This is a genomic window from Aquidulcibacter sp. (genome assembly GCF_020253525.1).
Lineage (GTDB): Bacteria > Pseudomonadota > Alphaproteobacteria > Caulobacterales > Aquidulcibacteraceae > Aquidulcibacter.
Genome location: NZ_JADCBK010000023.1, coordinates 1 through 55,869, shown reverse-complemented (window position 1 = coordinate 55,869; position 55,869 = coordinate 1). Strand labels below are relative to the sequence as shown.

The 55,869-nt window shown below is 56.5% G+C and carries 55 protein-coding genes and 2 tRNA genes (1 of these 57 only partly in view); 30 read left to right on the top strand and 27 right to left on the bottom strand.

The window, feature by feature from the left end:
- Positions 1–805: the 3' portion of an SEL1-like repeat protein gene (locus IOB61_RS03105; protein ID WP_290812015.1), read on the top strand. The gene continues 122 nt to the left of window position 1, outside the view; the window shows 805 of its 927 coding nt (coding positions 123–927); its start codon lies beyond the left edge, outside the window; the stop codon is at positions 803–805.
- Positions 806–1,186: 381 nt separating this feature from the next.
- Here IOB61_RS03105 and IOB61_RS03100 read toward each other — a convergent pair.
- Positions 1,187–1,277, bottom strand: a tRNA-Ser gene (locus IOB61_RS03100).
- Between the two features lie 157 nt (positions 1,278–1,434).
- On the opposite strand from IOB61_RS03100, the gene IOB61_RS03095 reads away from it, so the two are divergent.
- From IOB61_RS03095 to IOB61_RS03085, 3 genes are read left to right on the top strand one after another with little or no spacing between them, the layout of a single operon-like run.
- Positions 1,435–2,925 carry an exopolysaccharide biosynthesis polyprenyl glycosylphosphotransferase gene (locus IOB61_RS03095; RefSeq protein WP_290812012.1) on the top strand — a complete coding sequence of 497 codons (1,491 nt, stop codon included), beginning with the start codon at positions 1,435–1,437 and terminating at the stop codon, positions 2,923–2,925.
- Positions 2,926–2,965: 40 nt separating this feature from the next.
- A complete protein-coding gene (locus tag IOB61_RS03090) occupies positions 2,966–4,417 on the top strand; it encodes a lipopolysaccharide biosynthesis protein (protein ID WP_290812010.1) in 1,452 nt (483 codons plus the stop codon).
- The gene (locus IOB61_RS03085; protein WP_290812008.1) at positions 4,414–5,343 is read left to right on the top strand and encodes a glycosyltransferase family 2 protein; all 930 of its coding nucleotides are present in this window, start codon (positions 4,414–4,416) and stop codon (positions 5,341–5,343) included. Before IOB61_RS03090 ends, IOB61_RS03085 begins: the two co-directional genes overlap by 4 nt.
- Here the strand turns inward: IOB61_RS03085 and IOB61_RS03080 are convergent.
- From IOB61_RS03080 to IOB61_RS03070, 3 genes are read right to left on the bottom strand one after another with little or no spacing between them, the layout of a single operon-like run.
- The gene (locus IOB61_RS03080) at positions 5,336–6,505 is read right to left on the bottom strand and encodes a hypothetical protein (RefSeq protein WP_290812006.1); all 1,170 of its coding nucleotides are present in this window, start codon (positions 6,503–6,505) and stop codon (positions 5,336–5,338) included. The genes IOB61_RS03085 and IOB61_RS03080 overlap by 8 nt on opposite strands.
- 1 nt (position 6,506) lies before the next feature.
- On the bottom strand, positions 6,507–7,160 hold the full coding sequence (locus IOB61_RS03075) for a hypothetical protein (RefSeq protein ID WP_290812004.1): 654 nt from the start codon (positions 7,158–7,160) through the stop codon (positions 6,507–6,509).
- 55 nt (positions 7,161–7,215) lie between these two features.
- On the bottom strand, positions 7,216–8,697 hold the full coding sequence (locus IOB61_RS03070) for a Wzz/FepE/Etk N-terminal domain-containing protein (protein WP_290812001.1): 1,482 nt from the start codon (positions 8,695–8,697) through the stop codon (positions 7,216–7,218).
- Positions 8,698–8,837: 140 nt separating this feature from the next.
- Between IOB61_RS03070 and IOB61_RS03065 the strand changes: the two genes are divergently transcribed.
- On the top strand, positions 8,838–9,620 hold the full coding sequence (locus IOB61_RS03065) for a polysaccharide biosynthesis/export family protein (protein ID WP_290811999.1): 783 nt from the start codon (positions 8,838–8,840) through the stop codon (positions 9,618–9,620).
- Between the two features lie 42 nt (positions 9,621–9,662).
- Here IOB61_RS03065 and IOB61_RS03060 read toward each other — a convergent pair whose 3' ends face one another.
- Entirely contained in the window at positions 9,663–9,932 is a 270-nt protein-coding gene (locus tag IOB61_RS03060) for a sel1 repeat family protein (RefSeq protein ID WP_290811997.1), read from the bottom strand.
- A gap of 239 nt (positions 9,933–10,171) precedes the next feature.
- Between IOB61_RS03060 and IOB61_RS03055 the strand changes: the two genes are divergently transcribed.
- On the top strand, positions 10,172–10,486 hold the full coding sequence (locus tag IOB61_RS03055; protein ID WP_290811995.1) for a hypothetical protein: 315 nt from the start codon (positions 10,172–10,174) through the stop codon (positions 10,484–10,486).
- A 6-nt stretch (positions 10,487–10,492) separates the two neighbouring features.
- A complete protein-coding gene (thrB, locus tag IOB61_RS03050) occupies positions 10,493–11,458 on the top strand; it encodes a homoserine kinase (RefSeq protein ID WP_290811993.1) in 966 nt (321 codons plus the stop codon).
- Here thrB and IOB61_RS03045 read toward each other — a convergent pair.
- The gene (locus IOB61_RS03045) at positions 11,455–12,270 is read right to left on the bottom strand and encodes an alpha/beta hydrolase (protein WP_290811990.1); all 816 of its coding nucleotides are present in this window, start codon (positions 12,268–12,270) and stop codon (positions 11,455–11,457) included. The two genes, thrB and IOB61_RS03045, sit on opposite strands and share 4 nt — an antisense overlap.
- 20 nt (positions 12,271–12,290) lie before the next feature.
- Between IOB61_RS03045 and IOB61_RS03040 the strand changes: the two genes are divergently transcribed.
- On the top strand, positions 12,291–13,058 hold the full coding sequence (locus IOB61_RS03040; protein ID WP_290811988.1) for an NUDIX domain-containing protein: 768 nt from the start codon (positions 12,291–12,293) through the stop codon (positions 13,056–13,058).
- A gap of 9 nt (positions 13,059–13,067) precedes the next feature.
- The gene (locus IOB61_RS03035; RefSeq protein ID WP_290811986.1) at positions 13,068–13,715 is read left to right on the top strand and encodes a dienelactone hydrolase family protein; all 648 of its coding nucleotides are present in this window, start codon (positions 13,068–13,070) and stop codon (positions 13,713–13,715) included.
- 7 nt (positions 13,716–13,722) lie between these two features.
- Here IOB61_RS03035 and IOB61_RS03030 read toward each other — a convergent pair whose 3' ends face one another.
- From IOB61_RS03030 to IOB61_RS03010, 5 genes are all read right to left on the bottom strand, one after another.
- Positions 13,723–15,144, bottom strand: a complete 1,422-nt coding sequence (locus IOB61_RS03030) for an alginate export family protein (protein ID WP_290811984.1) — start codon at positions 15,142–15,144, stop codon at positions 13,723–13,725.
- 165 nt (positions 15,145–15,309) lie between these two features.
- Complete coding sequence (locus IOB61_RS03025) at positions 15,310–16,653, bottom strand: TolC family protein (RefSeq protein ID WP_290811982.1); 1,344 nt, start codon at positions 16,651–16,653, stop codon at positions 15,310–15,312.
- Positions 16,650–17,933: an efflux RND transporter periplasmic adaptor subunit gene (locus IOB61_RS03020; RefSeq protein WP_290811979.1), complete on the bottom strand. Its 1,284-nt coding sequence runs from the start codon at positions 17,931–17,933 to the stop codon at positions 16,650–16,652. Before IOB61_RS03020 ends, IOB61_RS03025 begins: the two co-directional genes overlap by 4 nt.
- 4 nt (positions 17,934–17,937) lie before the next feature.
- A complete protein-coding gene (locus IOB61_RS03015) occupies positions 17,938–18,657 on the bottom strand; it encodes an ABC transporter ATP-binding protein (protein ID WP_290811976.1) in 720 nt (239 codons plus the stop codon).
- 4 nt (positions 18,658–18,661) lie between these two features.
- On the bottom strand, positions 18,662–19,846 hold the full coding sequence (locus tag IOB61_RS03010; protein ID WP_290811973.1) for an ABC transporter permease: 1,185 nt from the start codon (positions 19,844–19,846) through the stop codon (positions 18,662–18,664).
- Positions 19,847–20,055: 209 nt separating this feature from the next.
- Here IOB61_RS03010 and IOB61_RS03005 point away from each other — a divergent pair, with 209 nt between their 5' ends.
- Entirely contained in the window at positions 20,056–20,664 is a 609-nt protein-coding gene (locus tag IOB61_RS03005) for a TetR/AcrR family transcriptional regulator (protein ID WP_290811971.1), read from the top strand.
- On the opposite strand, the gene IOB61_RS03000 is transcribed toward IOB61_RS03005, so the two are convergent.
- The 5 genes from IOB61_RS03000 to IOB61_RS02980 form a co-directional block, all read right to left on the bottom strand.
- Positions 20,661–21,524, bottom strand: a complete 864-nt coding sequence (locus IOB61_RS03000; RefSeq protein ID WP_290811968.1) for an S-methyl-5'-thioadenosine phosphorylase — start codon at positions 21,522–21,524, stop codon at positions 20,661–20,663. The two genes, IOB61_RS03005 and IOB61_RS03000, sit on opposite strands and share 4 nt — an antisense overlap.
- 5 nt (positions 21,525–21,529) lie before the next feature.
- Positions 21,530–22,210 (bottom strand): hypothetical protein, encoded by a 681-nt coding sequence (locus tag IOB61_RS02995; protein WP_290811965.1) that lies wholly within the window; start codon positions 22,208–22,210, stop codon positions 21,530–21,532.
- A gap of 2 nt (positions 22,211–22,212) precedes the next feature.
- Complete coding sequence (locus tag IOB61_RS02990; protein ID WP_290811962.1) at positions 22,213–23,499, bottom strand: cytochrome P450; 1,287 nt, start codon at positions 23,497–23,499, stop codon at positions 22,213–22,215.
- Between the two features lie 133 nt (positions 23,500–23,632).
- A complete protein-coding gene (locus tag IOB61_RS02985) occupies positions 23,633–24,385 on the bottom strand; it encodes a hypothetical protein (protein ID WP_290811959.1) in 753 nt (250 codons plus the stop codon).
- 229 nt (positions 24,386–24,614) lie between these two features.
- Positions 24,615–25,019: a hypothetical protein gene (locus IOB61_RS02980; protein WP_290811956.1), complete on the bottom strand. Its 405-nt coding sequence runs from the start codon at positions 25,017–25,019 to the stop codon at positions 24,615–24,617.
- A gap of 91 nt (positions 25,020–25,110) precedes the next feature.
- On the opposite strand from IOB61_RS02980, the gene IOB61_RS02975 reads away from it, so the two are divergent.
- Positions 25,111–25,533, top strand: coding sequence for a DUF1801 domain-containing protein (locus IOB61_RS02975; RefSeq protein WP_290811952.1), 423 nt, complete (start codon positions 25,111–25,113; stop codon positions 25,531–25,533).
- Here the strand turns inward: IOB61_RS02975 and serS are convergent.
- A complete protein-coding gene (serS, locus tag IOB61_RS02970; RefSeq protein ID WP_290811949.1) occupies positions 25,521–26,807 on the bottom strand; it encodes a serine--tRNA ligase in 1,287 nt (428 codons plus the stop codon). The two genes, IOB61_RS02975 and serS, sit on opposite strands and share 13 nt — an antisense overlap.
- A 131-nt stretch (positions 26,808–26,938) precedes the next feature.
- Here serS and IOB61_RS02965 point away from each other — a divergent pair, with 131 nt between their 5' ends.
- Positions 26,939–27,805 carry a 50S ribosomal protein L11 methyltransferase gene (locus IOB61_RS02965; protein WP_290811945.1) on the top strand — a complete coding sequence of 289 codons (867 nt, stop codon included), beginning with the start codon at positions 26,939–26,941 and terminating at the stop codon, positions 27,803–27,805.
- A gap of 5 nt (positions 27,806–27,810) precedes the next feature.
- Here the strand turns inward: IOB61_RS02965 and IOB61_RS02960 are convergent, their stop codons facing one another.
- Entirely contained in the window at positions 27,811–28,932 is a 1,122-nt protein-coding gene (locus IOB61_RS02960; protein WP_290811942.1) for a hypothetical protein, read from the bottom strand.
- Between the two features lie 160 nt (positions 28,933–29,092).
- Between IOB61_RS02960 and IOB61_RS02955 the strand changes: the two genes are divergently transcribed.
- The 4 genes from IOB61_RS02955 to IOB61_RS02940 are packed head-to-tail and all read left to right on the top strand — an operon-like array spanning position 29,093 to position 34,006.
- The gene (locus tag IOB61_RS02955; protein ID WP_290811939.1) at positions 29,093–30,904 is read left to right on the top strand and encodes an aminopeptidase P family protein; all 1,812 of its coding nucleotides are present in this window, start codon (positions 29,093–29,095) and stop codon (positions 30,902–30,904) included.
- A gap of 55 nt (positions 30,905–30,959) precedes the next feature.
- The gene (locus tag IOB61_RS02950; RefSeq protein WP_290811936.1) at positions 30,960–32,234 is read left to right on the top strand and encodes an MFS transporter; all 1,275 of its coding nucleotides are present in this window, start codon (positions 30,960–30,962) and stop codon (positions 32,232–32,234) included.
- Positions 32,235–32,276: 42 nt separating this feature from the next.
- Positions 32,277–33,194, top strand: a complete 918-nt coding sequence (locus IOB61_RS02945) for an SDR family NAD(P)-dependent oxidoreductase (protein WP_290811933.1) — start codon at positions 32,277–32,279, stop codon at positions 33,192–33,194.
- Between the two features lie 35 nt (positions 33,195–33,229).
- Entirely contained in the window at positions 33,230–34,006 is a 777-nt protein-coding gene (locus IOB61_RS02940) for an META domain-containing protein (protein ID WP_290811930.1), read from the top strand.
- On the opposite strand, the gene IOB61_RS02935 is transcribed toward IOB61_RS02940, so the two are convergent.
- Positions 34,003–34,914 carry a LysR family transcriptional regulator gene (locus IOB61_RS02935; RefSeq protein ID WP_290811927.1) on the bottom strand — a complete coding sequence of 304 codons (912 nt, stop codon included), beginning with the start codon at positions 34,912–34,914 and terminating at the stop codon, positions 34,003–34,005. The two genes, IOB61_RS02940 and IOB61_RS02935, sit on opposite strands and share 4 nt — an antisense overlap.
- 140 nt (positions 34,915–35,054) lie before the next feature.
- On the opposite strand from IOB61_RS02935, the gene IOB61_RS02930 reads away from it, so the two are divergent.
- From IOB61_RS02930 to IOB61_RS02905, 6 genes are all read left to right on the top strand, one after another.
- Positions 35,055–35,630, top strand: a complete 576-nt coding sequence (locus IOB61_RS02930) for a flavodoxin family protein (RefSeq protein ID WP_290811924.1) — start codon at positions 35,055–35,057, stop codon at positions 35,628–35,630.
- A gap of 3 nt (positions 35,631–35,633) precedes the next feature.
- The gene (locus tag IOB61_RS02925; protein WP_290811921.1) at positions 35,634–36,332 is read left to right on the top strand and encodes a pirin family protein; all 699 of its coding nucleotides are present in this window, start codon (positions 35,634–35,636) and stop codon (positions 36,330–36,332) included.
- A 57-nt stretch (positions 36,333–36,389) separates the two neighbouring features.
- A complete protein-coding gene (locus tag IOB61_RS02920; protein ID WP_290811918.1) occupies positions 36,390–37,091 on the top strand; it encodes a hypothetical protein in 702 nt (233 codons plus the stop codon).
- A gap of 67 nt (positions 37,092–37,158) precedes the next feature.
- Positions 37,159–37,701 (top strand): DUF3833 domain-containing protein, encoded by a 543-nt coding sequence (locus tag IOB61_RS02915; RefSeq protein WP_085340349.1) that lies wholly within the window; start codon positions 37,159–37,161, stop codon positions 37,699–37,701.
- 128 nt (positions 37,702–37,829) lie between these two features.
- On the top strand, positions 37,830–38,303 hold the full coding sequence (locus IOB61_RS02910) for a hypothetical protein (RefSeq protein WP_290811914.1): 474 nt from the start codon (positions 37,830–37,832) through the stop codon (positions 38,301–38,303).
- Positions 38,304–38,650: 347 nt separating this feature from the next.
- Positions 38,651–39,784 carry a GNAT family N-acetyltransferase gene (locus IOB61_RS02905; RefSeq protein ID WP_290811911.1) on the top strand — a complete coding sequence of 378 codons (1,134 nt, stop codon included), beginning with the start codon at positions 38,651–38,653 and terminating at the stop codon, positions 39,782–39,784.
- Here the strand turns inward: IOB61_RS02905 and queD are convergent.
- The 3 genes from queD to queC are packed head-to-tail and all read right to left on the bottom strand — an operon-like array spanning position 39,781 to position 41,521.
- The gene (gene queD / locus IOB61_RS02900) at positions 39,781–40,152 is read right to left on the bottom strand and encodes a 6-carboxytetrahydropterin synthase QueD (protein ID WP_290811908.1); all 372 of its coding nucleotides are present in this window, start codon (positions 40,150–40,152) and stop codon (positions 39,781–39,783) included. The genes IOB61_RS02905 and queD overlap by 4 nt on opposite strands.
- Positions 40,149–40,784: a 7-carboxy-7-deazaguanine synthase gene (queE, locus tag IOB61_RS02895; RefSeq protein ID WP_290811906.1), complete on the bottom strand. Its 636-nt coding sequence runs from the start codon at positions 40,782–40,784 to the stop codon at positions 40,149–40,151. Before queE ends, queD begins: the two co-directional genes overlap by 4 nt.
- Entirely contained in the window at positions 40,781–41,521 is a 741-nt protein-coding gene (queC, locus tag IOB61_RS02890) for a 7-cyano-7-deazaguanine synthase QueC (protein WP_290811904.1), read from the bottom strand. The genes queE and queC overlap by 4 nt, the downstream gene beginning before the upstream one ends.
- 319 nt (positions 41,522–41,840) lie before the next feature.
- Here queC and IOB61_RS02885 point away from each other — a divergent pair, with 319 nt between their 5' ends.
- Positions 41,841–43,121, top strand: coding sequence for a pentapeptide repeat-containing protein (locus IOB61_RS02885; protein ID WP_290811900.1), 1,281 nt, complete (start codon positions 41,841–41,843; stop codon positions 43,119–43,121).
- Positions 43,122–43,144: 23 nt separating this feature from the next.
- Here the strand turns inward: IOB61_RS02885 and IOB61_RS02880 are convergent.
- Both IOB61_RS02880 and IOB61_RS02875 read right to left on the bottom strand, forming a co-directional pair.
- Positions 43,145–43,221 (bottom strand) — tRNA-Met (locus tag IOB61_RS02880).
- Between the two features lie 21 nt (positions 43,222–43,242).
- A complete protein-coding gene (locus tag IOB61_RS02875; RefSeq protein WP_290811897.1) occupies positions 43,243–46,692 on the bottom strand; it encodes an indolepyruvate ferredoxin oxidoreductase family protein in 3,450 nt (1,149 codons plus the stop codon).
- Between the two features lie 156 nt (positions 46,693–46,848).
- On the opposite strand from IOB61_RS02875, the gene IOB61_RS02870 reads away from it, so the two are divergent.
- Positions 46,849–47,337: an Lrp/AsnC family transcriptional regulator gene (locus IOB61_RS02870; RefSeq protein ID WP_290801781.1), complete on the top strand. Its 489-nt coding sequence runs from the start codon at positions 46,849–46,851 to the stop codon at positions 47,335–47,337.
- Here IOB61_RS02870 and metC read toward each other — a convergent pair.
- Together metC and sseA are read right to left on the bottom strand one after the other, a co-directional pair.
- On the bottom strand, positions 47,324–48,523 hold the full coding sequence (metC, locus tag IOB61_RS02865) for a cystathionine beta-lyase (protein WP_290811893.1): 1,200 nt from the start codon (positions 48,521–48,523) through the stop codon (positions 47,324–47,326). The genes IOB61_RS02870 and metC overlap by 14 nt on opposite strands.
- Positions 48,520–49,386, bottom strand: coding sequence for a 3-mercaptopyruvate sulfurtransferase (sseA, locus tag IOB61_RS02860; RefSeq protein ID WP_290811890.1), 867 nt, complete (start codon positions 49,384–49,386; stop codon positions 48,520–48,522). Before sseA ends, metC begins: the two co-directional genes overlap by 4 nt.
- A 139-nt stretch (positions 49,387–49,525) precedes the next feature.
- On the opposite strand from sseA, the gene IOB61_RS02855 reads away from it, so the two are divergent.
- Positions 49,526–50,149, top strand: a complete 624-nt coding sequence (locus tag IOB61_RS02855) for a ChrR family anti-sigma-E factor (protein WP_290811887.1) — start codon at positions 49,526–49,528, stop codon at positions 50,147–50,149.
- Between the two features lie 46 nt (positions 50,150–50,195).
- Positions 50,196–50,873 (top strand): DUF6134 family protein, encoded by a 678-nt coding sequence (locus IOB61_RS02850; protein ID WP_290811884.1) that lies wholly within the window; start codon positions 50,196–50,198, stop codon positions 50,871–50,873.
- Positions 50,874–50,926: 53 nt separating this feature from the next.
- Here the strand turns inward: IOB61_RS02850 and IOB61_RS02845 are convergent, their stop codons facing one another.
- Entirely contained in the window at positions 50,927–52,288 is a 1,362-nt protein-coding gene (locus tag IOB61_RS02845) for an MFS transporter (protein ID WP_290811881.1), read from the bottom strand.
- Between the two features lie 127 nt (positions 52,289–52,415).
- Between IOB61_RS02845 and IOB61_RS02840 the strand changes: the two genes are divergently transcribed.
- From IOB61_RS02840 to IOB61_RS02825, 4 genes are all read left to right on the top strand, one after another.
- Positions 52,416–53,336, top strand: a complete 921-nt coding sequence (locus IOB61_RS02840; RefSeq protein WP_290811878.1) for an NAD-dependent epimerase/dehydratase family protein — start codon at positions 52,416–52,418, stop codon at positions 53,334–53,336.
- A complete protein-coding gene (locus IOB61_RS02835) occupies positions 53,333–53,542 on the top strand; it encodes a hypothetical protein (protein ID WP_290811875.1) in 210 nt (69 codons plus the stop codon). The genes IOB61_RS02840 and IOB61_RS02835 overlap by 4 nt, the downstream gene beginning before the upstream one ends.
- Positions 53,543–53,666: 124 nt before the next feature.
- The gene (locus tag IOB61_RS02830; protein ID WP_290811872.1) at positions 53,667–54,686 is read left to right on the top strand and encodes an adenosine deaminase; all 1,020 of its coding nucleotides are present in this window, start codon (positions 53,667–53,669) and stop codon (positions 54,684–54,686) included.
- 41 nt (positions 54,687–54,727) lie between these two features.
- Positions 54,728–55,183, top strand: coding sequence for a protease inhibitor I42 family protein (locus tag IOB61_RS02825; protein ID WP_290811869.1), 456 nt, complete (start codon positions 54,728–54,730; stop codon positions 55,181–55,183).
- The last annotated feature ends 686 nt before the right edge of the window (positions 55,184–55,869 follow it).

Here is a 55,869-nt window from a genome sequence, read left to right as displayed (position 1 = left end):
AACGCCAAATCTTGCGCTCGAGATGTTGCGACAGAGTGCAGAAAATGGTGATCCATTAGCGCAGGTGGTACTTGGGCATAGGTACCGGGATGGCAAAGATGTCCCGCAAGATTATGGTTTGGCCTTAAGTTGGTACCGCAAAGCTACTGATCAGGGTTATATTAGCGGACAGAACGCTTTGGCGCGAATGTATCAACTCGGCCTCGGCGTACCACGTGACTATACAACTGCCGCGAACTGGTACCGTAAGGCTGCCGAACAAGGTGATGAACTCTCTCAGTGGTCCCTTGGAACTATGTACGAGTTTGGCCAAGGTGTCCCAAAAGATTATTCAACCGCCGCAATCTGGTACCGCAAGGCCGCAGAACAAGGGGATCGAGACGGCCAGTACTATCTTGCCCAATTGTACGAGAATGGTCGCGGTGTGCCTCAGGACCATCAATTGGCGGCGATGTGGTACCGCCGAGCTGCGGACCAAGGGGATAAAGACTCACAATTCTCTCTAGGCAACTTGTATCTAAGGGGCCAAGGCGTACTGCAGGACGCTGTGACCGCTGCAAGTTTGTATCAGAGGTCGGCGGAACAAGGGCATGTTAAGGCACAGTCAAGACTCGGCACCCTTTACGATATTGGTCTTGGTGTACCGCGTGACTTAGTTCAAGCGCATAAATGGTTAAACATTGCGGCGGCTAATGGGGACAATTCTGCCGGGCAAACAAGAGATTTGATTGGGAGAAAAATGACTTTAGCTCAGATTGCAGAGGCACAAAAGCTGGCGCGCGAATGGTACAAAAAAGAAGAGTAACTAACCTGATGAGAGCTGGCCAAGCTGTTAAGCTGTCTAGAACTTGCAACAATTATTTGAAGCGTAGTAGATACTGGGGTGGCATAACAGATGTAAATCAAAGAGCCATTTCCAAAAAATCGACCTGTGTTTTATGAGCCTATCCCATCTACCGGGGGGGGTGTTTATTTTTGTGGTCCGGTACCCCCCCCATAGCCCATCTAAAACATTCAACGATTAGTTTGAGTTGATGTAGGCCTCAAACACGGGCAGAATCAGAACGCCTAAGGCGAAAAAGCTACTACCAAGGTTCTTAGACATACACGCCATGTGGGGCCAGATGTGGGGCCAAATTTTGGACCCAACATAAATAATTGAAAAATAACATAAAAATATAAAAACTGGCGGAGACGGAGGGATTCGAACCCTCGGTGCCCTTTTGGAGCACGCTCATTTAGCAAACGAGTGCCTTCAGCCTCTCGGCCACGTCTCCGCACACACGCCTGATAGCCCGACAAAAGGGGACAGAGCAAGAGCATCACATCAGTGAAGCTGCACAGAGCGGTTTGGTGCCTGCATTGGGCTTGGTTTCGTTAATAGGGCGTCTACCCAATCCTGCTAAACACATGGACTAAGGAGCACCTTCGCCGATGGCACGGGTTGAGTATAGAGACGACATTGCCGGCGACCAGCCCGTTGTTACGGCGCGCAAAGCCGCTCGCGGTGCCCGCTGGTACCGTTCAAGCTTTGGTCGGGCGCTGGGGATTCTCGATATTGGCCTCATCTTGCTGGTGATGACCTATGTGCTGAAAGTGGTAACAGACGATCATGTGTTGACCACCCCCATAAGCGCCTTCTTGCCCATGGCTCTAGGCGGTTTATGCCTTTGGTGGATTTTGCGCGAGCATGATCTTTATCGCTTTGACGCAGAGCCTTTAGCCGTCACACATGGCATCAAAACACTCGGGGCTGTTGTTTTGGCCCTGCCATCAAGTGCAGCGATCGGGGCTTTGGTCGCCGTCGCGGTTGGTCGCGCCGCAGAAGTTGGCGCGTGGGAGGCAAGTATTGCAACGCTTTTGGCGGGATCCTCGATTGTTTCGCTGCACTTCTTTGCAGCCCTTATTTTGGGGGCGATGAACCGGGCAGGCCTTTTTTCTTTAAATGTGGTGATTGTTGGGGCCACGCCTCTAGCCCACAAGCTGATTGAAGAGGCCAAAGCCTCTGGCGATATTTCGGTCCTAGGCGTGTTTGATGATCGCTTGGACCGGGCAGAGCCCCTACCAAACCATATCAAGCTCTTGGGCGATCTCGATGATCTCATGAGCTGGCCGCATTTGCCCAGCATTGATCGGGTGATTGTGGCCGTCTCTAGCACCGCGCAGAACCGGGTTCTGCAATTGGTGACCAAATTACGCTCCATGCCCAATAAAGTCGTCTTGGCGATTGATATGCAAGGCTTTGACAGCGACGGAACAACGATTGGTCGAATTGGCAATCGCCCGGTCGCTTATGTCTCTGGCGCGCCAGAAGATGCCAAGCGCGCTTTCTGGAAGCGCGTGCAAGACCTTGCCCTGGGAAGTCTCTTCTTGTTGCTTGTCAGCCCAGTCATGGCCTTGATTGCCGTAGCGATCAAAGTGGACAGCAAAGGCCCGATCTTCTTCCGCCAGAAGCGGCATGGCTTTAATAACCAAGCCTTTGAGTGCTGGAAATTCCGCTCGATGCGCGTCGAGACAACCGATGCCTGCGCAGCCCAGCAAGTGATGCAAAACGACCCACGCGTCACCCGCGTTGGGCGCTTCATCCGCGCAACGTCTTTGGATGAATTGCCGCAATTGTTCAACGTGTTGGCTGGCACCATGTCTTTGGTAGGACCACGCCCTCACGCCATTGGGATGAAAACCGGCGATGAAGACAGCGAAGCCCTAGTTGCCGAATATGCCCATCGCCACCGAATTAAGCCCGGCATGACCGGCTGGGCAGCCATTCATGGGTCGCGCGGGCCTGTCCATAGTGCCGAGGAAGTAGCCCAACGTGTCGCCTATGACCTTGCCTATATTCGCGATGCCAATTTGTGGCTTGACCTGTGGATCATGGTGCGGACCTTGCCCGCCTTACTAGGCGACAAAGGTTCGGTCCGGTGAGCTTTCAGTCCACTTTCCCCGACAAGCGAGGGTACCGAGGATGATGGGCCGTCACCTGATGGCCTATCTGATCCCTAATCTGGCCCAAGCTGTGGCCAGTTTTGGGATGGTCGCGATCCTCACCCGCCTGCTAAGCGATGAGGATTATGGCCGCTATACTTTGGTCTATGCGGCCATGACGCTGGCGCAATATCTCTCGGTGGTTTGGATTGAGGCGGCAGCAGCGCGCTTTTATGCCGATGCGGCCGAGAAAGGCGAAAAGCCAGCCCATTTTGCGACTTTAATCACCTTATTTAGTTGGTGTGCCGGGGCCTTCGCGCTCATTTCTATCGCAATCTTGGTCGTGTGGCCGGCAGACCTCAATTTGAAAATCGTCGTCGCCGCAGCCTTTGGCAGCGTGATCACCCGCTCCTTGATCAAAATTGCCTTAGAAACCCGGCGCATGGCCCAAGAGGCCAAGCGCTTTGCTGTGGTCGATACGCTCCATACTTTGCTTGCCTTTGGGCTAGGTATTGGCTGTGTGATCTTCTTTGCCATGGGGCCCGAGGGTCCATTCATCGGCATGTTGATTGCGTCTTTGGTGGTTCTTGCGATTGAAGGACCGGCCCTGTGGTTTGCCGCGCGTAAGGGTAGACTAGAGCCCACCCGCGCCAAAGCCTACTTCGCCTATGGGGCACCCTTGGCGGGCGGCCTTGTCCTGAGCTTGGCCTTAACCAGTGGCGACCGCTTTGTAATCGCAGCCTTTTTGGGCGAAGGTGATGTGGGGGCCTATTCCGCAGGTTATCAAGTTGGGGCACGCATTCTCGACATCATTTTCACCTGGGGTGCCACCGCCGTTACGCCGATCCTGATTGCCGCCTACGAACGCGGCGGCCCGACCGAAGCCGTAAAGGCCGCCCATCAAGGCTATGTCGTCCGCCTTGGGATTGGCGCGCCCGCGGCCTTGGGATTGGGGCTGCTTGCTGCGCCCATTTGTGAAATTCTAATCGGGGAAGCCCTGCGCGATCGCGCGATCCAAGTTGTGCCTTGGATTGCATTTTCAGCCCTCTTGGCGGGCATGTGCGATTATTTTTCAGAAGCCTTTATGTTGTCGAAAAAGGCCTTGCAACGCGCCCTCTTGCTCTTGGTGCCCGTAGTTACCAGCCTCAGTCTGAATGTGCTGCTGCTGCCGGAATTTGGCTTGATGGGGGCAGCTTATGCCAATGTCGCAGCCTATGCTTTGGGCATGACACTACTGGCTTGGATAGGCCGACGCTATGTGGCTTTGCCGATCCCCCTATTTGAAACCGGCAAAATCGCATTGGCCTGCGCCCTCATGGCGGGTGTGGTGCTGGCCCTTCCGAGCTTTGGGGCCTTCCAAGACATCGTACTGAAAGGGGGCTTAGGGGCCCTTAGCTATGGGGTTTTTGTCGTGCTGTTGGATGTGGCCGGTGCCCGCGACCTTGCCAAATCCCTATGGACCCGCCTCCGGCCGCAAGCGGGGACTTCATGAGCGAAACGATCTTCACCAATGGCATCAAGGCCGAGGGTCCCTTCGTCCTCAGCATTGCCACGCCCTTTTTCCGGAATGATCCCAGTGTCTTGCTTGAAAGCCTATCTGGCCAAATGGCAGGCCAAGCCGTCGAACTGATCCTGGTGGATGATGGGTCTGGCGACCCTTCCCTTACAGCAAAGCTCGAAGCCTTGCTGCATGGCCTAACCGTCCCCGCCAGTCTGATAAGCTTGCATCACAATCAAGGCCGTTCGGCAGCCCGCAACCGTTTGATCGCAGCCGCGCAGGCACCAGTCATCCTTTTCCTCGATTCAGATATGGCACCCGATACAGCCAGTTTCGTGTCGGATTGGTTGGCACTGGCGCGCGACCCGGAAATGGAGATTGCTTATGGCGGATTTTCCACCCTACAAATTGCAGATTGTGCCGCTTTGGCGCTGGCTAAACTGGTCGCCGAAAAGTCCGATTGCGCCTCTGCCAGCGAGCGGCAAGAACGCGGTGCCTTAGCGGTTGCGACTTCCAATCTGATGGTGCGCAAAGCCATTTTGGATGAAACCCCCTTTGACTCTGGCTTTTCGGGTTGGGGCTGGGAAGATGTTGATTGGGCGTTACGGGCAGACGCCAAAGGCCACCGGGTTCGCCATGTCGATATTCCAGCTACCCATTTAGGCTTGGATGATGCGGCAACCTTATTGGATAAGTTTGCCAAAGCAGGCCCGAATTTCCGCAAAATGGTTGAGCGGCATCCCACTATGGCCACTTTGCCTGGTACCAAGCTCGCCCGGATGCTGGCGCGCCTGCCAGCACGGTCATGGATTAAATCCATGGTGAAGGCCTTGGTTTTATCAGAAGCCCTGCCTTTGGCCCTTCGCGCACAAGGAGCCCGGCTGTGGCGGGCGTTGTGGGCGGCAGACGCGCTTAGTTAAGGCGCTGGCGTGGGGCGGGGCGCGGCCGCCCTTGCATCGATGGCGCTGGATAGGATTGCTGGACGGAAGCCCCTCGTCGCGCCGCTTGTGTCCCTTGGGGGGATTGGGCCGCCACCAACGGACTGACACCAACGCCAAAGCTTAAGCCAGCCAATAATAGGATCCACGGACCGAGGACAGAGACTTCGCCTGGTGCCAATAACAGGGCAGCAAGCCCCGCACACCACATACCAAACAGCACAGCCCCTTCCAGATCTGAGCCGCGGCGGTCGAGCGCTAAACGTACCGTCGTGATAATCGCCCAAAGCGCTGCTAATCCTAGCCCCAACACACCAAGACCTTGCCCAAACGCCTCTCCTACCGAGGCACCCGCCACCCCAAAGCCATAACCAATCCAGTTAATCGCCCCAAAAGGATCCGAGGATAGTGACAAGGGTGTAAACAAACCAAGCAAGGTGACGGTGAGGATCGAACAAGCCAAGGTCACGGCGATATCGATCGGTGTCCAAGGACGGCGGGCCGAGATAAAGCGGAGACCATAGCCAAGGGCAGTCGCTAACACGCCAATCCCTGCCGCCCAAAATGCCACCAAATCGCCCAAGACAAGGGCCAGAGCGCCTAGAGCCACTGCCCAAGCCAGCCAAACCCAACGCCACTTGGTCGAAGCCGTACAAGCCCACAAAGCCGCACACACCCCATAGGCCAAATCACCATCAAGGGAAGTTGCGGGCGGCAGGCCACCCGCCGCAATCGCGTGGGCGACAAGGGCCAAGGCCCCTGCAAATCCCGCCGTAAAGGCCAAATCGGCAGCGGTGAGGCGGGCGGCAAGTGTTAAACCAAACACCCACACCAAGAGAAGGAGAATGCCGTGCTGTAGGGCCAGAGCCGGGGCCATAGCCCACACTGCTGAAGCCATGCAGACGCTAACCAGAAGCAAGCCGTCTAGGCGTCGCACTAAGATTGGGGCTAAAGCCTCCCAACGCACGGCAAAAGCGACAAGACCCATGGAGGCAACACCGGCCTTTAATATCAGGGTTCCTAAGGGCGCTTCCTCCAAGTCTGCGGCCCCCGGCCAGAGCCGCCAGAAACCAGCGCTGAAACAGGCGACAGCCAAAGCCAATAGGGCCATGTCCCAGCGCAACGACAGTTTTGATGCGACCATATTAGCGATTTCGGCTTAAGGATAGGACTGGACTTGCTTGCCCAGTCACCACGATTCCGAGACAGCGTCCACCGCGGCCCAAGACCTCGTCGCGCAGATCAAGTGACTCGCGCACATCACTTCGATTGCCATCGATAACCAGAATGACGCCGTCCATGTCCGCGGCCAACGCAAGGCCCGCGCGTGATTGTTCCAAAGGCGGCGCATCAACAATGGTCAAATCGACCGCGCGACGAACCGCGCGCCAATAATCGGGTGCCGGCGCAACTTGTAGCTTCTGATTACTGGCCAAAGCTGCCCGATTAAAGCGGCTGACATAAAGCTTTGGAATGGTGGTCTTATAGCTAACAACTGCCCCCTCTCCCTGCGCCCCCTCAGGCGTGCGGGGTTGGGCCCGCCAGAACGGTGTGACGCCAAAGGTCATATCGAATGGGCCTTTGAAATTAGCAGTCGTTCCACCAAGAGCGGTGAATTGCCCTGGACCGAAGAAGTCCAAATCAATCAGCCATGCAGACTTCGCAGCGCGCTCGGCAGCCAGCTCAGCAAAGGCTCGAGCAACTTCGGAAATTCCGACATCGTGTTTGGCACCCACGAACATGACGGCAGCGCCCGCGCCCCCTGTTGCAGCGGCAACAGCAGACCAGACTCCGTTCATCTGTCCTTGAATGCTTCCCATCCAGACCCCAACTCAAACAAGCCTTTACGCCGCCTTAGCGTGTCACTGTCGCCAAGATCGGAAGGCCCAAAGTCCGACCGATCGAGGACGGTGTTGGGAAGGTTGTCCGCGAGAATGCCCGCATCAAACCAACCGCCAGCGCCGTAAGAGCCGCGAAGAAGACAGAGAGCATTGCTACTTCCCTCTTCCAGCTCTTGCCACGAGTCGGCACATTAGCACGTTCAATGACCCGAATATTTTCATTAGAGGTGCGGCTGAGTTCATTTTGGGCTTGAGAAGATGCTTCTCGGGTTGAGAATTGTTTGACTTGTTCTTCCAAGATTGCTTTGCGGCGCATCAAATCATCAAATAAAGGCTTTACTTGACTTAATTGGATAGCGCGGGCCTGCAATTGTGCAACTTGGGCTTCCAGGATGGCTTCGCGCTGGGTCAAAGCTTCAACCTCAGCCGCATTGCGGGCGCGGTCGGCTGCCAAAGTATCGCGAACCGGATTGGCACCGGTCTTGGTCGTCCCCGCGGCCCGGCCCTGTTCGGAGCCCAAGAGTTCATCCAAGGCTTCGATCCGGCGACGCATGTCCTGCACGGGCTGGCTTTGCTCGGTATAGCGGGTCTGCAGCTCGGCCAATTGGCTCGCCAGTTCAATCCGGCGGCGGGAATTATCCGTCTCAAAAGAGAGACGCACTTCACGGGGTTCGCTGCGATAGCTGCGGTCGCTGGCGGCAAAGCGGCCTTCTGCTTCGCGCTGACGCGATTGCACGTTCAACAGATCTGCTCGCGCGGTTGAAAGAAGGGATTGTACGGCAGCGCGCTCCCCCTCAAAATCTGCCACACCATTTGCGCCCAAGAAGGCGGTAATCTCCGCCTCTAATTCCTGCAGACGTGTATCAAACTCGTTGCGCTGCAGTCTCAATGCGCCTGTTTGATCCTCAAACAAGACCTCCCGCCGATAGGTCAAATACTCATCAATCATGGTATTTAACACCTTAGCCGCAATGACGGGATCTTTACTTTGATAGCCAAGCTTAATCACCGTTGTATTGGCTGAGGCCTCGGCAGAAAAATTGCGCTGGAACTGATCAACACCAAATGCAATGCGGCGCTCAGGCGTATCAGGGCCTTGGGTGATCTGAATGTCTTCAGGATTAAACAGGCGATCCAAGCCGATTTTGCGAATCACACGTTCGGCGATTTGCGCTGATTTGATAACTTCGACTTCAGATTGGACGATTTGTTCTTGCTTTGGGGCTGCCCCTTCCCCCGCCGCACCAACACGCGGCGTGAACACATATTCCTGTCCCAAAAGGATCGAGAGCCGCGCATTGGCGGTATAATTCTTTTGAAGCGTGGTCGCAAAAGCGATGCCCAGTCCAGAAATCACAATAAATACAATGAGCATAAGCCATTTTTCGCGCCAGAGGAGACTGATCCAATCTGCGAGATCAAGCTGTGGGCGCGCGCCACCTGTCGGCTCATAGCCGCCAGAGCGGGGATAGCTTGGGCCTGTGTGATAGGTCATTCTAAATTCCGCGCGTCAGGACGTTTGGCAAAGCATTTTGCTTCCTCGAAACGTTAATCAACCATTATCCATTAACGAAACGTTTAACGATTGGGTTTCTAAGAAACAGGCTGTTGCCAACCACAAGAGGGAGCCTGTTCATGCGTGCCAAAACCACCGCTATCCTCTCGTCTTGGGTGGTTCTTGCCTGCACCGCGCTGGCTGCCTGTGCGCCAAGGGGCTATGTGGATGCCTTGCGCACCGAGGGGAAAAATTGGCAAACCCCACGGCCCGCTGCCACAGTGGATTTCCCAGCTATTCCAACCTTTCCAAGCTGGACCGCCGAAGATGAGACCTATCGCTTTTTTCCTGGCGATGTGATCGATTTTCAATCGATTGGCGCGCCAGAGCTGAGCCGCAAGCTGACGGTGGCCCCAGACGGCCGCATCCATCCCCCAATGTTGGAAGCCATTATGGCGGCTGATCGGACGCCCGATGATTTAAAGCTGGAACTCCAAGGGCTGTATGCAGCTTATTTGCGCAATCCTGCCGTTGCCCTTGCACCCGACAGTTTCGCATCACAGAAATTCTTCGTCGGTGGCGAAGTGGCCAAGCCCGGCCTCTATGATTTATCGGGGGAAATGGACCCGTTACAAGCGATCACAACGGCCGGCGGCTTCTTAAATAGCGCACGCCGTGAAGAGGTTGTGGTTTTGCGGCGTGGTGCCGGGGGCACGCCCTATATGCGGGTCTATGACCTCCGCTCGGTCTGGGCAAGCCAAGCCCTTTTGGCCGAATTGCCGCGCCTGCGCCGCTTTGACGTTGTTTGGGTGCCGAAGTCGCGCATTTCCGAACTGGGGCAATTCACCCAACAATTCGTGCGCGACGCGCTGCCGATTACCATCGGCTTCAACTATAGTATCGGCTCAAACATCATCCAATAAGGACATCAGACCGCCAAAGTGCGGCCTGAGATCGGACGCGGTTTAGTTAGCCGTGCGTTGAAGCCATTCGCGTGCGGCGCGCTGGGCTGCCGAAACTTGGCTTTGGGTCATCATGGCGGTCAATTCCTGACGGCGCAGCTTAGCTTCGCTATCGCCACGCATCGCAGCAATATTGAACCACTTGTGCGCTTCCACATAATCCACGTCGGCACCAACGCCAGTTGCATGCGACAGACCCAAAGCAAACAGGTCGCTGCCTGCATCATTGGTTTCAACTTCGGTGGTCGTTGTGACCTCTAAAGCGCTGCTCATATCATAAGCCATTTTAGTCTTTCCCCTAACCATACTGACCACATTCTGGGCCAAGTGCTTTTTCGATCGATTGGCCATTTTGGCCGCTCGCAGGGACAATGTGACGGCTGATAGTGAATCGAATCTTCTCAAGACCTTGCTATAAAATGAATTTCAGTACCTTTTACGTAAACAGGTGGTTCACGCCCTCGGGCATGATTCACGACTCCTTCAGCTACTTTGCTCAGAGATTGATAAACTTGCCTTTTTTCGAACCCGAAGATGCTAACGCTCTATCAACCGAGAATCTCGACGTCTCTCAGGTTTTTGATTTGAACGGCAAAGGGGCAGTTGAGGCTTTGGCCGTTGTCGAAGCTGCCCTGCACGACCAACGTCGCGAGGAAGAAGTTAAGCTGTGGTTCAAATTTGATCCACCAACACCCGGCGGTGGGGAAACTTTGTTTCAGCCAGTAGGCAGACGATTGCGCGATGCGATTAAGCATGGCCAAGCCGTACGCGCCATGCCAGCCCAAGGTGGCGGCTGGATTGTCAGACTGGCGGCAAAGGTGCGATAGTTAATCATGGCCGTCTATACCGAACCCACCGATGAAGAATTAGCGATCCTCTTAGAAGGGTGGGGCTTGGATGGCCTCAGGAACTTCAAAGGGATTGCCGAAGGGGTTCAGAACTCAAACTTCTTGGTCGAAGCCGCCCAAGGCCGCTTCATCATGACGATTTATGAAAAATCTGTCGCGCTGGAAGACTTGCCCTTCTATCTGGGACTAACCGAGCGGGCCGCGAATGCAGGCCTACCCGCCGCCCGACCAATCCGCACCCAAGATGGCCAAGTGGTGCAAATGATCAGAGGCAAGCCCACAGCCCTGTGCAGCTTCTTAGACGGGGTCTCCTCCAAACGCCCCCCTGCAAGCCATGCCCGCGCCGTCGGTGCTGCCTTGGCGCATTTACACCAAGCCCTCGAAGGGTTTGCGCTTTCACGTCCCAATGATTTGGGTCCCGACAATTGGGCTGGCCTTTGGAAAGGCCGTTCGCGTCATGCTGAAGCATTAGAGCCCGGCATCGCAGCAGCGATCCAAAGTGACCTAGAGCACTTCAAATCAGACTGGCCCACCGATTTGCCTCGCGGCATCATCCATGCCGATCTGTTCCCCGACAATGTGTTGTTTCTGGGCGATCAGGTTAGTGGCCTGATCGACTTCTATTTCGCGTGCAACGACTTTTTGGCCTATGATGTGGCGGTCATGCTGAACGCTTGGTGCTTTGAGGCCAATGGGCGGGAGTTTGACCTTATAAAGGGCCGCGCCTTGATTTCCGGCTATGAAAGTGTGCGGCCTTTGAGCGCGGCAGAGCGTGCTGCCCTGCCCTTACTGGCGCGCGGCGCCGCTTTGCGCTTTTTCCTTACCCGCCTTGTCGATTGGATGACCCCGATGGACGGGGCCTTGGTGCGCAAAAAAGACCCACGCGACTATGCAGGCAGGCTTGCCTTCCACCGGGCTGCGCGAGATGCCTCAGATTATGGCGCGCCTTAAGCGTCCAGCCAGCCTGCAACCATCGAGACCACTTCCTCATCCTGTACCAAGGCACGGTGCCCAAGCCCATCAACCGGCCAAAAGCGCGCACCGGGCCAAGCCTCTGCTGCGCGCTTACCTTCTGAGGCCGGACATTGCTCATCATCAAGGGAATGGATGAATAAGGCTTCGGCTGTCATGCTGGTTGCAGCTGCCGCCAGATCAAAGAAACGGCCCTCTTCCTGTCCAAGCGCTAAGGCGGCTTCAATCATCGGCTCTTCCACGCCATAGCGCCGCCACGCCCGCTCAAACTGGCGCGCTTGCACAACAGGGGGCGAGATCAACACGACTTGGGCCAGATCTAATCCTTGTTGGAAGGCCTTGACCAAAGCTGGCCCCCCGAAGGAATGCGTGGCAGCCCCAGAGAAAGGGCCGAAGCGGGCTTGCAAAGCCAAAATGGCGTCTGCCGCCAATTCCAAGCTGCAACGATCCCCATCACTATGGCCATGGCCCGGTAGGTCAAAGGCCACCACGGAACGGCCGCGTTGATTCAACAGGTCAATCAAGGGCGACCACAGACTGGTGTCATCCTCCCAGCCATGGACCAACAACACAGGTGGCTCCTCAAAGCGGTGGCCAAGCAAATGCCAACTGGCAATCTGGCCACCTACAGGCCCTACCATCTCATGGTCAGCTTGATGCAGAAGTGGGCTGACGCGGGGAACCGCCCGCCGCTTGGGCTGGCCGGATTGGTTCAAAAGATGCTTGGCATGAGTCACAAGGTCGTTCATGACAAAGCGTGTGGAACGCCGCCGCGCAGTTTGCAAGGTCATGACGAAACGGAAACCTCAAGATGGATGACACTTTATTCCCCGCTGCGACGATTTTATTGGTGCGCGATGGCGCAGACGGGCTGGAAGTCATGATGGTAGAGCGCCACGCCAATATCGGCTTTGCTGGCGGCGCGATGGTGTGGCCCGGCGGGAAGGTTGATCCCGCCGACTTTGATGAAGGCTGGTTGGAGGCCGCCGAAGGCTTAGAAGGCTTAGAAGCCGATGAACGCGCCGCCCGGGTCGCAGCGCTTCGCGAAGCCTATGAAGAGACCGGCATTTTGCTCGCCACCCGCAATGGTGAGCCGATTGGTGCCCAAGCCCTCGACCTCACCGATATGCGCAAGCGCGTGGATCGCGATGCGACTTTGTTTCAGCCCTTGGTGCGCGGCCATGGCCTCAAGCTTGCGACCAGCGCGCTTCACCCGTTTGCGCGTTGGATCCCGCCCCCAGCCCTCCATAAGCGCTTTGATACCCGCTTCTATTTGACCCCCGTGCCCGCTGGCCAAGACGGGGTCCAAGACGGCAGCGAAGCCGTCGATCTGGTCTGGATCAAGCCACAAGCCGCTTTGGATGATTTAGCCGCAGGCCGGCGCAAGATTATCTTTCCAACCTCGCGTAACCTCGAGCTCTTGGCCCTGTCCAAAACCGTGGCTCAAGCCTTAGCCGATGTGGCCGCTCGCCCGCAGGGCATCGTCCAACCGATCATTGAAAATGGTGTGTTGAAGATCCGCTCAGACCTTGGCTATCCTGTCACCGAAGAAACACTCGACACAGCGATGCGGGGATAAGATATGGCGATGATCCAACTTTCGACCGGCATTCCGGCCCTGTTTGAGCCTGCCACGGGCGAACAGCGCCGGGGCGGTTTGGTTGTGGCACAAGAGATTTTTGGCCTGAATGCCAATATCCGCGCTTTGTGCGCCCGCTTTGCTGGCGACGGCTTTGACGTTGTCGCCCCTGCTTATTTCGACCGCATAGAAGCCGGTTTCTCAGCCCCCTATGATCAAGATGGGATTCAAAAGGGCTTATCTGCCGTACGGGCCACATCTTGGGATCAAGTCGCTGCCGATACCCAAGCAGCGATTGATCTCTTGCGTCAGACCCAGTCTCGAAACTTTGTCACAGGCTTTTGCTGGGGCGGCACGGTTGCGTGGGTGGCCGCCTGTCGCTGCACGGGCGTCACGGCCGCGTCGGGCTTTTATGGCCGGATGATCAATATGTTCTTGGCTGAAACACCACAAGCACCGATTGAGCTGCATTATGGCGACAATGACCCGGGCATTCCGTTAAGTTTGGTCGAAGAAGTGCGCATCGCCCACCCCCATGTGCCCATTCATATCTATCCGGCAGGCCATGGCTTTTTCTCAGACCGGGGCCATGACTTCGACCCCACCCAAGCAGACCTTGCTTGGGCGCGCACTCTTGATTTGTTTGATCGCAGCTAAAGCCGCATCAGAAGAAGCGGGTAAAGGCGACAAAGCCATAATGGGTTGTGCCTTGGCGCGAGGCATTGGGGGCAGTTCGCGCAAAGCGACCTGGAATAAGCGCTGACGCGCCAACTTCCACGCGCAACTTGTTAGGCTGCAGCCAATAGCGGGCGCGACTATCAATCGTGGTTCCGATAAAGGTGCCGGCCTGACCTGTCCGATCCTGAACGCGTGCGACCACCCAGGCGTCGCGGGCTTCATCCAAATGGGCGAGCTTGAAGGCCAAGCGCATATCGCTGCGGGCATTTGGCTTAACTTCAATGCGCCCACCGGCAGCATTGATATTGGCCGGCGTCAAAGGCCCATGAATACCGGTATTGCCCAGATCGGTGCGCCGCCCACCAAATAAGCGCTCGGCTTGTTCGTATTTCAGGTCATTGGGATTGCGGTCGCCGGAACCAAAGTCCCAATCCAGCACCAGACGCGGCTGCCAAGGTGCGTCAAATGTATAGCCAATATGGGCGTGGGCGGCGAAGGTGCGCACTTTCAGGTCAATCGTATCGCTCAGCGCCGCACTTGCCCGGCGGGTACCCGTGCGCCAAGAGGTATCCAATTCAAAATCCCATTGGCCCGTTTGCGGTGGGCGGAACAGGCGGAAGCCTGGCTGCAGATAGTCGCGATTGGGGGTGTTGGTTCTGGCTGTATCGTGTTCCTTTAGGCGAAACACAAACAATTCGCCTGAAGTGTCGGGCAACATATCGCCCAGCAGATTGGCGCGCCGATAATGCACCCCCAAGAGCAAGCGCGACCATTCCTCTCGATCAGCCTGCATTTCATTCTTTTCAAGGCTCGCGCGATCCTGCGGCAGTCGCCCGACCGGCACCACCGCAACAATACTCCACGCATCGCCGCGCGCATTGCTGGACTGCCAATAGGCGCCGGTGAAGTTCAACAGCACATTGGCCATGTCCGCGCGTTCAAGGATACGTCGACCACCTATATCTAAGGTTTGACGCCCCAGTTTCAGGCGCGCCTTGTCTTGTTTCAACGCGCTGGCCAAGCCCGACCCACTCAGATCGATTGACGCATAAGCTTGCAAGAAATCTAGCGGATTGACGAGCGAGGCGCTCAATGTAGATCCCGCGTCATTGAGTTCCTTGCGGCTGTCTTGCAGCTCGATCCCAAAGGTGACGGGGTCAAACTTTGCTTCAGCAAGGATTGTGGTGCGAAATGCCAGCGCTTGGTCGCCACCACTTCCCCCAGCGCGAAACTGCCCGTCGAGGCTTTCGTAGCGAACGCGCGATTCCCCGGAGATTTTCAGCCAGTCGGGTAAAATTCGCTCAGGCGTGGCGGCGGAACTGCTGTCTGGTGCAGTTTGGGCGTGTAAAAGCCCCGGCTGAGAGATCGCCACCGCGACGAGGGCATAAGCCGCTAAAAACTGACGCACGTTGAGACTGATGTCCTTCGCTGACTGTCGGAGATCGCCCGTGACGCTTCCGTGGCTTCCGTGCGGCTGCCTACTTCAGACCGCGTGGTGTGGCAAAGGCCACGCGCACCCAATCGCCAAGTTACTAAGGCGACTCGCGGAGAAGTGAAGACTAAGCGCCAATCCCTAAAGTCCAAGCGCCAAAGCAAAGGCAAATTGTGCACGCGCTGCCTCTGCCTTAGCGGTCACTTCCGCGCTCTGGGCCTCATAGGCGGCGCGCTCTGCCGTCAGCACGTCTAAAAAGCCCGACAGGCCCGACGTATAGCGAACACGGGCCAATCGCGCCTGATCAGCCGCTGAGGCAACATTGGCGGCCTGGGCTTGGGCACTACGCTCACCTTGGCGAACAGCCGAGGCTTGAGTTTCCAGATCGGCCATGGCCTGCAAGACGCTTTGTTGATAGAGCAAGGCCTCGGTCTCAGCTTGTGCGCCAGCAGCTTTTGCCAAGCCGCGCAAACGCCCAAAGTCAAACAGCGTCATGGCCACATTCCCCGCCACGCTGTTGGAAGGGACAGACACGCCTTGGCCAAGATCGGTTTCCAGACCAAGGGCGGTGATCGAAAGATTTGGCAGGCGGTCACGCAGGGCAGCGCGGGCATCTAGCCCTGCGGCGCGCAAACGCTGTTGGGCTGCGACCAGATCGGGACGCGTGTCGAGCCAGATTTGTGGGGCTACAACAGCTTGCCGGGAATCAAGCTGCGGGATTGGGGCGATTGGTTGCAGTAAACCGGCTAAACTGCCGGGCCTGTCGCCGATCAAAGCTTCCAGACCAAGGCGGGCAGCCGTTTGGGCTTGTAGAAAGCTGGGTAAGCGCGCGGCAATCGCATCGCGATTGCTGGTGGCTTGGGCCACACCAAGACCTGTCTCTAACCCAGCTGCTTGGCGCGCTTTAGCAAGGCTTAAACTGTCCTCCGCACTGGCCAAATTGGCCTGTGTTACGGCGACTTGGGCTTGGGCAGCGCGATAGGCGATGTACAATTGGGCCAGATTGGTACGGGTGGCACTTGCAACCCGTTGTGCATCCAAACGGGCGGCCTGTAAGCGGGCTTTACTGGCCCCTGCCCGCGCACGATTGGCACCAAACACGTCTAAGGGGATAGCCAAGGTGGCGCTGCCAACCTTCTCCAAGCTCGCTTTGCCGCCATCAATTTCGGTCCTGGTTTGACTGCCACCCAGGCTAAGAGACGGCAAGAGCCCGGCCCGGGCGACCATTAAGCGCGCCTCTGCCTCTTTCAGACGGCTTTGGGCAAGGGCGAGGTCTGGCCCCACCTGTACCCGGTAGAATAATTCCTTCAAAACGGCATCTTGACTGGTTACCACATCTGGCAAACGGGCGGCTTCCTGCCAGGCGGAGGGAAGGCTTGCGCGGGTTTCAGCCTCAATTTGTGCGCCAGAGGCCGTTGCACAGCCTGACAGCACAAGGCTAACCGCCATTAAACTGGCCAAAGCCCCAAAACGAGAGCGGCTCATTTCGCATCCCCTGTCTTTTTCGGAGCTGCGGCCCGCGCAATTGGTTTAGCCGTGACGAAGACATCCATTTGCTGACCAACGAAGGCCTGAATCCCCGTGGGATTAAAGGCATAAATCGCTTCCACGACGCGGGTATCCACCCGCTCTGCCCCGCCATTGAGGTTCTTCTTCGGCATGGCTTGAGGTTCAAACCGCACAAAGGTTAGGGGGATACGTTTGGAAGCATCCCCGCGCAGGCTTGCTTGGGCGGGTGCACCGGCGGCGATACGGGCGGCATCTTCTTCGTCAATCTGCACCCGTACATGCATGGGATTAACCGCACCCATGGCGACGAGCGGTTCTGCCAAGGTCCCGGCACTGGCAAACTCCCCCACCCGAATATTCAGACGCAGGACTTGGCCTGCAATCGGGGCACGTACCGTCAATCGATCGAGGTCAGTGGAAACCACTTTGGCTTGGGCAGCGGCTTGGGCTGCCCCGGCTTGCGCGGCCAAAGCTGCTTGTTGGCCTTCGGTGATGGAAGCTTTGGCACTGGCGCTTGAGGCTTTTGCGGCCGCTAAACGGGCTTGCGCATCGGCAAGGCCACCACGCGCGGCAGTCAGCCCGCCTTCAGCCTCCAAGACGGCCCCACGGGCTTGATCATAGGCGGCTTTTGCCCGTTCCATCGCGAATTTAGCGCGATCTCTCTCATCGGTTGAAACCGCGCGCGGATCGGAAATCGTGGCAAACAGGCCTAAGCGGGCTTGCGCATCGGCAAGGGCAAGGCGGGCTGCGTCGGCTGCTGCCTGTGCATTGGCCAAGCGCCCTTCGGCCTGCGTGAGGGTACCACGTGCTGTTGTGACGCCGGCCTCAGCTTGGGAAATGCCTGCTGCGGCATTGGCCGCATTGGCTTGTAAGGACGGAACGCGGCTGGCACTTGCCGCACTATTTGCGCGCGCCTGCTGGGCGGCTGCCAATTGTGCTTCCAGACTGGCACCCAAGGCACGCCCATCGAGACGGAACAAGGGTGCGCCTGCGGCCACTTGATCGCCGGGCTTTACAAAGACCTCGCGCACAACGCCTGACAATTCAGACCCAACCGCGATCACTTCGCTTGAGGGCTCGATCACACCAAGGGCGGCCACCACCGAATCTTGATCCGCTGGTGCGGTGGCTGGCGGTGCGGGTGGCGCGGCACCGGCCTTATCGGGTGGCGACAGGGTCAAAACCGCAAAAGCGATCAAGCCGGTCGCACCAATCGGCAGAATGAGGCGGCGCAAGAGTTGGGGAGTGACTTTCATCTTCTTAGACCTTTTGGGGGAGGGATTGGGTGAGGCCATCGTCGATCACACGTCCATCTTCCATGCGGATGATGCGATCGGCGAAGGAAAAAATGCGGTCGTCATGGGTCACGACTAGAACCGCGCGATTGGGGTCGTCTGCGGCTTCATCCAGCAAAGCCATCACGGCCTGTCCTGAGGCAGCATCGAGGGCGGCTGTGGGCTCATCACACACCACCAGAGCCGGATTGTGCGACAGGGCACGTGCAATGGCGACACGTTGCTGTTGCCCGCCAGACAATTGGCGCGGGTATTTCGCTTTGTGCGGGCCAAGCCCCAAATGGTCGAGCATCCGACCAGATTGGGCAAGCGCGTCTTCCCAAGCCACACCGTCAGAGATCAGCGGAATAGCGGCATTTTCAGCCACATTCAGGGTGGGAATGAGATTATATTGCTGGAAGATAAAGCCGATCTTGCGCCGGCGAAACCGCACCAGATCATCATTCTTCAAGCGGTCCAGACGCTCATTCATCACGGTGACCGTGCCGGAAGTGGCCGACAGCGTGCCCGACAGGATGGACAAAACCGTCGTCTTGCCGCAGCCAGAGGGACCAACCAACATGGTCATTTTGCCGTAATCAATGCCCAGCGAAATACCATGGAGAACGCGGATCACATCATTGCCACTGGGAAATTCCTTGATGACCTGATCAATGACGGCAGCTTGAGGGGAAATTATCGACATGTGCTTACCCCCTAAACACGATGGCAGGATCGAGCTTTAGAACTTTACGCACGCTGGCATAGGCAGAGCCCAGGACAATCGCCATCACCAAGAGGGCGCTGCCACCAACAATCTCGCCCAAGGCTTTAAAGCCGCGCAGGCTGGGGTCGGCTTGACCAAAATAGAGGAAGGCGGCGGTACCCCCGATGCCAATGCCATAGCCGATGAAGCCCACCAGCATGGCTTGGCTTAAGACCATGACCAAAATTTGCTGATTGGTGACACCAATGGCCTTGAGGGCCCCGAAATTCTTGAGGTTCTCAGCCACAAACATCGCCAGCGTCAAAGCGGTGATCACCACCGCCACAAGGATACCGAGGCCGATGGCGGCCCCAAACGAGATGGGGATGCCGGTATTCTCAATGATGAATTGCGTACCAGCTGCCGCAAATTGCTGCCGCGTCAGCGCTTTGAGGCCGGTAACCTCTGTGATCCGTTTGGCCAAAGCCTCTGGTTCAACGCCAGGCTTCGCCGAAACCAGGACGAAGGAAAGCTTGTTGCGCTCTGGCGGGGTAATCGCAATCGCATCGGAATATTTCATGTATAGCGTGGGCAGGCCGCTGAAATTCGCAAGCGAACTGGTCAGCCCGGTTACCACGACGCGATTATCGTTGATTTCGACAACTTCGCCGACTGGGTCGCGCCCATCGGCCCAGATCAGATTGGTTTTATTGCCATCAAGGATGGCCGCATTGCGCCCCCGGATCGCTGCCATGCTATTGGCCAAATTCTCTTCCGGCAGGCCCACCATGGACTGATTATCGACACCAACCAAAGTGATCGCGGCAATATTGCCCTGCATGGTTTTGACCGTTGCGGCCGACCGCGCATAGGGCACCGCCCACGCCACGCCATCCACCGAACGGACGCGGTACAGGCTTTGGTCGCTGATCGGCTGGCCTTGGTCGGGCTGTTTCACCCGTGGGTCCATCACCCAGATTTGGGCTTGGCGAACGTCGAGAACCGGATTGGCCCCCCATGTCAAAAGACCCACAAAGATCGAGGCCTGCTGGCTCATCAGCAAGGTGGAAAAGCCAATCCCAAACACCAATCCAAAATATTTCACCGGGTCGCCCATCAGCATTTTGAGCGCAATGCCAATCATACCCAGAAAGGACTGCGGCCCGGATTGAGAATTAAGTGATGCCATAAGACTGCTTCTAAGGTTTGGTTCGGGTTCGTCAGCTTTGCCGTGACCGTACCCATCTAAAAAAACGCCGCCGGGTACTGGCAATTTCTGAACCGAACTGTTAAGTTCAATAAGTACGTCACTAATTAACTGAACGGTTCAGTATGTCAAGAGACTCGGAACAAAAAAATTCTGAAGAACCAACACTGGGCCAGACTAGCTCTGCGCGCATGGGCCGCCCTGTCGATTTGGCCAAGGAGGCCAAAATCCTCGAAGCCGCCAAAAACGCCTTCTTAGAAAGCCCCTATGACCGCATCAGCATGGACGCTTTGGCGGCGCGCGCTGGCGTATCTAAGGTAACTCTATACGCAAAGTATAAGTCAAAGGATCAGTTGTTTGTGACGGCCATGAGCGTGGGTTGCAGCCCAATTTATCAGCAGGCCATGCTGGAAGTTGAGGCAGGTAAGCCCTTGGCCGAAACTCTGGAGCGGTTGGGCATCGATTTCATCAAAATGATGCTGAACCCCGAAATCTCAGCCCTGCATGGGGTTATGATGCAGGCCCTCGCAACCCGCCCCGAACTGCCGCGCACCTTTTACGAGCGCGTGGTGCATCACTCGACCATGACTTTGGCAGACGTGCTGACCATTGCCGACAAGCGCGGTGAGATTGCCTGCGACCAGCCCTATATGGCCGCGGTGCAATATATCGCCATGGTGCAGGGAGAGTTCCGCTACAAGCAGGAATTGGGGGTCACCCAAGGCGTCGACGAGGATGAGCTGACCCAGTTTGTAAAATCCTGTGTCCGCGTTTTCTTGCGCGGCTGGGGAAAAAATTAAAGCACGCGTCCGGCAACTGCCGATAACTTCGCCAATAGGGCCGGATCGCGCGCTTCTGGAGCCGTGATCAAGGCAAAGTCCAAGCAGGTATCAATCGGAGAAGGCGTCCGCTCGATGGATTTGAGGGCGCGCGCTAAATCAGCCACCATAGCTTTGGCCTTGGTTGAATTGGCGTGCATGACTTCCAGAATGGCTGAGACTTCTACCGCGGCATGGTCTTCATTCCAGCAATCATAATCGGTCACCATACAGACCGACGCATAGGGAAGCTCTGCCTCGCGGGCGAGTTTGGCTTCGGGCATATTGGTCATGCCAATGACCGAACAGCCCCAAGATCGATAAAGATTGCTTTCGGCCAAAGTCGAAAATTGTGGACCTTCCATCACCAGATAGGTCCCGCCCTCGGTCACTTCTGCGCCAGAGCGACGCGCGGCCTGTGCTGCAAGCCCTGCTAAGCGCGGGCAGATGGGGTGGGCTACCGACACATGGGCGACAAGCCCCGTGCCAAAAAAGCTCTTGGGCCGCGCAAAGGTGCGGTCGATAAATTGATCGACCACAACAAAATGCCCGGGTGGCAGCTCTTGCTTCAGCGAGCCCACGGCAGAGATGGACAAAACATCGGTCACCCCTGCCCGCTTCAACACGTCGATATTGGCGCGACTATTGAGTTCGGAGGGCGAAATACGATGCCCGCGACCATGGCGCGGCAGGAATACCACCCGTTGGCCATCTAATTCCGCATCAAAAATTTGATCCGATGGCGCACCCCACGGGCTCTCAATGGTCCGCCATTCACCCGAGAGACCCGGAATATCATATAGCCCCGAGCCACCAATCACACCCAAAACCCAATCGGACATCGCGTTTAACCTTCTTTGCGCCAGCGTGTGACGTCACGGCGGCAAGCCTCTAAAGTCGCGAGACGACGCTGCATAACCGCATTTGGATTTTTGGCGCTTGCCAGCTCGCGCTGGCCTTGGCGGGCAAAGGCATCATAATCGGCACGAAAACGGGGCTCGCCCCGCACGGTCGAGGCAGCCAATACCATGGGCTGCATGGCATCGCTTAAGGCCATGATTTCGCGCGCTACGCCAATAACTTGTTGAGGCGCACCGGGGCGACTGGCCTGAATACGGGTGATCGCCCCCATGAAGTCCGCCGTGCCATAACACTGCACCAAGCGTGTATAGTCCTTGGTCACGTCAAAATTTGGGGCAATCTCGCGCGCGATTTCGGCAGGCGTCAGCGGACCACGCGGGGCAGCAGGTGGCATGGCTATCGCTGGGCTGGAGAGATCGGGCACGCTTGCCTCTGATGGAGCAGCCGTCGCTGCATTTGGGCTAAAGTCTTGCGGCAACTCAAATTGCTTGGTCTCAAGGGGGGCAATCAACGGCGTTGAAGATGTCTTGCGGCCAAGATTCACCGTTACTTCGGGCAGAGGCGTTTCGGGGGCCGCCGCGGGCACCGGATCTTGAGCCTGGGCAAAAGCGCCTTGGCCTGGCCCCGCTGCCAACGTGAGAATAATCGCAAAAGGTGCAAAACGCATGATCAGTCCATTACATAGCGGATGGGTAGGTTTTTAAGCCCACCAACAAAATTGGCTTCCGAAAGCTTGGGTTCGCCTGCAAATTCGACGGATTTGAGGCGTGGCAGCAATTCTTCCCAGAATATCCGCATCTCCAGCTTGGCCAAATGTTGGCCTAAGCACAAATGCGCCCCATAGCCAAAGGCTAAATGCTTGTTTGGGGTGCGATTAATCCGAAATGCATACGGATCGTCGAACACTTCCTCGTCGCGATTGCCTGAGGGATAGGACAGCATCAGCCAGTCACCCTTTTGGATGGTTTGGCCACGCAAGTCATAGTTCTTAGTCGCCGAGCGCATGAAATGCCGCACAGGTGTAGCCCATCGGATCGATTCATCGACCAAGCCATGGATCAGATCCAAATCATTTTGAACTGCCGCCAATTGGTCTGGATTTTGGATCAAGCCATAAAGGCCAGCAGCCGTTGAGGACGAGGTGGTGTCGTGACCCGCCGTAGCAATGATGGTGTAATAGCTCACCGCTTCAAACGCACCGATCGGCTGCCCATCCATCGTGGCATTGGCAATTACGGTGGCCACATCTTCGGTTGGATTAGCCCGGCGCGCTTCGGTGATTTGGTTGAAATACATAAAGAAGTCCATCAGGACGGCCTGAATGTCGGCCAAGGCCTTTTGCTCATCCTCCAGCTCACCGCCCGAACGATTCATTTCGGGGTCTTGGGCACCAAATAATTCTTGGGTGAGCTTCAGCATGCGGGGCTCATCCACTTCGGGCACGCCCAGAATTTCCATAATTACCCGCAACGGGAAGAACAGCGCGATATCATTCAAGAAGTCGCACTGGCCGCCCATGCGCGCCATCTTATCGACATAGATGCGGGCAATTTTGCGGATTTGATCTTCAAGCTTGCGCAAATTCTGCGGCATGAACCAGGCTTGGGTCATGTGGCGAAACTTTGGATGATCTGGCGCATCCATCTGCACCAAGGTGCGAATTAAATGGGGCGAGCCGCCTGTTTGTTGGCGCACCTTCTGATCCACAGACTTGGTGGTCAGCGTGGTTGGCATTTCCCCACTTAAGAACACATCATTCTGGCGACTGATTTCAAGAATATCGGCGTGTTTGGACACAAACCAAAAGGGCTCAAAGTCTGGCAATTGGGTCTTGGCAAGGGGATAATCGGCACGAATTTTCGCGAAGGTTTCGTCCATCATGGCTTGGTTGGCATAAGTCTTTGGACTAACCACCGCCCGCGATAATTCATCGGGTAGGATCGGATCAGCAGACATCACTTATGCTCCCTCAACAGCCTCATGAGAACGGGCTTGTTGAGGGAACGTTGTGACGGTCAGGTTGCAGCGGTCAAGGGCATGCAGACAATTTTGATGTGATGGCCACCTATTGGTGGTGTCTTTGCATCGCTTAAGAGGCCGATAGGCTCTCCGCAGCCTTGATCCTAACGCCGCCGGCATGGGCCTCGAACCGATAATCCTGGTTCAACAAACGGCACGGCTGATCGCTATTGATCGCGCATTCCTTCTCCGTCAGCTTGACGCCATTCAGCTTGTAATCAAAGCGAATGGTATTGCCCAGAATGCTGCTGACAACCAATTCGGCGGGTTCGGGCTCTATCAGATTGCCAGACGTCAGCTCATACGGGGTTTGCGGCATGGGCGAGAGGCCCTGCAGACGACCGCCATAGATATTCTTGCCCCGGCTGATGTAGTCCGTGATATAGCCTGCATCAAACACCCCATCATTATTGAGGTCGCGGAAACACTGGGACCGGCGCACACCTTGATCGGGCCATAAGGGTGCACAAAACGCAACGCCATTATCCAGATTGACTTGGAATAAGATCGTGCCAGCAGGCACCGAACGTGGGTAAGCCGGACGCCGCGCAAGCGTATCGACCTTCAAGCGCGCAGTTTGGGTAACGCCCACTTCAAACTGGCCGATCACATCGCCCGTCTTCAGCACGTCGCCAGCTTGCTTGGTGCTAATCAATTTGGCTTCGAATACAAAATCGATCAACGGCATTTGCAACAGCTTGCCCGCAGGCGTGCGCTCATTTTGTGTGGCGGTGCGGTCGGCATAAGAGGGGCCCGCCACAGCTGCAGCCATGCCTAAGGCCAAAACCAATGTGCGTCCAAATGCGTTGGTAAAATAAGACATCAAACAACCCTTTTCCCAGATGCGCCGCCAATATCGCGACGCCCAATCTGCGGCTTTGAAAGGTGCAAGACCCGCTGTCGTTTCTAGCCGACAGTTTGGGCGACCCCCGCCGCGCTTCAAGCGGGACATAGGGATAGTTGCGGCGGATTGCCAATTACAAAGAGGTAAGTTTCTGAAGTTTAACGTTTAGGTAGCGTGAGCCTTTGACAAGGCAGACCCTTTTTTCGCTTTAGAGGCGCAACAGCGTTGTGATTGGCCACACGGCGATGGCGAGGCCGATAATAACCTCAATCGCGACTGATCGCACGACGTGGCTGTGCTGGGTGTTGCTATCCATGCTGTAGGACAAATAGCGGCCGAGAGCGGTAAACCACCAGCCAGCTGCCAAGACGGAACAGGCTGCAACCCCGGCCTCCTCGCCCCAGAAAACCATGAAGGCTAGCGCTGCCAGATGGAGGCCCAAAAACATGCCGCCAAAGGTTGCACGAAACTCAGCATAGCCCTCTGGCTGACCATTTTCAGGCTGCAAACGGACGAGCCTGCCTGCCCACATTGGATCAAGCATGCCCTTAACGCCAAGACCGGCCCCAAAAGCAAGCGTCCCAGCCGAAATATAAAAGACGATATCATACATAGGCATAGCCTCGAAAGGAACGTGATGATCTTTGGTCAATTTCCTGTATATTTGTTAATCGTAAAATTTCTTCCAACAGGAGTGCGTAAGGTTGGCCAGCGCGAACAAAACCAAGCCCGAACCCAAAAGTGTGGCGGCTTTTCTTGCAGAACTCGACGCACCAAATCGGGTAATTGAAGGCGAAGCCTTGATCGATCTGTTCGCGCGGGTAACGGGTCAACCCCCCGTTATGTGGGGCCCATCCATTATTGGCTTTGGATCGTACCACTATCGGTATGAAAGCGGTCACGAAGGCAATGCCCCGCGCGTGGCCTTCTCCCCGCGCAAAGCCAAGCTTGTCTGCTACCTCAAACTTGAATCGGTTGGCGCAGGCCCGCTACTCGCGCGGCTTGGCAAACACAGCACCGGCAAGGGCTGCCTCTATATCAACAAATTAAGCGATGTTGATCTTGGCGTGCTCGAAGAACTGGTGACCGATAGCTATCAGGAAATGGCCAGAGCCTATCCCAATTGAGTAAGCCCGCCCATATAGGGCACCAACACATCGGGTACGCGAATGGTGCCATCTTCTTGCTGGTAATTCTCCAAGACCGCCACCAAGGTCCGTCCAATGGCCAGACCTGACCCATTCAGCGTGTGGACAAAGCGTGTCGCCTTCTCGCCTTTCGCGCGGGTACGGGCATCCATGCGGCGGGCTTGGAAATCACCACAATTGGAACAAGACGAAATCTCGCGATACGCCCCGGTGCCATCATTCTGACCGGGCAGCCACACTTCTAAGTCATAGGTGCGCTGGGCAGAAAACCCCATGTCGCCCGAACATAACAGCATCCTGCGATAGGGCAGCTTCAAGGCTTCCAAAATACCCTCAGCGCATGTGGTCATCCGCTCATGTTCGGCGGCAGAGGTTTCTGGCGTCGTGATGGAGACCAATTCGACTTTCCAGAACTGATGCTGGCGGATCATGCCACGCGTATCGCGACCCGCACTGCCCGCTTCAGAGCGGAAACAGGGGGATAGGGCCGTCATGCGGATTGGTAGGCGCTCTTCCTCAAGGATTTGTTCGCGCACCAGATTGGTCAACGAGACTTCCGAGGTTGGGATCAAATAGCGCCCATCGGTGGTCTTGAACAAATCTTCTTCAAATTTGGGAAGTTGACCGGTTCCAAACAAAGCATGGTCGCGCACCAAAACCGGGGCATTGGTCTCTTGATAGCCATTGTGCTCTGTGTGGTGGTCCAGCATGAATTGGCCCAATGCGCGTTCAAGACGGGCCACTTGCCCACTCAAGACCACAAAGCGCGACCCTGAAATGCGCGCTGCGCCTTCAAAATCCATGCCGCCCAGCGCTTCGCCGAGTGCAACATGGTCCTTCGGGACAAAGGAGAATTGCGGTGGGGTGCCCCACTGCTTGACCACCACATTGCCCGTCTCGTCCTCGCCTTGGGGAACCCCAAGGTCAGGCAGGTTAGGCAGAGCTTGGATGATGGCATCGAGTTCTGCTTGCGCGACAGCTTCGATCTGACTGGATTGTTCAATCGTGGCCTTCGCTTCGGCCACTGCGGCCATCAGACGGGCAGCTTCGGCCTCATTCTTTTGGGCTTTCGCCGCACCAATGGCTTTAGAGGCCGAATTGCGTACGGCTTCTGCTTCCATACGCTGGGTCATGGCGGTACGCAGGCGGCTATCTATCTCTAAAATCGCAGGTGTTTGCGGCGACAAACCACGCAGCGCCCAGCTGGCGTCATAATGGGCGGGATTATCGCGGAGGGCTTTTAGGTCATGCATGATTAGGCTCTAAGTTGCTGTGCGCTCCTGATAGCGCGCGTTGGACGCGCCTGAAAGAGTACCCGCGCAGACAGAGGATAAGACTGCCCGATCACCTCGACAAAAACGCTTGTGGCCTCTATCTCGCGGGCATGTATCTGATCCTCGCCACTGGTCCGCGCGCCGCCATTGAAGGCGCTTCAAAACTCCTCGACGCTCTGGGTGGCTTTGGTGCCGTCGGCTGGTGGGAGTTAGAGCGTCGCCAGTTCAAGCTGGAAGCCTATGCCTACACCCTCGAAGGTGCCCAAGCGGGTGTGGGGGCCATCGCCATTGCCGACCCAGACTTAGACGCCCGCATTGCCCCGCTTGAAGATGCCGATTGGGTCAAGATGTCGCTCGAAGGCCTACCGCCCGTGCCCGCAGGCCGCTTTATGGTGGTTGGCAGTCATGATGTCGGCAAGGCGAAAAACGGCACGGTTGAAATCATCATTGATGCGGGCGAAGCCTTTGGGACGGGTCATCATGGAACCACGTCCGGCTGCCTCTTAGCGCTAGACCGACTGTTGACACGCGGCCAGCGCCCGCAACGCGTTTTGGACGTCGGCACGGGCTCTGCCATCCTGGCCATTGGTGCAGCCAAGACCGGTAGCCGGGTTGTGGTCGGGACCGAAATTGACCCCCGCGCCAATTATATCGCTGGCCTCAATGCCAAACTAAACCGCGTCGGCCCCACGGTTCGCACCTATGTGGCCAATGGCGTACGTCGCGCCTTGATACGGTCGCAAGGCCCGTTTGATCTGGTGTTTGCCAATATTTTGATGAAGCCCTTGGTGCGCTTGTCGCCAGACTTGGCCAGCATCGTGAAACCCGGTGGCCGTATCGTCTTGTCGGGCCTATTAACCCATCAAGAGCCCGCCATTCGCCGCGCCTATGGGCAGCGGGGTCTGGTGTTGGAGCATCGGTATCGCAAGGAAAATTGGTCGACCTTGACCTATCGCAGGCCCGTGCGCGCCACCTAATGCCCTCAAGCCCGGCGCGTTAAATCATCATACGAGGTTTCAGTCAGGCTGGTCAGGAATTCATTCAACATCTCTTGGAATTCCGACGCTTGCATATGCAGGCGGTTTGGATTGGGGAAACGATAATCCCAGAAGCTGGTGATATGGCTCATCACCCCCATGCTATGGCCCAATTCAATAAAGAGACGGGGCGCTTCCAGCAAGAACTTGCGGAAAGCCGCCGCATTTCCGTGCTCCACTAGGTCATTAAAGGCATCATCATAGAGGCCCAAAATCGCAACACAGCCCCGTGCTGCCTTTTGGATCGCCTTTTTCAGAGCAATGCGTTGGCTTGCGATCGAATTGTCCAACACTTTGTCCATGGCACCTTCGAGGGTGACGCGGTCTAGTGCCACCGAAAGGCTCTTCAACTTATTCATGCTGCCGTTGAATTGCCATTTGAAGTACAAAAAGCCCTTCCAGCTGAAGATGCTATCTTCAAATTGCTGACCATCGAGGCCCAAGGTGATGCGCAATGGGTCCAAGCGGGACTCGGTGTCCTTGGTCAGGATCGCATCCACCATACGCTTGATACTTTGGCCCATTTGGTTGTTGGAACCGCCAAAGGCTAAGGTAATCAATTGGCGAATTTGTTCGCCTGCGAACGTACGCATCCGCTCAATATCGGCATTTGACATGGCGAAATAGCAATCGGCGGGCGCAAAATCATGCCGCGTCAGCGTCTCTTTCAATAGGAACGGATCAAGGGATGGTAATTTCGATAACAGACTCAATAGTCTGAAGTCTTCGTCCATATTGCGTTGTTCGCCACCCAGCATTTCAATCAAGGTGGCCTGATAGCCAGTTTGCCCAATCAAAATCGACTGACCGCCTGCGCGCAGGGTCTTTTTGTCGAAGGGAAAAATGATTTTGGTCGCCACTGGGCTTGAGCGCGGCATCAGATAGGTTTCATCCGAGCGCAGTCGGTGTTTGACATAAATGGCGCGGTTTAACGTGGGATCTTGAAAGAAGGGACGACGTGCATAGTCATCCTCTTCCTTATTCTGTTCATATACTTGGAACAGATTAAGCACGCGACTGGTCGAGGCTGTCCGGTATAAGGCTTCAAGACTTCTGAGACCACGCATCTTTTCGAAATACCTCCCAGCCTTTGCGTGCTTTTTTTTGCCAGAACTTGGTTCAGCCAAAGACTAGTTAGGGGTTTGTAACCCAAGGGATGCAAACAAATTGTGAATCCGTCAGTAACATCGCCTTGCGCGAGATCGACCATAGCTCTAGGTTCAAGACATGTTTCAAACCTATGATGTGCGCGGTGGCGCTGACCAAGGCCGCAAGGCCCTTCCCCTGATCCGAGCTCAATTGGAGCAATTGGGCCTCGATGGCCTGTTTGTTCCCCATGAGGATGAATGGCAGAATGAGTATCTGCCCGATTGCGCCGAGCGCTTGGCCTGGGCCACAGGTTTTACAGGCTCAGCTGGTGCGGCCATCATTTTGCGGGACAAGGCCTATTTGTTCTCGGATGGGCGCTATACCCAGCAGGCGCTTAGCCAAACCGCACCCGAATTGTTCGAGCAACGTGACCTTGTCGATCAAGGCCCGGCCGTCTGGCTCAAAGCCGAAGCACCCGCCGGTGCGAAGATTGGGTATGACCCCCGCCTTGTGCCCCCAGATGCTTTGGCGCGCCTCAAAGAATCGGCAGCCCAAGCGGGCGTTGAATTGGTCGCGGTCGGCGTCAACCCGATTGACCAAGCATGGCAAGACCGCCCAGCGGAACCGAGCGCTGAAATTGTCCCCCATCCGGAGACTTTCTCGGGCGAGAGTAGCGCTTCCAAGCGCTCGCGCATTGGGGAAAAACTATCAGGCGATGGGATTGAGGCCAGCATTCTAACCTCGCCTGCCGCTCTGGCTTGGCTGTTCAATATTCGTGGCAAAGACGTCACCCGCACGCCATTGGCTTTGGGCAGCGCGATCCTCAACAAGGATGGTACCGCGCAATTATTTGTGAAGCCTGAGAAGGTGACACCCGAACTGCGCGGCTTCTTGGGCAATGAAGTGTCGATCAGCGCCGAGCCTGATTTCGTCGAAGCGCTCAAGCAAACCAAAGGCAAGCGGGTTTTGGTCGACCCCAGCCTATCTTCTGCCCATGTATTTGATGTGCTGCATGCGGCCGGCGCGCAGGTTGTTCGCGGGCAAGACCCCACGATCCTACCACGATCCCTCAAAAATGCGGTGGAGATTGCAGGCTCTAAACGGGCCCATGCGCGCGACGGGGTTGCACTGGCCAATTTCCTGCATTGGTTCGATCAGGAAGCGCCCAAGGGCAAACTGACTGAAATCGATGTGTGTAAGGCCATTGAAGGGTTCCGCATCGCGACAGGTGCTTTGCAGGATTTATCCTTTGACTCCATCTCGGGCGCGGGTCCGAACGGGGCTTTCCCACATTATCGGGTCACGGTGGAAAGCAACCGGAAAATCGATCAGAATAATTTGTTCCTGCTCGATTCAGGCGGCCAATATCTCGACGGCACCACCGATGTAACCCGGACGGTCGCAGTGGGCACGCCAAGTGAGGAAATGAAGGACCGCTTCACCCGTGTGTTGAAGGGCCATATTGCTTTGTCGCGCGTGCGCTTTCCAAAAGGCACGACCGGCTCAGCACTGGATGCTTTGGCGCGCATGAGCCTGTGGGAAGGTGGCTTTGATTATGACCATGGTACCGGCCATGGCGTCGGCTCCTATCTCGGTGTGCATGAAGGCCCCCACCGTATCGCGAAAGTACCCAATCATGTGGCGCTAGAGCCTGGTATGATCGTTTCAAACGAGCCTGGCTTCTATAAGATTGATGGCTACGGCATCCGCACCGAAAACCTGCAATATGTGACGCCTGCCTCCCCGATTGAGGGCGGAGAGCGGCCGATGCTGGGCTTTGAGACGCTTACTCTGGCCCCCATTGATCGCCGCTTGATCGTGGTGGAGATGTTGACCGAAGCAGAGCGCGTTTGGCTGAACCACTATCACGCCAAAGTTCTGGCTGAGATTGGACCACGGGTTGAAGCCGATGTGCGGGCGTGGCTGGAAGCGGCAACTGCACCGCTTTAGGTCTTATCGACTTTAATCCATTGACCTCGAAGGTCGGCTGACCCATCACAGACGGGTGAGCCGATCTTTAGCCCCTTTCCGACATACCTCTTTTGCCCGCTATTGGTGCGCCCGCGTCTTTTGGACCTTGGGTACCCAAATTCAAATCACAGCCATGGGCTGGCAGGTCTATGATATTGCGCGCGCTCGGGGCGATACGATTGAAGAAGGCGCGTTTCTTTTGGGCCTGATTGGCCTGTCACAATTTGTGCCCCTTCTGATCCTGTCACTATTTGGTGGACAAGCTGCGGACCGATTTGACCGTCGCCTGATCATTCTAGGCTGTATCGCGCTGAAGGTGGCCATTGCAGGTGCCTTGGTTGCCGCATCCGGCTTTGCGCCCAATGCCTTGATTGCCGCTATTTTTGCGGTTGCCATGGTGACAGGGATGCTGAACGCCTTTTTGCCCGCAGCCAGTTCCGCCATGGTATCCAATTTGGTCCCGCGCGAGGAATTGCCCCAAGCCATCGCGCTCATGTCCTTAAGCTTTCAGGGCGGATCAATCCTTGGGCCTGCCATAGGCGGTCTCCTTTTCCATTTCGGGGCCAATGTGCCCTATAGCGCGGCTTTGGGCCTGTTTATCTGCGGCTGGATTTTGGCATTTTGGACCAAGGCACCACCGCAAGAAAAAGTTGAAAGCGGGCGCACCTTTGCCATGATCAAGGAAGGCCTGATCTATGTGCGCGACAATAAGATTGTGCTGGGTGCGCTCAGCCTTGATCTTGCAGTCGTTTTGCTGGCTGGTGCGACGGCACTTCTGCCTGTTTTTGCCCGCGACATCCTCCATGCGGGGCCAACGGCACTGGGCGCGTTGCGGTCAGCCGGGGCAATTGGGGCGGGCGTGGTCTCGATCTTTTTGGCGATCAAGCCGATTGAGCGCCATGTCGGGCGCTGGATGTTTGGCGCGGTCTTTGTGTTTGGCTTGGCGACCTTGGGCTTTGGCCTATCGACCACCTTATGGATTTCAGTAGCTTGCTTGGCGCTTGCAGGCGCGGCTGACATGATCTCCGTCTATGTGCGCTCCTCGCTGGTGCAACTGGCCACCCCCGATGCCATGCGCGGACGGGTGTCGGCGATCAGCTTTGTTTTCATCTCTGCGTCGAATGAAATGGGCGAGTTCCAATCTGGTGTTGCCGCCCGCCTGCTTGGCCCCGTCACAGCTGTTGTCGCAGGCGGCATTGGTGCCGTCTTGATCGCTGGGGCGTGGATGCGCCTCTTTAAGCCCTTGGCCGAGGCCGACCGCTTTGAAGATGCCGCGCCAGAAAATCAGGGCTCGACCAAGTCGTCTTGATCAGGCTAATCTCAAACAAACACAAAATTAGGGAGCACGACCATGGGCGTTTTAGATGGGAAAGTCATTCTGATTACGGGTGGTGGCAATGGCATTGGCCGCGAATGCGCGCTGCAAGCCGCCGCAGCAGGGGCCAAAGTTGTTGTCAATGATTTGGGTGGCTCGGTTACCGGGGGCGATGAAGGCTCGGTTGGCCCTGCCCAAGCGGTAGCCGACGAAATCAAGGCTGCGGGTGGCCAGGCTGTTGCCAATTCTGACTCCGTGACCGATTTTGCCGCCGTAAAGGGCATGATTGAGCAAGCCAAGGATGAGTTTGGTGGCCTGCATGCCATCATCAATCCCGCAGGCATCTTGCGCGATGGCATGTTCCACAAAATGTCTGAAGCCGATTGGGACGCGGTGATCGATGTGCATTTGCGCGGCGCGTACAATGTCACCCGCGCCAGTGTGGAATTGTTCCGTGAGCAACAAGACGGGGCCTATGTCCTCTTCACCTCCACGTCTGGCATTATCGGCAATATTGGCCAAGCCAATTATGCGGCCGCCAAAATGGGTGTAGCGGGCCTGTCCCGCATCATCGCCATGGAAGGGGCGCTTAAAAATGTGCGCTCTAATGTGATTGCGCCCTTTGCCTGGACCCGCATGATCGCCACCATCCCTGTCAAGGATGAGGCCAGCGCCCAACGGGTGGAGCGGATCCGCACGCGTATGCGCGCCGATCAGGTCGCCACCTTTGCAGTCAGCCTGTGTTCAGCTGCCGCCAGCCATGTAACGGGTCAAATATTCGGCGTACGCGGCAATGAAGTGGTCGTCTTTGACCAACCACGGCCTGTTCGCTCGGTATCGAGGATTGACGGATGGACACCAGAAACACTGATCGAACATGGACTGCCCGCTTTGAAAGGTGGATTCATGGGACTGGAAGCCACCGCCGGGGTCTTCACCTGGGACCCCGTCTAAGCAAGACTGGCCTCGCGCTCGCGCTGTGCGGGCTGGTGGCTCTCGCCGCCAGTCCCGCGCTAAGCCATGGCAGCCACACCCACCCCAATGCGGCACCCAAACCTGTTTTGGTGCTGGAGGGGGAGTTTGTTGCGACCGAGATGAGAGGTCGCCCCCTCAACCGCGCTGGCCAAGCGCCCAAGGCGACATTGATCTTTCTACCGCAAGATGGCGTCAGCGGCTCGACCGGCTGTAATCGCTTCAGCGGCAAATTGGTACGCGGGGGTGCCGAGAGCACGCGGTTTGGCCCGCTTGCCATGACCAAAATGGCTTGTACGGGCCCTGCAGGTGCGTTGGAGCGCGACGTGCTATCAGCCTTACGCGCCACCCACCAAATCCGGAAATTTGGCGGCGAAGTCCGCCTCCTGTCGGCCAATGGCCGAGTGCTGGCGCGGCTACAAACTGTGAGCGCGCGCGCTGAAACCGGTCCAAGCCTCTATGGCAAATCATGGACCTTAGTTCGCTTGAATGGTCAGGCGCTCGACCCGCAAAGCGTGCGGCCACAAGTCAGATTTGACGGCAATCGCATCAGCGGTACGACCGGGTGCAACCAGTTTTCAGGAACCCATGAGCGGGCTCTAGGTAAGTCGCGTTTCTTCAATATGATGCAGACAGAGCGGGCGTGTCTGGCTGCGGTGGGCGACCCCATGGCCGTTGAAGCCGCTTTTGGCGCGGCCCTCAGCAAAGTCGATCAGATCAGTTTGACGGCCAACCAATTGACCCTCAAGTCCAGCACATCGCCAGATATATTGGTCTTCGAAGCGGCCAACTAGATATGCCAAGGCGGGGTGCGCCCGCCAAACTTCTTGATCATGAAGTCAGAAAAAACCTCCAAGCGCTTTGGCTTGCCTCGACCGGGTGGGCTTAAAAGGTGGAGTGTCAATTCAGGTGACCGCCAATCTTCCAGCGCGCGCTCTAGCCGACCTGCACGCAAATCTTCGCATACCAGAAAGTCGGGCAAATAGGCGACGCCCAGCCCCTCGCGCAGGGCGGGCATTTCAATCTCACCGCCATTGATGGTGATGGGGCCTTGGACCCGGACCCGTAAATCTTGGCCTTCAGCGTCGACATAGCGCCACAGTGAGTGATTGGGCGTGTTGGTGTAGCGAAAACAGCAATGCATGGCGAGGTCTTCTGGCCTGCGCGGCTTGCCCCGCTCTTGCCAATAGGCCGGGGCTGCTACCGTCAACAGGCGCACGGGGGCGAGTTTGCGGGCCAGTAGACTGGAATCGGGCATCGTGCCGATGCGGATCGCCACATCAAAATTATCGGCCACCATATCCACTGTGCGCTCATCGACCGCGAATTCGAGGCTGATTTCGGGATAAGCACGGATGAATTCGGGCAAAAGGTCTGCTAGCCATAAGCGGGCAAAGGCTTGGGGGGCGGCGATTTTCAAATTACCGCGCGGCACCTCACGGGTCTCGCGGGCTTCATCTGCTAAGGCCGCAGCTTCTTCCATGATGCGTTGTGCCCGGGCATAAGCGCGCTGGCCCGCATCAGTCAGCGAGAATAGCCGCGTTGTGCGGGCAAACAGAAGCACACCCAGCTTTTGCTCCAGCTCTGCAATCTGCTTAGACACGGTTGCCTTCGACAAATTCAAATCGCGGGCGGCCGCCGTGACGCTGGCGCGTTCAGCCACTTTGGCAAAAGTCGTCAGAAGATCGAGATCAAGGCTCATGCGTCGCACCCTGCACTGATTAAAACTTCGAAACAATCGGTTTCGTTTTTCCCTAGTATTCGAACAATCAACTTTCGTCCATAAGGCGTTTCAACATCTGTCGCTTTTGTGGTGACAGGTTTAGAAAAAGGTCTCCTCCCATGACGAAAATCGCAATCATCTATCATTCGGGTTATGGCCATACGGCTGTGGTGGCAGAACATGTCGCCAAAGGTGTAACCGAGGCCGGTGGTGAAGCTGTGCTGTTGAAGATCGAGTCCGCCGCCCAAGATTTCAGCGCGATTTTGGATGCAGCCACTCAAGCTGACGCCATCATCTTTGGTGCCCCCACCTATATGGGCGATATCTCGGCACCTTTGAAAGCCTTTTTTGAGGCCAGTTCGAAAGTCTGGTTCACCTTGGGCTGGAAAGACAAAGTGGCTGGTGGCTTCACCAATTCCTTGAGCTTTGCTGGAGATAAGGGCCATGCCCTTAATTCCATCCTGACTTTGGCCATGCAGCACGGCATGATCTGGGTCGGCACAGGTCTCGCACCTGGCGCACATAGCAATAGCGATGCAGCCCCTGACGTCGTCAATCGTTTGGGCTATTATGTTGGGGTTGCCACCCAGTCTGACAATGCGGCACCCGAAATTACCCCGCCAGCTGGCGACCGTGAGTTTGCCCGCCTCTATGGCGTGCGCATCACGGAAATTACACAGAAAATGAAAGGTTAAGCCATGATTGAAAAACGCGAATTCAACAGTCTGGGCCGGTTCAAAAACAGCTGGCTCAATGCCCGCCACCACTTCTCCTTCGGCCATTATCACGACCCAAAGCGCACCCAATGGGGTACGATCCGGGTGTGGAATGATGATGAGATTGCCCCAGGCACTGGCTTTGATCCCCATGGCCATGCCGATATGGAAATCATCACCTATGTCCGCGAAGGGGCCATCACGCACAAGGATAGTTTGGGCAATGTCGGCCGTACCGAAGCAGGCGACGTCCAAGTGATGAGCGCTGGCACCGGCATCACCCATGCTGAATACAACATGGAAGATAAAACCACGACGCTCTACCAAATCTGGATTTTGCCAGAAAGTGCGGGCGTGGCCCCCTCCTGGGGGGCGGCGAAATTCCCTAAGGATGATCGCTCCGGTCAGTTTGTGACATTGGCTTCAGGCTATTCTGAAGATGAAGGTGCTTTGCCAATCCGGCAAAAGGCCCGTGTTCTGGGCGCGACTTTAAAGGCTGGCGAAACCGTCACTTATGATCTGTCCGCTGGCCGTCACGCCTATTTGGCTGCCGCCAAAGGCGTGGTCGAGCTCAATGGCATCGACCTTTATGAGCGCGATGCTGCTGCGATTAAGGACGAGCCCAAATTGACCATCAAAGCGGTGGTAGACGCCGAACTGGTATTGGTCGACGCGCCTTAACGCTGCATTGAGGCTAACCTGCGAAGCTGGCCGTTCTTCGAAAGTAGGACGGCCAGTATGTTGTTTAACAAGCCTCCCTCCCCCACACGTCCGCGCCGTGGTGCCGGCCATGAGCCTCGCCCGCGTCCCGCAGGACCGCGGCCCAATGGGCCTGACACGCCTTTGATGGAACCCGCCGCCCTCGACCGGGCGCTGCGTCATGCGGCTTGGCGAGACCCCCGGGTTGAACGCAAGAAATTCACCGAAGTCTATAGTGCCGTGCGCACTTTGGAGCGCACAGCCGCCTATGTCGACCAGGCGCTTGAACGCTTGGCCGAAGTCGCCGAAGCCCTTCGCATTGGGCAAACCACCGAACATGATTTGATGCGCGGCCTACAGGCTGCCCGGATTGAAGAGGTGCTCGATAGTCTCGATCGGCTCTCCAAGATTGCCGCCGATGGCAAGCTGAATCTGCTCCACGGCGAGTCCGAAAGCCTCTATCTCGACTTCGGGCATGAGGCGTTTCGCTATGTGCTGCCGCCCTTTGATCTGCGACGTGGCCCCAAAGGCCTCGACATTCCCCACTTGAAAGATGGGTTTGAGAATAGCTCAGACGTGCAGGCAGTTAGCCAAGCGGTCAGGCTTGCTCACGTCCGTGTCAGCCAATTTGCCGCCCGCCTCAGCCATGACGCGGGCATGTTGGTGCGCATGGCCAAAACCTATGAGGCTGATATCTCGGTTGAGACTGAGGAAGGCGCTAGCCACACGCCCGTCGACTGAGTTACCCGACCGTCAAACTGAACCATTCAAGCCTTGAGCACGTAGAGAGGCTTGAAAGGTGTTTAACATGTTCAAAGCCCTCCAAAAGGCAGCCGCCCTTACCGCCGTCGCCATGAGTATGGCCGGTTGTGCCACCACGGCAGCCGCACCAACCGCTAAAGCCCCCCAACAGCTTGTCTTGGAAGATTATTTCAAAGGCAAAACCACCGCTTGGGGCGTGTTCCAAGATCGTAACGGCACCCTGATCCGTCAGTTCAAAGTCGATATTGACGGGCAATGGGATGGCTCAGTCCTAACGCTCGACGAACGGTTTGATTATGCCGATGGCGCGAAAGAGCAGCGCATTTGGAAGATCAAAAAGACCGGGCCCAATACCTATGAGGGCACTGCAGGCGATGTCCGCGGCGTCGCCCGCGGCCTAATCCAAGGCAATCAATTGTCGTGGGTCTATGATGTTGATCTGAAAGTCGGTGATCGTACTGTCCTGGTGACCTTTGATGACCGCATGTGGTTGCAGCCCGACGGGATTTTGATCAATCGGGCGAAAGTGAAAAAATTCGGCATTGTCTTTGGCGAAGCCATCATCGTGTTCCAACCTGCGAAGCCCTAAGAAGACAGGCGGGTCTGCCTAAAATTTAATGTTGGCCCGCCTTGCCGAAACCGCATTTTGCGCTCATTTTAGGGGTTGGTTGGGGCTAACTTGGTGCCGCACTGCGGTTCGACACAAAGGAGATAGACATGGTGAAGTTTTTTTCTGCCGCTGCACTACTCTTGGCGATGACTTTTGCTTCCCCTGCATCTGCCGGTCAGCTGCAAGTCAATGTGACTTATGGCGAAAAGGCACAAGAAAAGATCGAAAAGACCTATGGCGTGCGTGAAAAGGCCGTCATTCAGGAAATGGTTGAATCGAGCCTGAAGGAGAGCCTTGGGGATCGGGTCGCCCGCGTTGATGTTGTGATCCACGATCTGACAGCCAATCGTCCCACCTTTAAGGAATTGGGCGATAAGCCAGGTCTGTCCATGCAAAGCTTTGGTATTGGCGGGGCCGATGTCTCGGGCAAAGCCTATGATGCGGCAGGCAATCTGATCGGCGAAGCACGCTATGACTGGACCGGTGACATCATCTGGGCCGACACAGCTTGGGTTTGGTCTGATACAGACCGGACCTTGTCGGTCTTCGCGCGTAAGCTGGCGAAGGCAGTTCCAGGCTAAAACGCTTTGTGAGGCGAGATATCCTCGGCAAGAAAACACCAACGGGGCCCAAGCGGCCCCGTTTTTTGTGGGTTGAAGGAGCGTTTTTATAAGCGAATTGAAAGCGCCAACCCTGTTTCAAATTTAAACACAATCAGGCTGGAGCCATTTATAGGCAGAGGGCTGATTTCCAGTTTCGAGACACATCCTCCAACAAATCGCTCGAAATCGGGCGTTTAGTCGCAAGCTATCACAGAAACGTGATAAATTACCCTTGAGGAACGCGGGTTTCTGTGGCGTAAATTTTCAGCGCTTGGGCCAAATCTTGCTAGGCAGGACGCAAGCTCTTTCGAAAAGGGATTTGCGGCATGACCAAAGTTACCCACGTTTCAGTTGCATCATTGGATGGCATTAGTGCGTTTGAGGAAGCTTTGTTCTGCGAGTTCCGCGCCGCTAATCCTGATTTGACTAGCCCTTATTTTTCCCCGGACTTTTTGAAGGCCATTGCGCCCCACACACCCGGTGGCATGTTGGCGCGTTTTCACGATGGCGACGAGATTGTTGGCTTCTTTGCCTATCAGAAGCGCGGCCAAAGCTTGCAGCCCGCCGGTGCCCCGTTGGCCGATTATCATGCAGCAGTGATGAAAGAGGGCTATGGGCCAGACTGGTCGCTTCTATTGTCGGCAGCCGGTGCAAAGCGGCTTGAGTTCAATGGGCTGATTGGGGCGCAAGGCCTCGACCGCGCGCCCATCGTCAAGCATCGTCAAATCGTCGACCTCGTCGATGGTTTTGAGGCTTGGTTTGCAAGCCAGAAGGCCCGCTCGCCAAAATACTTCAAGAACTTGGGCCGATGCACCCGCAATGTCGCCAAGGACTTGCCGGATCTGACATTTGACTGGACCGAAGTGACCCCAGCCCTCTTGGATTGGGTTTTGGACCTAAAAATCGACCAATATAAGCGCTCGGGCATGCATGATGTGTTCAGCTGTGGCTGGACGCGTGACCTTTTGAAATCTCTGGCCGAGCAAAAATCCACCGGCGCGTCCCTCATGGCGGGTGTTTATCGCCGCGGCGACGACTTGGTGGCCGCTGAAATTTGCCTGCTGGATGGGCAAGATGTGCATTTCTGGTTCCCCGCCTATAACCCCGCCTATAGCCGCTATTCGCCCGGCCTGTTGTTGACCTTTGATATCATTCGCCACGCCGCAAAGCTTGGCTTCAAAGTGTTTGATTTCGGCAGCGGTGGGGAGGCTTATAAGTCACCCATGACCACGAATGGCCCCCTATGCTATGAGGGCCAAGTCGGCCAAGCCTTGGCTTTGCCAGTCAAGAATGACCGTTTGCAACGCGCGTGGCTCAGCGTGTGGCGGCGCGCCCATATTGTGCGGGCCTGCGAAGTCTCGATTAAGGGCAAACTCTTGGCCTGCTGGCGGCTTGTTGCACGGGCCCATATTCGCGCCCGTGCCCGTCTCGTTAGCCGGCCCCAGCAATCAGCTGCTTAAAGACCAATTTCAAGCGTACACATTTCGCCCAAGGATGGCCGGGCGACCGAGACCCGGCGCAGATTGGGCAGGCTTGGCTTCAAGCGTTCTGCCACCCACGCGCAGATATTCTCCAGCGTCGGCGTCTCAAGGCCTTCGATTTCATTCAGGAATGAATGATCCAGCACATTGCGGACTTCGCTGATGGCTTTGGCGAGCTCGGCAAAATCGCGCACCCAATGATCCTTGCCATCGGCTTCATCCTCTACCGACACATCCAGCCGGAAGGAATGGCCGTGCAAACGGCGATAGGGATGGCTTTCATCGCCTTGGTGGAGATGATGGGCGGCGTCAAAAGTTACGCTTTTGGTCAAGAGGCAGCGGGTCACGGGATTCCAAGCATTTTATGTGTTTGCAGGCTCAATCGCCATTGTGGATGGGCAAGACAATAGGCGACCGCAGCTTGGGTGTTTTTGTCCGTGTGCGGCCCGTCCATGGGTTGGAGGAAAAAATGGTCGAAAGAAAGCCCTTCAAACTGATCGGGCATAGCTAAGACTTGGGGATAAACCAGCTTCAATTCATGGCCAGAACGCTGGACTAGGGCTGCATTTGCCTTGGGGCTCACACAGATCCAATCCAGTCCGTCGGGGGCAGCAATGGTTCCGTTGGTCTCCACCGCGATCTCAAAGCCTGCCCGATGCAAGGCAGCAATGAGGGGCGGGTCAAGTTGTAATAAGGGCTCACCCCCGGTGCAGACCACATAGGGCCTGCCCTGCTGAAGGTCTGGCCAAAGCTCTGCTACGGCCGCGGCCAAGGCTTCAGGGGTTTCAAATTTGCCACCGCCCTCGCCATTGGTCCCCACAAAATCGGTATCGCAGAATTGGCAAACAGCCTCGCTTCGATCCTGTTCGCGGCCGCTCCACAAATTGCAGCCAGCAAAGCGCAGGAACACGGCCGGGCGGCCTGCCTGAGCCCCCTCGCCTTGCAGGGTATAAAAGCGCTCTTTTACCATATAGGTCATGGGGCCACGCGCGCGCCTTCTACTGCTTGACCCTGATGTTGGGCTTGCCATTGCTGCCAGCCCGCCGCGCGCAGCTCGCACGCCGGACACGTGCCGCAGCCATAGCCCCAGTCATGCCGCTGGCTGCGATCGCCCGTATAACAGGTGTGAGAATGCTCCAAGGTCACGTCAATTAAGGCCTGCCCACCCAAGGCAAAGGCAAGGTCCCACGTCTGCGCTTTGGTGAGATACATAAGCGGGGTCTGAAGCTTGAACGACACGTCCATCCCCAGCGACAAAGATTGTTCTACCGCATCCAAAGTCGCGCGGCGGCAATCGGGGTAGCCCGAATAATCCGTCTCGCACATGCCGCCGACCAGAACCCCTAAACCCCGGCGATAGGCCAAGGCACCGGCAAAGGTCAGAAAAACGAGATTGCGACCGGGCACAAAAGTCGTCGGCAAGCCAGAAGCCGCCATAGCAATGGCCGTATCGCGGGTAAGGGCTGTATCGGAAATTTGGCCCAAAAGGCCAAGGTCCAAAAGATGATCTTCGCCGAGTTTTTGGCCCCACTCGGGCATTTTTGTGCGGATCGCCTCTAAAATCACCAGCCGTTGGTCCAGTTCCACCCGGTGCCGCTGACCATAATCAAAGCCAATGGTCTCCACGCGCTCATAGCGCGACAACGCCCACGCCAAACAAGCTGTGGAATCTTGACCGCCTGAAAACAGGACAAGCGCATGTTTGGGCTCAATCACGAGGCAACCTTCACGGGGCAAAGTGGGGGGATGGAGGCGCTCCATAGCCTATTTTCAGCCAGACCGAAACTGCCACAGCGCAGAAAGCCCGGTGTGGACGGACGTCGCGTTCAAGCTGGCCAGACTGGTTCCAGCACATTCGAATGTTCAGTCAACCCTATGTATTCATTTCACTGACAACTTCATCTTCGCGATTTTTTGAAGTCACCAGCTGGGAAATGGCGGTTTTCCTTAACTAAGCCACAACACTCCTCAGCTAATGTCGTGGTTTCGTTACTCAACCAGTATCAAGAAGTTTAGGTGACACTTGAGCAGCATCGTGACTTACGTAAAACTGGACTCCGAGACACTTGAAGCTGTCTTGAAACTCCATGAACGTTATGCAGGCGGCATCCCAGGTGGCAAGCGAGCCTCTTTGAAATTTGTCGATCTGTCGGGCGTTGACTTGTCAGGTCGCAATCTGGCCGATGCCGAGCTGACTGGATGTATTTTTGAGAATGCCAAATTAATCAAGACGATATTTGAGCGGGCCATCCTGTTTGCCTGTGATTTTCGCAAGGCCGATTTGCGCGGCGCGCGCATGGCGAAGGCGGATATGCGCGGGGCGAACCTGAGGGGTGCTGACCTCTCCCATGCCGATTTGACCCAATCGGACTTCCGCGAGGGCGAAGTGGCGGTGGCCGACAAGAAAAATGGCATGATGGTCGTCAAGCACCGCATGCGTCCAGGTGACGCTGAAGGCACTTTGTTTGTGGGCGCTACGCTTGACGGCTCGCAATTCAATGGCGTGCAAGCCAAGGGTGCGGATTTCCAAGATTGCTCGATGAAGGGGGCTAAGCTCTCTGGCGCGATCTTGAAAGATTGCAATCTGACCGGTGCCGATCTGCAAGATGCCGACCTCACCGGTGCCCGCTTGGAAGGGGCGCATTTTGAGGATGCGATCCTGACCGGGGTTGCCTTGGGCTTTGGCAAGATTGACCCCAAAATGGCCAAAGGCGCTTTGGGGGACCCAACCGACAGCGCAAAGATTCGGGCGATCCAATTGGAAAACATGGCCAATGAACACCAGGCTTGGTGGGAAAGTAATGGCAGCGCCGGCAAGCATGCTAAGTTTGATGGCGAAGACCTGCGTCCGATGGCTTCCATGTTCAAGGGCATGCGCTTGACGGCGATTTCAGCGGTGAAATGCAATGGCGTTGGGGTTCGCTTTATGTCGACCCAGCTGCAAGGGGCTAACTTTTGTGAAGCCGATTTGCGCGGTGCGTGCTTCTTAGGGGCCGATTTGCGCGGGGCGAACTTTACCCGTGCGCGCCTCAAGAAGGCAGATTTCCGAAATGCGAAACTAAGCCCTCTACGCATCAGCGCCGACAAGACCAAAGCAACCGACTTTACCGGGGCTGAAATGCGCTATGCCAATTTCGACCAAGCCGATATTCGCGAAGCGCTTTTCTATGATGTCGATATGCTAGGTGCGAGTTTCCGCGGCGCACAAGCTACCGGGGCCAAGCGTGGCAAGTCGCCCCAGAGTGAGGGCGAAGACACCCTAGCAGCTGACGACACCGCGCCGGCCGTCTCGCAAGCTGCGGCAAACGCCGCCTAAACAATCCAAGGAAGAAGGCCCGATGGTGGCGGGAGAGAGACTTGAACTCTCGACCTCACGATTATGAGTCGTGCGCTCTAACCAGCTGAGCTACCCAGCCAACGCATCGGGGAGCCGTCATTTAGTGCGCATCGACTTTCGGGGCAAGTCTTTGGGTCAGTTGAGCCATGAGAGTTTTCCGTTTGGCCTCTGTGCGCACCAGTGCAGCCTCTTTCACATGGCCAAAACCACGCACATCGTCGGGCAAATTGGCCAGTTCAACGATCTGACGATGGGTTGCCGTGGACAAATGCTGTATCCAGATGGCAAGGTCAGCCAGATATTGATCGCGGAAAGCGCGTTCCATGGCCCGTTCTTCGGTCGCGCCAAATAGATCCAGCGGAGTACCGCGCAGGACTTTGCCATGTTGCAGCACTTTGAACGCCCCCAAAATCCAAGCACCAAAGGCCTGCTTTTTGGGTAAGCCCGTTGCGGGATCCTTCGCGCTCAGGAAGGGCGGTGCCAGCCAAATCTTCAACGACTTGTGGCCCCCCAAGGTCGCATTCAAGCCTTCCATATAGGCGGGATCAGCATAAAGCCGGGCGACTTCATACTCATCCTTATAGGCCATAACTTTGGCGAGATTGACCGCAACCGCGCGCGTCAAAGCATCGCCCAAGCGTGCTTCAGTCTCGGCTTTGCGAACTTTAGCAACCGCATCCGCATAAATCTGGGCATAGGTTTGGTTCTGATAGGCCGTCAGATGGGCGATGCGATGGGCGATCAAATCATCAAGCGATTTTTCGGGCGGTGGCTCGCGGACTGGCACCATTTCTTTCAAGCGTGCGGGATCATAGGCCGCCAAGCGCCCGAGATCGAAGGCCAGCACATTTTCATCAATTGCCACGCCATTAAGCTTGATCGCCCGATAAAGGCCGCGCAGCGATACCGGGACCAGCCCCCGCTGCCACGCAAAGCCTAAGAGGATCATGTTGGAATAGAGCGCGTCATAGAGATATTCTTCCGCCAAGCCTTCAGCATGGATGACCCCTAGCTCACGCACCGCTTGCGCGAACAAATCGACCTTGGGCTGACCGCGAAAGCCGCGTTTGCGGTTCTGGATGAATTCGCTCGTCGGCTGGATGTCAAAATTGGCGACAGCGCGCGTGGTTTCTTTGCAAACCAGATTGAGGCCATCGAGATTGGTTGCCACGATCAAATCGCCCGCGATCATCACGTCAGCTGATGCAGGGGGAACGCGGCCCGAGCGAATATCTTGGGGCTGATTGGCAATGCGCACATGGCTGAGCACCTGCCCACCCTTTTGGGCAAGGCCAGTCATATCCAGCGTGGAAGAGGCCTTGCCATCGACATGGGCCGCCATGCCGACAATGGCTGAAACCGTGGTCACCCCAGTCCCGCCTACGCCTGTGAAGACGATTGAGCGCGGCCGTTCTAAACTCATGGGCTCTGGCAAGGGGATATTGGTGGCATCAAAGGTCGGACGCGCCCGCTCGCGCTTGGCATTATGGCTGCCCTCAACCGTCACAAAGGAGGGGCAGAAACCATCGACGCAGCGGGTATCTTGATTGCACGAGGACTGATCAATCTGCCGCTTGGTGCCAAATTCGGTTTCGAGCGGATGGATAGACAGGCAATTGGATTGCTTCGAACAATCCCCACAGCCCTCGCACACGGCAGGATTGATATAGGCGCGGGTTGAGGTGGCCTTAAGGAGCTTGCGCTTGATCCGGCGGCGTTTCTCAGTCGCGCACATTTGGTCATAGATCAGGACGGTCACGCCCTTCGTCTCGCGTAGGCGGCGCTGAACCGCGTCCAATTCCTCACGCGGATAGACGCGCACCGAGGGCTCAAGCGCCACATTGGCATAGCGGGTTGGATCATCGGCGACGATCACAACTTTCTTAACACCCTCGCCCAGTAATTGCTTGGCGATTTGCGGCGTGGTTTGACCACTCTCGGTGGACTGACCACCAGTCATCGCCACCGCATCATTATAAAGAAGCTTATAGGTCACATTGACCTTGCCCGTGACTGCCGCGCGAATGGCCAGCGAGCCTGAGTGGGAATAGGTACCATCACCCAAATTGACAAAGACATGATCTTCATCGGTGAACGGGGCTTGACCAATCCAGCCGATGCCCTCCCCGCCCATTTGGCTTGTCATGTCGGTCTGACGGTCGGGCATGAAGGTTGCCATATAGTGACAGCCAATGCCGGCTAGGGCGCGCGACCCTTCTGGCACGACCGTCGAACTATTGTGCGGACATCCTGAACAGAAATGGGGTGTGCGGTGCGCATCCCCCTCTAAGGCCCGTGCCCGGTCCTTGCTTTCTTGTACCCGGTTCAAATAAGCCAAGGCCTGTTCGCGGTGGGGGCCCTCGGGCACCAGATCAAACAAAGTCTTGGCCAGTACCGGGATGGAGATAGAAGCTGTATCGGGCAGCAAAGGCTTGCCATCCAGGCCCTTCTTGCCAATCACCCGTGGGCGCTTGCCATCAGGCAAATCATATAAGGCATCGCGGATTTGCGGCTCGATCAACGCGCGCTTGTGCTCCACCACCAAAAGCGTCTCAAGACCAAGGGCAAAGCCACGCAGGTGATAGGGCTCTAACGGCCATGGCATGGCGACTTTATAAATGGTGAGGCCCAGATCGGCTGCCAATTCTGGGCTGATGCCCAAAGCATCCAGTGCTTCGAAAATATCGCGCGTCGCTTGGCCGGTTGCCACCAGACCGATCCGACGCTTGTCCCCGCTCAAAATCTCCCGGTCGAGACTATTAGCCCGCACAAAGGCTTGGGCAGCAGGCAGCTTATATTGGCGCAGGCGCGCTTCCTTTGCCATCGGATCATCCCCGCGACGCAGGCTGACCCCTTCGGGTGGCAATTCAAAGTCAGTTGGCAGGCGGATGTCAAAGCGGTGGGCACCTACGTCAATCACCGCGCCAGAATCCATCGTATCGGCCAGAGCAATCAGGCCCGTCCAAGCGCCAGAAAAGCGCGACATCTCAATGCCATAAAGGCCAAAGTCCAAAACGTCTTGGATCGATGCTGGCGACAGAATCGGCATTTCTGCATCGATAAAGGCAAATTCGGATTGGCTGGGCAGGGTTGAGCTCTTGCAAACATGGTCATCGCCTGCAATCGCCAAAGTACCACCAAATTTGGATGTACCGGCAAAATTGGCGTGTTTGAACACATCGCCTGTACGGTCCACACCCGGTGCCTTGCCATACCAAATGCCAAATACGCCATCAAAGCGCGCCCCGGCAAACTGGCCCAATTGTTGGCTTCCCCAAACCGCCGTTGCCCCCAAATCTTCGTTCAGACCGGGCCAAAACTCGATATTGTGGGATTTCAAAAGCTTAGAAGCGCGCTCCAGCTGCATATCATAGCCGCCGAGCGGGGACCCGCGATAGCCAGAGATAAAGCCTGCCGTGTTCAATCCGGCCTTCACATCGCGTCGCTTTTGGTCCAAAGGAAGCCGCACAAGGGCTTGGATACCTGTCAGAAACGCTCTACCTTCGTCGAGTTCATACTTGTCGGTCAAAAGAACTTCGCGATGGAGCATCTGATTTGGCCCTCGGGTTTGCGACCATACGGAACATGGCCTGCTTTTATCTGGGCATCATCTTCTGTTTTCGCGGAAAAAGCTTGCTCTTTTTTTCGTTATTTGCGAAGAAATGCGCAAGATACATGTTCACTTTGCCAGCATTGAGGAAAATTCGTGTCGGAAGAACTAGACGCCATTGATGTACGCATACTCGATCTGGTCCAAGAAGATGCGGCCCTGTCTGTGGCCGAGATTGCCGACAAGGTCGGTTTGTCGTCAAGCCCATGCTGGCGGCGCATCAAACGGCTGGAAGAAATTGGCGTGATTACCAAGCGCGTAACCATCTTGGAGCGCGCTGCCTTGGGCCTTGATTTCGAAGTGATGGCCTCGGTGAAGCTGGCGCTGCCCAACCGCGAAAACCTTGAGAAATTCGAAGCCGCCGTGGCCACCTGGCCTGAAGTTGTCGATTGCGCAACGGTGACGGGGGCGGTTGATTATATGATCCGTGTCGTGACCACCGACATGCATGCCTATGATGGGTTTTTGCGCGATAAACTCTTGGGCCAAGGGCTCGTATCGGATGTGCAATCGCGCATTGTGATTCGCGTTGCCAAACGCACAACCTCGGTGCCCCTGGGGCTTAGCCAATCTAAGCGGCGTTAAGCACGGCAAAACCGCGCTCAAGATCGGCCATCAAATCCTCTTGTGCTTCCAAACCAATGGAATAGCGCACGATAGGGCCTTTGGGATGCAGGGCCGGAAATTGGCGGTTGATCTGGATGGTGCTTGGTAGGGCCAAGCTCTCAAACCCGCCCCAAGAAAAGCCCATCGAGAAGATTTGATAGGCTTCGGCCATGGCATTGATTTTTGCCGCAGCAACGGGCTTGAACACCACCGAGAACAGGCCGCCCGCGCCACTGAAGTCACGCTGCCAAATGGCGTGATCTGGGTGGGACGGTAAAGCCGGATGCAGCACTTGGGCCACTTCGGGGCGGCCTTCCAGCCAAGCGGCAATCTCGCGCGCCACCCGGTCTTGATGGGCCATGCGCAAGCCCATGGTGCGCAAGCCACGCAAGGTCAGCCACGCATCTTCTGCAGACGTCCCAATACCCAGCATCTGGTGCATGGTCTTCAGCTTGATAAGCCAGTCAGGGCTGTTTGTGATCAAAGCACCAGCCAGCACATCGGCATGCCCGCCCTGATATTTGGTCAGGGCCTGCATCGAGATATCCACGCCCAGATCAAACGGCTTCATATAGATGCCTGCCGTCCAGGTATCATCGATCAAGGTTGCAACCCCGCGCGCCTTGGCAGCAGCTGTGATGGCAGGCACATCTTGCAGCTCAAACGTCAAAGAGCCGGGGCTTTCCAATATGATCAAGCTGGTATTGGGCTTGATGAGGCCTGCAATATCGGCCCCGATGCGTGGATCATAAATCTCTGTTTCGACGCCGTATTTAGCCAAGACTTCGCGGCAGAACCGGCGGGTTGGGCCATAAGAAGAATCCGTCAACAGAACATGATCGCCCGCCTTGGTCGCCGCCATCAGCGCAAGGGTGAGCGCTTGCAAACCAGAGGGGGCCAAGACGGTTCCAACCCCGCCGGAAATCTCGGTCAAGGCTTCGCAGAGGCGATCTTGGGTCGACAGGCCTTCGAGGCCATAGCCCTTTATGTCGCTTAAAGGGCCAGCCCGATAAAGATCATCGGCCTGATCAAACAAAAGGGTAGAGCCGCGCTGGATGGGTGGATTAATCACCCGCTCATGGGAAAATGGATCACGGCCGATCTGTACCAATCGGGTGGCAGCCGAAAGCCCGTCGCCACGGCCACTTTTGGGCGTCTTGCTCATCCAGCAGCCTCAGTCTCGATTGGGGAAGCAGGGTCTGCCGCCCACTCACTCCACGCCCCGTCATAGACAGGCACGTCCCACAGCCCAAGCCGGGCTAAAGCCAAAGCGATGACACAAGCCGTCACGCCAGAGCCACACGTGGTCACCAAACGCTTGCTTAAATCAATGCCAGCAGCCTTAAAGACTTCGGCCAATTCGGCAGGGTCCTTCATGGTATTGTCGGGCTTTAACAGGGTTGAAAACGGCACGTTAAAGGCCCCGGGCATATGGCCACTGGGCAGATTGGGGCGTGGCTCAGGGGCTGTACCCGCAAATCGACCAGCCGGGCGGGCATCGAGAATTTGGGCACTTTTGGCTTCGATTTTAGCCAGAACTTGCGCTTTGTCGCGGATCAAATCAGCGCGGCGGCGCACGGTGAAATGCCGCTCGCGCGCGATGGGTGGCATATCCTCAAGCTCTCGACCTTCAGCCTGCCATTTGGGGAGGCCGCCATCGAGCACAACCACATCATCATGGCCCATATGGCGGAACATCCACCACACACGGGCAGCCGAAAAAACGCCCGTGCTGTCATAGACGACAAGACGCAGGCCATCGCCCAAGCCCAGTTTTTTAACCCGGCTCGCAAATTTCTCCGGGCTCGGCATTATGTGCGGGAACGGGCTTGCGGTATCGGAAATCTCATCAATATCAAAGAAGACAGCGCCTGGAATATGGGCGGCATCATACTCTTCCTTGGCATTGCGCCCGGCACTTGGCATATGCCACGAGGCGTCAATAATGCGAACATCTGGCGCGCCCAACTTATCGGCAAGCCATTGGGTGGAAACTAAGGGATCATCAGGATTGGCCCAGCCTGCCATGTTCGTGTCCTCAACCAGCTTCTTGCGCTGCCCGCCCAAGGCGTGCCACACGGGGTTTTTTCAGTGCTTATGATCCACTAAAGGGATTTCAACGTAAGTCGCAAAGACTATCTCACAAACCGGCGGCACAACCAAACCCATGAACGACGAATTCACTGCTCATACGATTGAAAAGGATCAGCGCTATCAAGCGCTCATGCTGGACTATGCGGCTGGCAGTCTGCCGCGTGGGCCTGCCTTGGTCGTTTCTGCGCATTTGGCGCTGCAGCCGCAGGCGCGCGAGATCACGCGCACCTTTGATGCGGCCGGCGGCATGCTTCTAGATACGATTGAGCCCGTTGAAATTGCGCAGCCTGCTTGGCTGGAAGCTGAAACCGGCACCGATTATTCCAGCCATTCCTTGCGCGAGATTGACGATATGGCCCATGTCTTGTCCTCCATCGATCAAGGCCGCTGGCGGCGCAATCTGGCAGGCATGTTGACCATGCCGCTGCCTGGCTGTGATGCGGAATTGCTGAAGCTGGAAGCAGGTCGGAAAGTGCCAGAACATGGCCATTCTGGCCTTGAAGTCACGCTCGTCCTATCGGGTGCCCTAGACGATGGTAATCAAATCTACCGTCGGGGTGAGTTGTTGGTGCATGACGAAGATAGTGAGCACCAACCCGGTGCCGCCAAAGGTGGCGATTGCATCTGCTTGATCGCCCAGACCGGCAATGTGCGCCTTAAAGGGCCACTTGGGTGGTTGATTAACCGTTTCAACTAATTTTTGCCCGATAATTCCCGTCGGTTTGATTGAAAGAGGCTTTGCGATGTTATCCAAAAGCACCCTCCAACTATGCCTTCTTGCCTCTACCGTCGTGTTAGGTAGCGCAGCTGTGACCTCGAGTGCGGCTGCAGCGACACCGGGGCGGACAGAATTTGAAATCCTGATGAATGGCAAACCCGTCGGCAAGCATATCGTCACGGTTTCCAGAAATGCCGACATGACCAATGTTCGCATTGCCATTGATATGGCGGGCAAAATTGGCCCCATCGGCTTCACCTATCGCCACCGCTGCGAAGAGGCGTGGCGTGGCAATCAATTGACCAGCCTGAATTGTTCGGATCAGGAAAATCGCTCGAATAAGTCAGTCGCCGCAAATCTGCGCGGGGCCAATCTCGTCGTCGATGGCACGGGCTTTAAGGGCACTGCACCCGCCGCCATTCTACCTTCCAGCTGGTGGCGGTTTAGCACCATCAATCAATCTCGCCTGCTTGATAGCCGCGATGGCAAGCTGAGCCGGGTGAATGTGAACCGGGTCGGCGAAGACGTGTTACAGATTGGCGGAACACCGGTTCGGGCTAACCATTACCGTGTGCGCGGGGCGGTCAATACCGATTTGTGGTATGATTCAACGGGCCGTTGGGTGCGCACCGCATTCAGGATTGCAGGCCAAAGCTTTGATTATCGGAAAGTGACGTCAGTCGCCAATTCGCCACGCGAATAGGGCTGCGCAGCACCATTCCTTCCGTTGGGTGCCATCTCTGCCTGCCATCGGGGCTAAACACTCTCATTCCTTCGATTGTTTGCAATCTCAGCCCTGATGCGGGCTTGTTCGGCAGCGTCAATTGGAAAGCCGCGCATCAGGGTGATGGCGATGATCTTCAAGCCAATGGGGATCGCGCAATAAAGCGCAACAAGGCTGTTTAGGGCCAAATCGGTTTGTTCCCCGCCTTGGGTGTTAAAGCCAACCAACCCCAAAATGCCAAAGGCAGCACCGGCTGCCACTGCCAAGGCCAATTTGGTCGCCACACTCCAGAGTGCGAAATAAAGCCCGGTTCTGGGGGCTTGGCCGGTCTTTAACTCGTCCAAATCCACCACATCGGCCTGCATAGCTGCTGGCAACACAATATCGGCCCCCAAAGCAAGGCCAGAGCCGATACAGACGATGAGAAACAACACCCACGCCTCTGGCCCGGTCACGCCAAGGGCGAGCGCAAAGACAAGGCACGCCCACACCATGGCCCAGCACCACACACGGTCCTTACCAAATTTGCCGCCAAGCCAAGCCCAAAACGGCGCCGAAACCAGCCCCGCAAGAAAATAGGTGCCGAGTAATGCCCCCTGTAAATCCGGCCGACCCAAACGCTCGGAAACGAAATACAGAAACAAGGTCGCAGGCAGGCCATTGGCAATGCCATTGATGATATAGGCGACGACTAAGCGGCGAAATGGCTCATTGGCCGCACAATCTTTCAGCCCCTCGCCTAGACTGGCAACCGGCTCAGTCGCCAGTGGGGGGTCTGGTACCAAGAGCACACATATGCCGCACGCAAGAGGCGTTGTGACCGCGGCAAACAGGCCCAATATGGCTAGCGCTTCTCGTAGCGCCCCGCCATTGGAGACAATTGCAACCAAACCTACCGCTCCAATCACGCCCAGCACAGTGGCAATCTCGCGCCAGGCTGTTACCACAATGCGTTCGCGATAATCCGGGCTCAGCTCTGCGCCCCACGCATTCAAGGGCAAGGTAATGGCCGCCCACGAGATGGAGACCATCAAGGTCCAAAAGGCGAAATAAGCAGCCCCCGCCCCGTCCGGCGGCGTCATAATCATAAAGGCCGACCAAGCCGCCAGCGGGCTTGCCAGTAAGACCCACGGCTTACGCCGCCCAAAACGGCCGCGCGTCTGATCTGACAAGCGGCCTGCTACAAGATCGCTCGCCGCATCCAACACCCGCACAATCAACAGAATAAGGCCAATCAGGCCCGCCCCTATGCCCACTTCCTTGGCATAAAAGGTGGGGGCAAACATATAGAAGGGCTGACCCAAAGCCGCGATCGGCACCGCTGGCAGTGCATAGGCAAACAGCCGCAAGGGGGAAAGCGTACGGGCTGTGCCGGGGGGTGCAGAGTCTTTCATGCAGGTAACATGGTGCCTGCAAGCCAAGCTGCCAAGCTGCTAGACAGCGCCGACATTCGCTCGTAAATGTGTGAAATTCGCACACATTGGTGTGGTCGTGTAAGATTAGCACAAAACGGATGTCAAAATGCCCTCTCTAGGCCGGAAATTCATCATCATTGGCGGCGCAGGTCTGGTCGGCAGCGCTGTCGCGCGGCATTTGGCCCAAGATGGTAGCGCACAGGTGATTATCTGTGATCAATTGGGGTCGAGTGCGTCGGGTAAATGGGCCAATCTGCCGTCAAATATGGCAGACCTTTGGACGCCAGATGATCTGATGACCCGTCTTGATAAAGCCTGGCGTGATGTGGCCGGTGTTTTGTGCTTTGCCGATGCCGGCCATAGTGCAGGCGATATGGATGGCTTGTTTGAGACCTCCTATCACCTCCCCCGTCGCATTTGGGATTATGCCGTTGCCAAACAGCGCGCCATTTATTGGGCCTCCTCGATGCACGTCTATGGCGCCGCAAAGCCGGACCTGTCGACCGACCCACATGTGATTGCAGGCTTCCAGCCCAAGACCGCCTTTGGCCGCGCCAAACAAGCCTTTGACTATTTCGCAGCCAGCCAAGGCACAGGCCCCGATGCCGCCCCAATCGCCACCGGCTTTCGCCTCGCGTCCGTCTATGGCCAGGGCGAAAGCCATAAAGGCGCTCTCGCCAGCTTGCCCAGCCGGGCACGCGCCCATGCTTTGGACGAACGCCCTCTTTCTGTCTGGGACGAACGCCGAGATTGGGTACATGTAGACGATGCCGCCCTGCTGATCACCCAGATCGTGTTGCAGGGCCATGCAGGCTTTTTCGATATCGGCAGCGGCGCCCTCACCTCGACCCAGGCCATTGTGAAGGCGAGTGAAGCGGCAACCAGCAAAGCGCTGGCCGTGGAAATGCGCCCTGCCCCCGCTAACGCCCACAGCCTCCAAACTGCGGCAGCTGACCTCTCTGCCCTTGAAAAGCTGGATATTGCTTGCACATTCAGAACGATGGAAACTGGACTATCTCTGACGTGAGCGCGGCACGTGGCAATACCCCTGACGCCATCACCCATGCTGCCCGCCTGTTACAAGCACGCTATGGCGAAGATGGCGCTGTGATTGCCGTGATGCGCGCGGCGGAGGCCGCCGCCATGGGCGATCTTGAAATGGCCGATCATTGGGAAGCGGTGGCCGCCCTGATTGATTCCCCTGATGCCACCGCTCCAGATGCCCTCAATTAGAACCAACACACCAAAACGCCCCACAAAGCAGTTGCGCAACAGGCTTGATGATTTAGAAGGCCTATGACTGATCTGTCAGGGTCTTATGGCCCTGCCGTCTCAGCGACACACTCCGGGGACACTTATGACCGCTTTTGACCGTGACGCCTTTATCGCTGGTCTGCCGAAGGCAGAGCTTCACTTGCATTTGGAAGGCTCGCTGGAGCCTGAATTGATGTTTGCCTTGGCCCAGCGCAACAAAATCGCGATCCCGTTCAACAGCGTGGAAGAGGTCCGGGCCGCCTATAGCTTTTCGAACCTGCAGGACTTTCTCGACATTTATTATCAAGGCGCAGGCGTCTTGCAGACCGAGCAAGATTTCTATGACCTGACCATGGCCTATTTGACGCGGGTTGCCGCCGATGCCTGCCGCCATGTTGAAGTCTTTTTCGACCCACAAACCCACACCGATCGTGGCATTGGGATGGGCGTGGTGATTGGCGGCATCGCGCGCGCTTTGGCCGATGGGCAAAGCCAATTGGGCGTTACCTCAAAACTCATTTTGTGCTTCCTGCGCCATTTGGACGAAGACGCCGCCTTTGCGACGTTAGAAGCAGCTGAACCCTATCTGGACCACATCTTTGGTGTTGGCCTTGATTCCAGCGAAGTGGGCCATCCACCTTCCAAATTCGCCCGTGTCTTTGAAGCTGCCCGCGCCAAAGGCCTGCATTTGTTTGCCCATGCAGGCGAAGAAGGGCCTCCCGCCTATGTCTGGGAATCCCTCGACCTGCTTAAAATCGACCGCATTGACCATGGCAATCGCGCTTTGGAGGATGAGGCCTTGGTTGCGCGCATTGCCAAAGACGGCCTGACCCTGACGGTCTGCCCTTTGTCGAACCTATCTTTGTGCGTCGTCCATGACCTCACCCAACATCCCTTGCGCACCATGCTGGAAAAGGGCCTCAAAGCCACGATCAATTCGGATGATCCGGCCTATTTCGGTGGCTATCTCAATGCCAATTGGCACGCCATTGCCAAGGCGCTGGACTTAAGCAAGCAAGAATTGGTCACTCTCGCCCATAATAGCTTTGCTGGCAGCTATTTGACGCCCGCTGAGAAACAGGCCCATGCTGAGGCGATTGAGGCTTGGGCAGCCCGCTTTTAGGCGCAGCGGCCACCGGCCTAAGGGCCTGAAAGGTGTGTAGCATGAGGATGACAAAGCCTTGGGCGCTCGTGGGTTTGGGGCTTGTCGCCCTCAGCGCCTGCGCCAGCCAACCCGCAGTTGAGAAGGAAGCGGGATTGATCTTCACCGCCGCAGATTCAGCCTCCAGCAAAACCCTGAAAATCGGGCAAAGCTTTGACGTGCGCCTGTTGGGCACACCGACGGCAGGCTATCTGTGGGATATCCAATCATTGCCTGCAGGCGTTGTTTTGGTCGACAAAACCTCGCGCCCAGAAAATCCAGAGGGCCGCAAACAAGGCATGGTGGGTGGTAATGATTGGACCATCTTCCGCTTTCAAACCATTTCTGCACCCGTGGATTTGCAAGGCACCGCCGGCCAAAGCCTGGTCCTGCGCTACGGTCGGCCCTGGGAATTAGAAGCAGGCCGCCCAGCCGAACAGATCTGGCGCATGCAGATTATGGTGAAGCCCGGCGGTTGAGGGGGCAGGGTAACCTCGCGCGCAAAAAAAGTTGCGCATGCAAACGGTGCAACAAGCGCAACTAGTGCTGCGCGCTCCATTTTTGGGCTTTTTATCTGGAAGCGGTTTTGGTGATCCCTCCGGTCCACCAAACCGCTTTGAATATCGTGACTGGGCGATTGGTCGCGTCAAATCGCCCACAAACAATCGAAGTTGGCCTTTGGTGTAGGCACGGCCTGCACCAAAGCCTTCCAGATGAAAAAACCAAAAGCGATGTCATCCCCGATGGCGTCAGCCAATCGGGGACCTTGTGCCGCAAACTCGCTGAGGTCCCCGCTCTCCACTTCGTTCCGGCGGGGATGACATCGTGGGGGGAATCTCCCCTCTCCCTCTGGGAGAGGGGACGGGGGTGAGGGCTTGCGCAGCACCAAAAAGGAAGTGGTGGGACATCTTAAACTACTAAACATAATCAGCTTTTGTGCCCCACAAGCCCTCACCCCTACCCGTCGACCTATAGGTCGACCCCAGTGGGAGAGGGGAGCGCATAGATAAAAACTTATCCCCCACCATCCAAACCTCGCCTAACCTTTCCCCGTTCCCAATGCGGAGGAGCTTCGGTCCGGGTTAAGCCGACTATTGGGGATTGGTAAGCGGGACTAAGCAGGGTTGAAGTGGCGACCTTGTGTTTCATCAGGATTTACCCCCCT

What these genes read in the sequence shown, in the direction of transcription:
- metC (WP_290811893.1), bottom strand. Translation starts at nt 48,523, where the DNA reads ATGAGCAAGACGCCCAAAAGTGGCCGTGGCGACGGGCTTTCGGCTGCC.
- IOB61_RS02910 (WP_290811914.1), top strand. Translation starts at nt 37,830, where the DNA reads ATGGTGAAGTTTTTTTCTGCCGCTGCACTACTCTTGGCGATGACTTTT.
- IOB61_RS02850 (WP_290811884.1), top strand. Translation starts at nt 50,196, where the DNA reads ATGTTATCCAAAAGCACCCTCCAACTATGCCTTCTTGCCTCTACCGTC.
- thrB (WP_290811993.1), top strand. Translation starts at nt 10,493, where the DNA reads ATGGCCGTCTATACCGAACCCACCGATGAAGAATTAGCGATCCTCTTA.
- IOB61_RS02905 (WP_290811911.1), top strand. Translation starts at nt 38,651, where the DNA reads ATGACCAAAGTTACCCACGTTTCAGTTGCATCATTGGATGGCATTAGT.
- IOB61_RS03060 (WP_290811997.1), bottom strand. Translation starts at nt 9,932, where the DNA reads ATGAGCAGCGCTTTAGAGGTCACAACGACCACCGAAGTTGAAACCAAT.
- IOB61_RS03095 (WP_290812012.1), top strand. Translation starts at nt 1,435, where the DNA reads ATGGCACGGGTTGAGTATAGAGACGACATTGCCGGCGACCAGCCCGTT.
- sseA (WP_290811890.1), bottom strand. Translation starts at nt 49,386, where the DNA reads ATGGCAGGCTGGGCCAATCCTGATGATCCCTTAGTTTCCACCCAATGG.
- IOB61_RS02960 (WP_290811942.1), bottom strand. Translation starts at nt 28,932, where the DNA reads ATGCGTGGTCTCAGAAGTCTTGAAGCCTTATACCGGACAGCCTCGACC.
- IOB61_RS03025 (WP_290811982.1), bottom strand. Translation starts at nt 16,653, where the DNA reads ATGAGCCGCTCTCGTTTTGGGGCTTTGGCCAGTTTAATGGCGGTTAGC.
- serS (WP_290811949.1), bottom strand. Translation starts at nt 26,807, where the DNA reads ATGCATGACCTAAAAGCCCTCCGCGATAATCCCGCCCATTATGACGCC.
- IOB61_RS02930 (WP_290811924.1), top strand. Translation starts at nt 35,055, where the DNA reads ATGACGAAAATCGCAATCATCTATCATTCGGGTTATGGCCATACGGCT.
- IOB61_RS02995 (WP_290811965.1), bottom strand. Translation starts at nt 22,210, where the DNA reads ATGCGTTTTGCACCTTTTGCGATTATTCTCACGTTGGCAGCGGGGCCA.
- IOB61_RS02855 (WP_290811887.1), top strand. Translation starts at nt 49,526, where the DNA reads ATGAACGACGAATTCACTGCTCATACGATTGAAAAGGATCAGCGCTAT.
- IOB61_RS02920 (WP_290811918.1), top strand. Translation starts at nt 36,390, where the DNA reads ATGTTGTTTAACAAGCCTCCCTCCCCCACACGTCCGCGCCGTGGTGCC.
- IOB61_RS02985 (WP_290811959.1), bottom strand. Translation starts at nt 24,385, where the DNA reads ATGTCTTATTTTACCAACGCATTTGGACGCACATTGGTTTTGGCCTTA.
- IOB61_RS03085 (WP_290812008.1), top strand. Translation starts at nt 4,414, where the DNA reads ATGAGCGAAACGATCTTCACCAATGGCATCAAGGCCGAGGGTCCCTTC.
- IOB61_RS02845 (WP_290811881.1), bottom strand. Translation starts at nt 52,288, where the DNA reads ATGAAAGACTCTGCACCCCCCGGCACAGCCCGTACGCTTTCCCCCTTG.
- IOB61_RS03090 (WP_290812010.1), top strand. Translation starts at nt 2,966, where the DNA reads ATGATGGGCCGTCACCTGATGGCCTATCTGATCCCTAATCTGGCCCAA.
- IOB61_RS03035 (WP_290811986.1), top strand. Translation starts at nt 13,068, where the DNA reads ATGATCCAACTTTCGACCGGCATTCCGGCCCTGTTTGAGCCTGCCACG.
- IOB61_RS03070 (WP_290812001.1), bottom strand. Translation starts at nt 8,697, where the DNA reads ATGACCTATCACACAGGCCCAAGCTATCCCCGCTCTGGCGGCTATGAG.
- IOB61_RS03065 (WP_290811999.1), top strand. Translation starts at nt 8,838, where the DNA reads ATGCGTGCCAAAACCACCGCTATCCTCTCGTCTTGGGTGGTTCTTGCC.
- IOB61_RS02955 (WP_290811939.1), top strand. Translation starts at nt 29,093, where the DNA reads ATGTTTCAAACCTATGATGTGCGCGGTGGCGCTGACCAAGGCCGCAAG.
- IOB61_RS03080 (WP_290812006.1), bottom strand. Translation starts at nt 6,505, where the DNA reads ATGGTCGCATCAAAACTGTCGTTGCGCTGGGACATGGCCCTATTGGCT.
- IOB61_RS03040 (WP_290811988.1), top strand. Translation starts at nt 12,291, where the DNA reads ATGGATGACACTTTATTCCCCGCTGCGACGATTTTATTGGTGCGCGAT.
- IOB61_RS03045 (WP_290811990.1), bottom strand. Translation starts at nt 12,270, where the DNA reads ATGACCTTGCAAACTGCGCGGCGGCGTTCCACACGCTTTGTCATGAAC.
- IOB61_RS02915 (WP_085340349.1), top strand. Translation starts at nt 37,159, where the DNA reads ATGTTCAAAGCCCTCCAAAAGGCAGCCGCCCTTACCGCCGTCGCCATG.
- IOB61_RS03020 (WP_290811979.1), bottom strand. Translation starts at nt 17,933, where the DNA reads ATGAAAGTCACTCCCCAACTCTTGCGCCGCCTCATTCTGCCGATTGGT.
- IOB61_RS02925 (WP_290811921.1), top strand. Translation starts at nt 35,634, where the DNA reads ATGATTGAAAAACGCGAATTCAACAGTCTGGGCCGGTTCAAAAACAGC.
- IOB61_RS02945 (WP_290811933.1), top strand. Translation starts at nt 32,277, where the DNA reads ATGGGCGTTTTAGATGGGAAAGTCATTCTGATTACGGGTGGTGGCAAT.
- IOB61_RS02875 (WP_290811897.1), bottom strand. Translation starts at nt 46,692, where the DNA reads ATGCTCCATCGCGAAGTTCTTTTGACCGACAAGTATGAACTCGACGAA.
- IOB61_RS02840 (WP_290811878.1), top strand. Translation starts at nt 52,416, where the DNA reads ATGCCCTCTCTAGGCCGGAAATTCATCATCATTGGCGGCGCAGGTCTG.
- IOB61_RS03005 (WP_290811971.1), top strand. Translation starts at nt 20,056, where the DNA reads ATGGGCCGCCCTGTCGATTTGGCCAAGGAGGCCAAAATCCTCGAAGCC.
- IOB61_RS02990 (WP_290811962.1), bottom strand. Translation starts at nt 23,499, where the DNA reads ATGTCTGCTGATCCGATCCTACCCGATGAATTATCGCGGGCGGTGGTT.
- IOB61_RS03075 (WP_290812004.1), bottom strand. Translation starts at nt 7,160, where the DNA reads ATGAACGGAGTCTGGTCTGCTGTTGCCGCTGCAACAGGGGGCGCGGGC.
- IOB61_RS03010 (WP_290811973.1), bottom strand. Translation starts at nt 19,846, where the DNA reads ATGGCATCACTTAATTCTCAATCCGGGCCGCAGTCCTTTCTGGGTATG.
- IOB61_RS02980 (WP_290811956.1), bottom strand. Translation starts at nt 25,019, where the DNA reads ATGTATGATATCGTCTTTTATATTTCGGCTGGGACGCTTGCTTTTGGG.
- IOB61_RS02935 (WP_290811927.1), bottom strand. Translation starts at nt 34,914, where the DNA reads ATGAGCCTTGATCTCGATCTTCTGACGACTTTTGCCAAAGTGGCTGAA.
- IOB61_RS03015 (WP_290811976.1), bottom strand. Translation starts at nt 18,657, where the DNA reads ATGTCGATAATTTCCCCTCAAGCTGCCGTCATTGATCAGGTCATCAAG.
- IOB61_RS03000 (WP_290811968.1), bottom strand. Translation starts at nt 21,524, where the DNA reads ATGTCCGATTGGGTTTTGGGTGTGATTGGTGGCTCGGGGCTATATGAT.
- queE (WP_290811906.1), bottom strand. Translation starts at nt 40,784, where the DNA reads ATGACCTATATGGTAAAAGAGCGCTTTTATACCCTGCAAGGCGAGGGG.
- IOB61_RS02830 (WP_290811872.1), top strand. Translation starts at nt 53,667, where the DNA reads ATGACCGCTTTTGACCGTGACGCCTTTATCGCTGGTCTGCCGAAGGCA.
- IOB61_RS02825 (WP_290811869.1), top strand. Translation starts at nt 54,728, where the DNA reads ATGAGGATGACAAAGCCTTGGGCGCTCGTGGGTTTGGGGCTTGTCGCC.
- IOB61_RS02965 (WP_290811945.1), top strand. Translation starts at nt 26,939, where the DNA reads ATGTATCTGATCCTCGCCACTGGTCCGCGCGCCGCCATTGAAGGCGCT.